This window comes from Streptomyces sp. Root431, from assembly GCF_001426585.1.
Lineage (GTDB): Bacteria > Actinomycetota > Actinomycetes > Streptomycetales > Streptomycetaceae > Streptomyces > Streptomyces stackebrandtii.
On sequence record NZ_LMEI01000006.1, the window covers coordinates 352,171 to 408,072 of the forward strand.

The 55,902-nt window shown below is 71.6% G+C and carries 51 protein-coding genes and 1 pseudogene (2 of these 52 cut by a window edge); 30 read left to right on the forward strand and 22 right to left on the reverse strand.

All coding sequences use genetic code 11. The annotated features are described in order from the left end of the window. The 3 genes from nhaA to ASC82_RS06070 form a co-directional block, all read left to right on the forward strand. On the forward strand, positions 1–1,026 hold the 3' portion of the coding sequence (nhaA, locus tag ASC82_RS06060) for a Na+/H+ antiporter NhaA (RefSeq protein ID WP_056642629.1). The gene continues 276 nt to the left of window position 1, outside the view; only the last 1,026 of its 1,302 coding nucleotides appear in the window; its start codon lies beyond the left edge, outside the window; it ends in the stop codon at positions 1,024–1,026. An 11-nt stretch (positions 1,027–1,037) separates the two neighbouring features. Continuing rightward, the gene (locus tag ASC82_RS06065) at positions 1,038–1,292 is read left to right on the forward strand and encodes a hypothetical protein (protein WP_056642632.1); all 255 of its coding nucleotides are present in this window, start codon (positions 1,038–1,040) and stop codon (positions 1,290–1,292) included. A 263-nt stretch (positions 1,293–1,555) separates the two neighbouring features. After that, positions 1,556–2,092 carry a DM13 domain-containing protein gene (locus ASC82_RS06070; RefSeq protein WP_242427597.1) on the forward strand — a complete coding sequence of 179 codons (537 nt, stop codon included), beginning with the start codon at positions 1,556–1,558 and terminating at the stop codon, positions 2,090–2,092. Between the two features lie 378 nt (positions 2,093–2,470). Here the strand turns inward: ASC82_RS06070 and ASC82_RS06075 are convergent, their stop codons facing one another. Together ASC82_RS06075 and ASC82_RS06080 are read right to left on the reverse strand one after the other, a co-directional pair. After that, positions 2,471–2,791, reverse strand: a complete 321-nt coding sequence (locus ASC82_RS06075) for a hypothetical protein (protein WP_056642638.1) — start codon at positions 2,789–2,791, stop codon at positions 2,471–2,473. Positions 2,792–2,812: 21 nt separating this feature from the next. Next, on the reverse strand, positions 2,813–4,291 hold the full coding sequence (locus tag ASC82_RS06080; protein ID WP_079039077.1) for a glycosyltransferase family 87 protein: 1,479 nt from the start codon (positions 4,289–4,291) through the stop codon (positions 2,813–2,815). 114 nt (positions 4,292–4,405) lie between these two features. Here ASC82_RS06080 and ASC82_RS06085 point away from each other — a divergent pair, with 114 nt between their 5' ends. Together ASC82_RS06085 and ASC82_RS06090 are read left to right on the forward strand one after the other, a co-directional pair. Beyond that, the gene (locus tag ASC82_RS06085; protein ID WP_056643332.1) at positions 4,406–5,575 is read left to right on the forward strand and encodes a molybdopterin-dependent oxidoreductase; all 1,170 of its coding nucleotides are present in this window, start codon (positions 4,406–4,408) and stop codon (positions 5,573–5,575) included. Next, positions 5,572–5,991 carry a hypothetical protein gene (locus ASC82_RS06090; RefSeq protein ID WP_242427565.1) on the forward strand — a complete coding sequence of 140 codons (420 nt, stop codon included), beginning with the start codon at positions 5,572–5,574 and terminating at the stop codon, positions 5,989–5,991. Before ASC82_RS06085 ends, ASC82_RS06090 begins: the two co-directional genes overlap by 4 nt. Here ASC82_RS06090 and ASC82_RS06095 read toward each other — a convergent pair. Genes ASC82_RS06095 through ASC82_RS06105 form a run of 3 tightly spaced genes read right to left on the reverse strand, consistent with a single transcriptional unit; the run spans position 5,967 to position 7,935 of the window. After that, a complete protein-coding gene (locus ASC82_RS06095; RefSeq protein ID WP_056642641.1) occupies positions 5,967–6,632 on the reverse strand; it encodes a class I SAM-dependent methyltransferase in 666 nt (221 codons plus the stop codon). The two genes, ASC82_RS06090 and ASC82_RS06095, sit on opposite strands and share 25 nt — an antisense overlap. Further along, positions 6,629–7,261 (reverse strand): TIGR04282 family arsenosugar biosynthesis glycosyltransferase, encoded by a 633-nt coding sequence (locus ASC82_RS06100; protein WP_056642644.1) that lies wholly within the window; start codon positions 7,259–7,261, stop codon positions 6,629–6,631. The genes ASC82_RS06095 and ASC82_RS06100 overlap by 4 nt, the downstream gene beginning before the upstream one ends. Next, entirely contained in the window at positions 7,258–7,935 is a 678-nt protein-coding gene (locus ASC82_RS06105) for a glycosyltransferase family 2 protein (RefSeq protein WP_056643338.1), read from the reverse strand. Before ASC82_RS06105 ends, ASC82_RS06100 begins: the two co-directional genes overlap by 4 nt. A gap of 134 nt (positions 7,936–8,069) precedes the next feature. Between ASC82_RS06105 and ASC82_RS06110 the strand changes: the two genes are divergently transcribed. Both ASC82_RS06110 and ASC82_RS06115 read left to right on the forward strand, forming a co-directional pair. Beyond that, positions 8,070–8,801 (forward strand): response regulator transcription factor, encoded by a 732-nt coding sequence (locus tag ASC82_RS06110; RefSeq protein WP_056642646.1) that lies wholly within the window; start codon positions 8,070–8,072, stop codon positions 8,799–8,801. Continuing rightward, positions 8,798–9,910, forward strand: coding sequence for a HAMP domain-containing sensor histidine kinase (locus tag ASC82_RS06115; protein ID WP_056642650.1), 1,113 nt, complete (start codon positions 8,798–8,800; stop codon positions 9,908–9,910). The genes ASC82_RS06110 and ASC82_RS06115 overlap by 4 nt, the downstream gene beginning before the upstream one ends. 6 nt (positions 9,911–9,916) lie before the next feature. Here ASC82_RS06115 and ASC82_RS06120 read toward each other — a convergent pair whose 3' ends face one another. Next, on the reverse strand, positions 9,917–10,978 hold the full coding sequence (locus tag ASC82_RS06120) for an NAD-dependent epimerase/dehydratase family protein (RefSeq protein WP_056642653.1): 1,062 nt from the start codon (positions 10,976–10,978) through the stop codon (positions 9,917–9,919). Between the two features lie 389 nt (positions 10,979–11,367). Here ASC82_RS06120 and ASC82_RS30935 point away from each other — a divergent pair. After that, positions 11,368–11,578: pseudogene (locus ASC82_RS30935) on the forward strand (hydrolase); the annotation flags it as partial. 386 nt (positions 11,579–11,964) lie between these two features. On the opposite strand, the gene ASC82_RS06125 reads toward ASC82_RS30935, so the two are convergent. Continuing rightward, positions 11,965–13,221, reverse strand: a complete 1,257-nt coding sequence (locus tag ASC82_RS06125) for an extracellular solute-binding protein (RefSeq protein WP_056642656.1) — start codon at positions 13,219–13,221, stop codon at positions 11,965–11,967. A gap of 334 nt (positions 13,222–13,555) precedes the next feature. Here ASC82_RS06125 and ASC82_RS06130 point away from each other — a divergent pair, with 334 nt between their 5' ends. Continuing rightward, positions 13,556–14,185, forward strand: coding sequence for a hypothetical protein (locus ASC82_RS06130; protein ID WP_056642659.1), 630 nt, complete (start codon positions 13,556–13,558; stop codon positions 14,183–14,185). Positions 14,186–14,260: 75 nt separating this feature from the next. Here the strand turns inward: ASC82_RS06130 and ASC82_RS06135 are convergent, their stop codons facing one another. Next, entirely contained in the window at positions 14,261–15,628 is a 1,368-nt protein-coding gene (locus ASC82_RS06135; protein WP_056642662.1) for a pyridoxal-dependent decarboxylase, read from the reverse strand. A gap of 608 nt (positions 15,629–16,236) precedes the next feature. Here ASC82_RS06135 and ASC82_RS06140 point away from each other — a divergent pair. The 9 genes from ASC82_RS06140 to ASC82_RS06175 all read left to right on the forward strand — a co-directional run bounded on the left by ASC82_RS06140 (position 16,237) and on the right by ASC82_RS06175 (position 29,918). Beyond that, positions 16,237–16,407, forward strand: coding sequence for a plantaricin C family lantibiotic (locus tag ASC82_RS06140; RefSeq protein ID WP_017237622.1), 171 nt, complete (start codon positions 16,237–16,239; stop codon positions 16,405–16,407). A gap of 102 nt (positions 16,408–16,509) precedes the next feature. Continuing rightward, positions 16,510–19,449, forward strand: a complete 2,940-nt coding sequence (locus tag ASC82_RS06145; protein WP_056642665.1) for a type 2 lanthipeptide synthetase LanM family protein — start codon at positions 16,510–16,512, stop codon at positions 19,447–19,449. Beyond that, a complete protein-coding gene (locus tag ASC82_RS06150) occupies positions 19,449–21,590 on the forward strand; it encodes a peptidase domain-containing ABC transporter (protein ID WP_056642669.1) in 2,142 nt (713 codons plus the stop codon). The genes ASC82_RS06145 and ASC82_RS06150 overlap by 1 nt, the downstream gene beginning before the upstream one ends. Before the next feature lie 55 nt (positions 21,591–21,645). Next, positions 21,646–22,560, forward strand: a complete 915-nt coding sequence (locus ASC82_RS06155; RefSeq protein WP_056643341.1) for an ATP-binding cassette domain-containing protein — start codon at positions 21,646–21,648, stop codon at positions 22,558–22,560. Further along, positions 22,560–23,297: an ABC transporter permease subunit gene (locus ASC82_RS06160; protein WP_056642671.1), complete on the forward strand. Its 738-nt coding sequence runs from the start codon at positions 22,560–22,562 to the stop codon at positions 23,295–23,297. Before ASC82_RS06155 ends, ASC82_RS06160 begins: the two co-directional genes overlap by 1 nt. Before the next feature lie 227 nt (positions 23,298–23,524). After that, a complete protein-coding gene (locus tag ASC82_RS30550; protein WP_167346869.1) occupies positions 23,525–23,698 on the forward strand; it encodes a class II lanthipeptide, LchA2/BrtA2 family in 174 nt (57 codons plus the stop codon). 234 nt (positions 23,699–23,932) lie between these two features. Beyond that, positions 23,933–26,098 carry a peptidase domain-containing ABC transporter gene (locus ASC82_RS06165; RefSeq protein WP_056642673.1) on the forward strand — a complete coding sequence of 722 codons (2,166 nt, stop codon included), beginning with the start codon at positions 23,933–23,935 and terminating at the stop codon, positions 26,096–26,098. Continuing rightward, positions 26,095–28,914 (forward strand): type 2 lanthipeptide synthetase LanM, encoded by a 2,820-nt coding sequence (gene lanM / locus ASC82_RS06170; protein WP_056642676.1) that lies wholly within the window; start codon positions 26,095–26,097, stop codon positions 28,912–28,914. The genes ASC82_RS06165 and lanM overlap by 4 nt, the downstream gene beginning before the upstream one ends. A 47-nt stretch (positions 28,915–28,961) precedes the next feature. Beyond that, entirely contained in the window at positions 28,962–29,918 is a 957-nt protein-coding gene (locus tag ASC82_RS06175) for an LLM class flavin-dependent oxidoreductase (protein ID WP_056642679.1), read from the forward strand. Between the two features lie 28 nt (positions 29,919–29,946). On the opposite strand, the gene ASC82_RS06180 is transcribed toward ASC82_RS06175, so the two are convergent. Continuing rightward, positions 29,947–30,492 (reverse strand): hypothetical protein, encoded by a 546-nt coding sequence (locus ASC82_RS06180; protein WP_242427566.1) that lies wholly within the window; start codon positions 30,490–30,492, stop codon positions 29,947–29,949. After that, positions 30,489–31,274, reverse strand: a complete 786-nt coding sequence (locus ASC82_RS06185) for a BTAD domain-containing putative transcriptional regulator (RefSeq protein WP_242427567.1) — start codon at positions 31,272–31,274, stop codon at positions 30,489–30,491. Before ASC82_RS06185 ends, ASC82_RS06180 begins: the two co-directional genes overlap by 4 nt. A gap of 351 nt (positions 31,275–31,625) precedes the next feature. Between ASC82_RS06185 and ASC82_RS06190 the strand changes: the two genes are divergently transcribed. Continuing rightward, positions 31,626–32,621: a helix-turn-helix transcriptional regulator gene (locus ASC82_RS06190; protein WP_242427598.1), complete on the forward strand. Its 996-nt coding sequence runs from the start codon at positions 31,626–31,628 to the stop codon at positions 32,619–32,621. A 101-nt stretch (positions 32,622–32,722) separates the two neighbouring features. On the opposite strand, the gene ASC82_RS06195 is transcribed toward ASC82_RS06190, so the two are convergent. After that, positions 32,723–33,523, reverse strand: coding sequence for a hypothetical protein (locus ASC82_RS06195; protein ID WP_056642686.1), 801 nt, complete (start codon positions 33,521–33,523; stop codon positions 32,723–32,725). 251 nt (positions 33,524–33,774) lie between these two features. After that, positions 33,775–33,972, reverse strand: a complete 198-nt coding sequence (locus tag ASC82_RS06200) for a hypothetical protein (RefSeq protein WP_056642689.1) — start codon at positions 33,970–33,972, stop codon at positions 33,775–33,777. A gap of 404 nt (positions 33,973–34,376) precedes the next feature. Here ASC82_RS06200 and ASC82_RS06205 point away from each other — a divergent pair, with 404 nt between their 5' ends. The 4 genes from ASC82_RS06205 (at position 34,377) to ASC82_RS06220 (ending at position 40,408) form a co-directional block, all read left to right on the forward strand. After that, complete coding sequence (locus ASC82_RS06205; RefSeq protein ID WP_242427568.1) at positions 34,377–35,966, forward strand: histidine kinase; 1,590 nt, start codon at positions 34,377–34,379, stop codon at positions 35,964–35,966. Further along, positions 35,963–36,640 carry a response regulator transcription factor gene (locus tag ASC82_RS06210; protein ID WP_056642697.1) on the forward strand — a complete coding sequence of 226 codons (678 nt, stop codon included), beginning with the start codon at positions 35,963–35,965 and terminating at the stop codon, positions 36,638–36,640. Before ASC82_RS06205 ends, ASC82_RS06210 begins: the two co-directional genes overlap by 4 nt. A gap of 257 nt (positions 36,641–36,897) precedes the next feature. Further along, on the forward strand, positions 36,898–37,698 hold the full coding sequence (locus ASC82_RS06215; protein ID WP_056642700.1) for an ABC transporter ATP-binding protein: 801 nt from the start codon (positions 36,898–36,900) through the stop codon (positions 37,696–37,698). A gap of 142 nt (positions 37,699–37,840) precedes the next feature. Further along, positions 37,841–40,408, forward strand: a complete 2,568-nt coding sequence (locus ASC82_RS06220; RefSeq protein ID WP_056642703.1) for an FtsX-like permease family protein — start codon at positions 37,841–37,843, stop codon at positions 40,406–40,408. 29 nt (positions 40,409–40,437) lie between these two features. On the opposite strand, the gene ASC82_RS06225 is transcribed toward ASC82_RS06220, so the two are convergent. Continuing rightward, the gene (locus ASC82_RS06225; protein WP_056642706.1) at positions 40,438–41,205 is read right to left on the reverse strand and encodes a class I SAM-dependent methyltransferase; all 768 of its coding nucleotides are present in this window, start codon (positions 41,203–41,205) and stop codon (positions 40,438–40,440) included. 88 nt (positions 41,206–41,293) lie between these two features. Between ASC82_RS06225 and ASC82_RS06230 the strand changes: the two genes are divergently transcribed. Genes ASC82_RS06230 through ASC82_RS06240 form a run of 3 tightly spaced genes read left to right on the forward strand, consistent with a single transcriptional unit; the run spans position 41,294 to position 43,733 of the window. Next, positions 41,294–41,980 (forward strand): VanZ family protein, encoded by a 687-nt coding sequence (locus tag ASC82_RS06230; RefSeq protein ID WP_056642709.1) that lies wholly within the window; start codon positions 41,294–41,296, stop codon positions 41,978–41,980. Positions 41,981–41,989: 9 nt separating this feature from the next. Next, complete coding sequence (locus ASC82_RS06235; protein ID WP_056642712.1) at positions 41,990–42,661, forward strand: response regulator transcription factor; 672 nt, start codon at positions 41,990–41,992, stop codon at positions 42,659–42,661. Beyond that, positions 42,654–43,733, forward strand: coding sequence for a HAMP domain-containing sensor histidine kinase (locus ASC82_RS06240; RefSeq protein ID WP_056642715.1), 1,080 nt, complete (start codon positions 42,654–42,656; stop codon positions 43,731–43,733). The genes ASC82_RS06235 and ASC82_RS06240 overlap by 8 nt, the downstream gene beginning before the upstream one ends. Positions 43,734–43,766: 33 nt before the next feature. On the opposite strand, the gene ASC82_RS06245 is transcribed toward ASC82_RS06240, so the two are convergent. From ASC82_RS06245 to ASC82_RS06255, 3 genes are all read right to left on the reverse strand, one after another. Beyond that, positions 43,767–44,996: a cytochrome P450 gene (locus tag ASC82_RS06245; protein ID WP_056642718.1), complete on the reverse strand. Its 1,230-nt coding sequence runs from the start codon at positions 44,994–44,996 to the stop codon at positions 43,767–43,769. Further along, the gene (locus ASC82_RS06250) at positions 44,986–45,720 is read right to left on the reverse strand and encodes a tRNA-dependent cyclodipeptide synthase (protein ID WP_107105832.1); all 735 of its coding nucleotides are present in this window, start codon (positions 45,718–45,720) and stop codon (positions 44,986–44,988) included. Before ASC82_RS06250 ends, ASC82_RS06245 begins: the two co-directional genes overlap by 11 nt. 159 nt (positions 45,721–45,879) lie before the next feature. After that, a complete protein-coding gene (locus tag ASC82_RS06255) occupies positions 45,880–46,947 on the reverse strand; it encodes a serine hydrolase domain-containing protein (RefSeq protein ID WP_199862486.1) in 1,068 nt (355 codons plus the stop codon). 245 nt (positions 46,948–47,192) lie between these two features. Between ASC82_RS06255 and ASC82_RS06260 the strand changes: the two genes are divergently transcribed. Beyond that, on the forward strand, positions 47,193–48,527 hold the full coding sequence (locus ASC82_RS06260) for a histidine kinase (RefSeq protein WP_056643355.1): 1,335 nt from the start codon (positions 47,193–47,195) through the stop codon (positions 48,525–48,527). After that, positions 48,524–49,240 carry a response regulator transcription factor gene (locus ASC82_RS06265; protein WP_056642722.1) on the forward strand — a complete coding sequence of 239 codons (717 nt, stop codon included), beginning with the start codon at positions 48,524–48,526 and terminating at the stop codon, positions 49,238–49,240. The genes ASC82_RS06260 and ASC82_RS06265 overlap by 4 nt, the downstream gene beginning before the upstream one ends. 18 nt (positions 49,241–49,258) lie before the next feature. Here the strand turns inward: ASC82_RS06265 and ASC82_RS06270 are convergent, their stop codons facing one another. From ASC82_RS06270 to ASC82_RS06285, 4 genes are all read right to left on the reverse strand, one after another. Continuing rightward, the gene (locus ASC82_RS06270) at positions 49,259–50,176 is read right to left on the reverse strand and encodes a M56 family metallopeptidase (RefSeq protein WP_056642725.1); all 918 of its coding nucleotides are present in this window, start codon (positions 50,174–50,176) and stop codon (positions 49,259–49,261) included. Then, entirely contained in the window at positions 50,173–50,541 is a 369-nt protein-coding gene (locus ASC82_RS06275; RefSeq protein ID WP_056642728.1) for a BlaI/MecI/CopY family transcriptional regulator, read from the reverse strand. Before ASC82_RS06275 ends, ASC82_RS06270 begins: the two co-directional genes overlap by 4 nt. A gap of 85 nt (positions 50,542–50,626) precedes the next feature. Continuing rightward, on the reverse strand, positions 50,627–51,667 hold the full coding sequence (locus ASC82_RS06280) for an NlpC/P60 family protein (protein WP_056642731.1): 1,041 nt from the start codon (positions 51,665–51,667) through the stop codon (positions 50,627–50,629). Positions 51,668–51,842: 175 nt separating this feature from the next. Beyond that, the gene (locus ASC82_RS06285) at positions 51,843–52,424 is read right to left on the reverse strand and encodes a TetR/AcrR family transcriptional regulator (protein WP_056642734.1); all 582 of its coding nucleotides are present in this window, start codon (positions 52,422–52,424) and stop codon (positions 51,843–51,845) included. 73 nt (positions 52,425–52,497) lie between these two features. On the opposite strand from ASC82_RS06285, the gene ASC82_RS06290 reads away from it, so the two are divergent. Next, positions 52,498–54,318, forward strand: coding sequence for an ABC transporter ATP-binding protein (locus tag ASC82_RS06290; RefSeq protein ID WP_242427570.1), 1,821 nt, complete (start codon positions 52,498–52,500; stop codon positions 54,316–54,318). A gap of 19 nt (positions 54,319–54,337) precedes the next feature. On the opposite strand, the gene ASC82_RS06295 is transcribed toward ASC82_RS06290, so the two are convergent. Further along, positions 54,338–54,718: a hypothetical protein gene (locus tag ASC82_RS06295; RefSeq protein ID WP_056642736.1), complete on the reverse strand. Its 381-nt coding sequence runs from the start codon at positions 54,716–54,718 to the stop codon at positions 54,338–54,340. A gap of 39 nt (positions 54,719–54,757) precedes the next feature. Continuing rightward, positions 54,758–55,378, reverse strand: coding sequence for an RNA polymerase sigma factor (locus ASC82_RS06300; RefSeq protein ID WP_056643363.1), 621 nt, complete (start codon positions 55,376–55,378; stop codon positions 54,758–54,760). 345 nt (positions 55,379–55,723) lie between these two features. Between ASC82_RS06300 and ASC82_RS06305 the strand changes: the two genes are divergently transcribed. Continuing rightward, positions 55,724–55,902, forward strand: partial view of an LLM class flavin-dependent oxidoreductase gene (locus tag ASC82_RS06305; RefSeq protein ID WP_056642740.1) — the start only. Its footprint extends 904 nt past the window's final position; 179 of the gene's 1,083 nt are visible here — the first part of the coding sequence; it begins with the start codon at positions 55,724–55,726; its stop codon lies off the right edge, out of view.

Sequence of the window (55,902 nt, forward strand, 5' to 3'; positions counted from 1 at the left end):
GAGCTGAAACGCGAGTTCGTCGTCGGCGAGCTGCGCACTCCCGCCACCGCCGCGCTGCCCGTCGTCGCCGCCGTATGCGGCATGGCGGTCCCCGCCGCCCTCTACGTGCTCACTGTCACCATCGGGGGCGGGAGCCTTAAGGGCTGGGCCGTGCCGATGGCCACGGACATCGCCTTCGCTCTGGCGGTCCTCGCCGTCCTCAGCACCCACCTGCCCTCCGCGCTGCGTGCCTTCCTGCTCACCTTGGCCGTCGTCGACGACCTCGGTGCCATCCTCATCATCGCCGTCTTCTTCACCTCCGACCTCAATTTCTGGGCCCTGGGCGCGGCCTTCGCCGGGCTCGCCGTCTTCTACGTCCTCCAGCGCCTCAGGGTGCGCGGCTGGTGGTGGTACGTGCCCCTCGGGATCGCGGTCTGGGCGCTGATGTACAACTCCGGCGTCCACGCCACCGTCGCCGGAGTGGCCATGGGCCTGATCCTGCGCACTACCCGTGACCAGGGCGAGGCACGGTCCCCGGCGGCCCGTGTCTCCCACCTGGTGCATCCCTTCTCCGCCGGCGTCGCGGTCCCCCTCTTCGCCCTGTTCGCCGCCGGTGTCGGCGTCTCGGGCAGCGCGCTGGGCCACGTCTTCACCGACCCCGAACCCCTCGGCGTCGTCATCGGCCTCGTCGTCGGCAAGGTCCTCGGCATCTTCCTGGGCACCTACCTCGCCGCACGCTTCACCCGCGCCCAGCTCAACCCCGACCTCGCCTGGGCAGACGTCTTCGGACTCGCCACCCTGGCCGGAATCGGCTTCACCGTCGCCCTCCTCATCGGCGAACTCGCCTTCCCGACAGGTCCCGAAGCCGAACACGTCAAGGCCGCCGTCCTGGTCGGCTCCCTCATCGCCGCCACCCTCGCCGCCGTGCTGCTGCGCCGCCGCAACCGCGTCTACAAGCAACTGTGGGAGGACGAGGAACGCGACGACGACGCCGACGGCATTCCCGACATCTACCAGACCGGCGCACGACCCGGCGGCGCGAGGTGAACGACCAAGGCATGGCCCCGGCGCTGATCGGCGCGGCCGTCGTGCTCGCCCTTCTGGTCATCCGCACCGCCGTGCACGAGATGAAGCAGCCGGGAAGCGCCCAGCAGGAGTGGGTGTTCCTCAGGAACGGGCGAGCACTTGTCGTGCTCCTCATCACGGCCGCGGTGCTGGGCGCCTTGTGCTGGCATCTGTCCGGCCCGGCCCACTTGCCCTGGGCAGGTCTTGCGGCATTCCTCGTGGCCCGTATCTGCCACAAGGAGGGCTGAGCCCGTGTCGCACGTCCTGCGAGCGTGGCGTATGGGGGCAAGTACCCGGTGCCGCTCACGGCCTGCCTCACGGACCGCCCGACGCGCCGGGAACTTATCGCCCATGCGCAGCGGGGCCCAGGGAGGGTAAGACTTTCGTCACCCGCCGGGTTCTTCCGCGCAGGCGCCAAGCAGCGTTGGATGACGGTCAGATGGTGACGGCGAAAAGAAGCGGGAGAGTGCCAGTGGAACGTGGCCGGAGCAGGAAGCCATGGGCGGTCCTGGTGGCCGCCGTCGTACTGGTCGTGGCGGCAGGGCTGGCGTGGTTCAAGCCGTGGGCCCTGTGGGTGGACGAGACGGTCCATGAGGCGCTGCCCTCTGCGGTCGCGCCGTCCACGACACCACCCGCCGGCACACCGACGACGGACCCGGGCCTATCGGCTTCGGTGACCGTACCGCCCGCCGAGCCGGTCACGGTCGCGCAGGGCACGTTCATCAGCCATGAGCACGCGACCACCGGCACGGTGAAGGTGGTCCGTCTCGCCGACGGCACCCACACGCTCCGGCTGGAAGGACTCGACACGAGCAACGGCCCCGATCTACGCGTCTGGTTGAGCGACGCGCCGGTCAAGGAGGGCAAGGCCGGGTGGGGAGTCTTCGACGACGGCCAGTACGTCAGCCTCGCCAAGCTCAAGGGAAACAAGGGCGACCAGAACTATCCCCTGCCCGCGGACGTCGACTGGTCGAAGTACCCCAGCGTCAGCATCTGGTGCGACCGGTTCGACGTCTCCTTCGGAGCTGCCGCCCTCGCCCGCGTCTGACCGGCCGGAATCCCGGGAACTGACCCGCGGCGCGATGCGCGCCCGGGGGCTCGCTGACACCTTCGCCGCGGTGAGCGCATGGAGGGCGGCCCGCACTGGGCTGAGGCGTGCCAGTCCCCGTGATCGCGGCGGCCGGTAGTGAGCCTTGACACCCGGTGAGGCGGTGACGGAGGAGAAAGCCCAGGCGTAGCCGACGGCGTTGAGCCGGTCGTGTCCTTGAGGATGTTGGCGATGCTGGTTGCCTGCGTGGCTGCGTCGGCGAACTCCTTGGCCGTCTTGCCGATGAACTCCCTGGTGACCGTGGCGTTCACGCGCTCCCAGCTGGCGCATCGAGATCCACCAGTGCTGCGCCCTCTCCAGCGTGTCGACCTGCTTGCGCTACTTCTCGGCCATCGTGGCGAGAGCCGGGCCGAGCGCGAAGTCCAGCTTCATCGCCATGCCGGCCTCCTGCGTGCTGGCCTTGGCCTGATCACCATCGGTGCCCAGCCGCTGCCGCAGCTTGAATGCGGCGTCACCGATGGCCGCGAGATCCGTCTGCTCGACCTTCAGCGTTCCGAACTGCTGCGATCCACCACCTCCCCCTCCGCCGTCCAGTTGGTTGAGGCGCATCGCGGTCTGCTGGTCGTTCGTCGCAGTCCTGATGCCGGCCCATTCGTCGTCGAACGACACAGAGCCCCGTGTGATGTCGCGGTCTGACATGTTTGCGATCGTGAGTGCGATTCACCCTAGCCCTGTCGGTGGAACGGCTGAAGATCCGGGCGGTGATTCCGCCCCGCTCGACGTGGTGGCCGGGCCGACGCCGAGGCGCCGGCCCGGCCGTGATGGCGAGCCCGGCTGGCGTTGCTTCCTCTCCGGCGCGGGACGCCACGGGATCCTGCGGTGCCGCACAGCCGCGCCTGCCAGCACGCCCACGGCGGCCATCCCGTACGCCGCCGTCACTGGCCCCTGTCCCGTCTCCGGGCCTGCGAGGTAGGCGACGGCGCCGGCCGACGCGACGCCCAGCCACTCCACCCGGCCGCCCAGCGCCACCAGGGCGACGAGGAGGAGCGCGTACCAGGAGTAGCCGGGGGTGAGGAGGAGGAAGGCCGTTCCGATGGTGAGGAGAGCGCCGCGCCAGGGGTATTCGGGGTCGCCGCGCCTCCACACGGCGAGGGCGACGACCGTCATGACGAGCAGGACGGCGGGCGCGGCCCACGCGTCGGGCAGGACGAGCCGCAGTAGGGCGTAGCGTCCGCCCGCGTCGGCGTCGTCGTAGCCCTCCTCCTTCGCGTATCCGCTCAGGTAACCGAGGACGGAACCCTCGGACAGCAGGACGTACGGCAGGTACACCGCGCCGACCATCACCACGGCCGGAACGATGACCGCCAGGGCGGCGCGTGGGCGGCGCGCCCCGGAGAGGGCTCCCGGAAGCAGCACGGCGGGCAGCAGCTTCACGGCGATCCCCAGCCCGAGCAGGGCGCCGCCGGTGACGCGGTGGCGGGCCACGAGGGTGAAGGCGGCCACTGAGAACAGCACGGCGAGGACATCGATGTGAGCGTTGTTGACGGCCTCGACGGGGACGGCGGGACACCAGGCCCACAGCGCGGCCCGGCGCGGCTCCCCACGCTTCCGCAGGACGACGAGCAGCAGGCCGGTCACCGCGAGAGAGAGGATGCCGGCTCCCGTCTGGTGTGCCCGGTGGCGGCTGTCGGGCGGAGAAACCCCATGGACCAGCAGGAACCAGGCTTCGGCCACGGGCGGGTAGATCGTGTGCACGGCAGGCCGGTTGATGCGGGTGCAGCCGCCGTCGGTCAGCGGTGTCAGGTCCGCGCCGTCCGCACACGCCTCGGCGGCGGGGAAGAGCCATGCATCGCGCAGCGTGACGAGCGCCAGGTCGGCGGGAGCGTGGTCGTACGGGGAGATCCCCGCCGCCTGCACGCGGCCGTCCCACGCGTACCGGTACGAGTCCGTGCTCGTACGCGGTGCCGCCACCAACCCGGTGGCGGCCACCACGACCGCCCCTGCGAGCACCAGGGGAACCACCGCCCTGTCGGGAGTCCAGCGCAGTGCGACCACGGCGGCCGCGAACACCGCCCAGCAACCCGCGTAGCCGAGGAGGAAGCCGACTCCGACGGCATCCCCGCTGAGCAGGTGGGCCGAGGCGGCGGCCAAGGCCACGACCACGAGAGCGGTGAGGGCGAGCGGACGGGCACCAGACATGAGGCGCAGCCTGGCACGGTGTACGACGGTAAGGGCGGCGCCGCGGGGCGGCGTTCGGGTTCCGTAAGGTGTCGGAGCCCCCGATCGGCGGCCGTCGGCGGTGTCATGGACGCCATGACCCTCCGACCCCGCCTACGGCGACCGGCCGCTCTGTCCGCGTTCTGCCCGCCCACCTTCACCGGTCGTCTCCACGACGCGCGGACGGCGACCGCTGTCGGTCGCTGGCTCGGCGCCGCTTTCGCGGTGTGCTTCGCCACCGGCCTGGTGAGCCACTACCTCCAGCACCCGCCGGACTGGCTGGCCGATCATCTGCCGCCCCGGCCGGTCTGGGGGTACCGGCTCACACAAGGGCTGCACGTCGCCACCGGTCTGGCGGCGATCGTGCTGCTCTTGGTGAAGCTGTGGACGGTCTATCCCCGCCTGTTCGTGTGGCCGCCGGTGCGGTCATGGCGGCACGCGCTGGAGCGGCTTTCCGTCGCGGTCCTCGTCGCCTCCGCCGTCTTCCAGGTACTGACCGGTCTGCTCAACATCGCCGAGTGGTACCCCTGGCCTTTCTCCTTCGTACCCGTCCACTTCGCCGTCGCCTGGATCGTGACCGGCTCGATCATGCTGCACGTCGCCGTCAAGGCGCCCGAGATCAGAGCCCATTGGGGAAGAGGGTCGGAGGGAACGCTCACCCTGCCCGCCGAGGACGCCCTCGACCGCCGCTCACTTCTGATCGGCACGGGAGCGGCCGTCGGCGCGGTCACCCTGACGACGGTGGGGCAGTCCTTCACCGCGCTGAAGGCCCTGGACCTGCTGGCTCCCCGGCACCCGGACCACGGTCCGCAGGGGCTCCCGGTGAACCGGACCGCAGCCGCCGCGGGCATCTCGGCGAGGAGCCTCCGGACGTGGCGGCTGGAGGTCACCGGGCCGCGCCCGTACACGCTCACGCTCGACGCCCTGGGCGAGCTGCCGCGGGCCGCGGCCCGGCTGCCGATCGCCTGCGTCGAGGGCTGGAGCGTGGAAGCCGGCTGGGAAGGCGTACCGGTGCGGGATCTGGTGGAGCGGGCGGGGGGACGCCCGGGACGCGACGGCGTGCGGGTGACCTCGCTGGAGACGACCGGTACCTACCGGATCATGGACATGGGCGCCGAGTACGTCGACGACCCGCTCAGCCTGCTCGCCCTCACGCTCAACGGACGGGCCCTCTCCCTCGATCACGGATTTCCGGCCCGGATCATCGCCCCGAACCGCCCCGGGGTGCTTCAGACCAAATGGGTGCACCGCCTGGAGGTGCTGTGAGGACCGCGAACACGCTGAGGTACACGCTCGGCGGACTCGGCATCCTCATGATCGGGACCGGTGCCTGGCTGGTGGCGGCCGAGCCCGAACCGGCCGGTGTCCTCCTCTGGCTGGCCGGGGCCCTCGTCCTGCACGACGGGGTCTTCGCCCCCCTGGTCCTCGCGGTCGGACTGCTGCTCGTGGGTGAGCGTTACCGGGGCGTGCTGAGAGGGGCGCTGATCACAGCGGGAGGTCTGGTGCTCGTCACCCTGCCCCTGCTGGTCCGTCCGGGCGAGCCGCCCAACCCGTCCGCGCTACCGCTGCCTTACGGGCGCAACCTGGCGATCGTACTGGTGGTGGTGGCCGCCGTGGCGGGGGTGTCCATCCTCGTACGGAGGGGGCGAGACGCTCGTCAGCGGGGTGCCGAGGACGGCTGACGGGTGAGGACAGCGAAACGGCGGCCCCTCCGTTCCCACCGCTCGCGCAACGCCCAACCCGCCGCGGCCGCGTGCGCGGCCAGGGCGGGCACCCCGACCCTGGCCCACGGGAACCGCTCGCCCCGGCCTCCCCGACCGTCCACCACCCTTACCTCACACCGCTCGTCGACGTCGAAGGCCGCGCACTCCGCGACCACCCGGCCGGACCCGGACACGACCTGCCGCAGCCGGCGCAGCAGGGCAGCCGGATCGCCGCCGATGCCGATGTTGCCGTCGATGAGCAGGGCCGTGTCCCAGCGTCCCTCCGCCGGGAGCGGGTCGAACACCGAGCGGCACAGGGCCGTCGCGCCGAGCCCGATCGTGCGCGCGACGGCCTCGCTGCTGACGTCGACGCCCAACGTTCGGCGACCGTCGACCGCCAGGGCGGCGACGAGCCGCCCCGGACCACAGCCGACGTCGAGAACCGACCCCCGGCAGCGCTCCAGGACGGACAGGTCGGCGGGGTCGGGAGCGGCGCACCACCGCTCGACCTCCAACGGCAGCAGCCACCCGTCATCCCGGCTGAGGTAGAGGGGCCCCTGCCCTGTGCGCAGGGCGTCGGTATAGGGGTCGGCGCGCCATGCGGTCGTCGTCGTGGTCACGTCCTCGCTCCCGCACGGGACGAGGACAGTACGGCGTGGAGGGCCGCGAAGCGGGTGCCCGGGGCACCGGTGGCCACGAGGCGCGCGTCCTCGGCGGTGTCCACGTCCCGTAGGACGGGCAGCCGACCGATGCGCAGTCCGGCCGAGCGGAGCCGCTCGTACAGCGCGCTGCCGGTGTCGGCCCGTGACATGGGGACGCCGAGCAGGAGCGAAGGATCAGGTGATCGCAGCCCGAGGGCCCAGAAGCCGCCGTCCGTGGCGGGTCCGAACCAGGCGTCGTACGTGTCCCAGCAGACGGCCGCGGTCAGCAGCGCGGGAGTGATCTGCGGAGTGTCCATACCGATGAGCAGCGCCGGCCCGTCACACCCCGCGAAGGCGGCGGCCAGTCGCACGTCGAGCCCGCCGGCCACCTGGGGAACGACGTTGAAGCGAGAGGGCAGCCAGGCGCCGGGCTCTCCGTCCAGCACCAAGACGTGCCGGTCGGCAGGAACCCGCGCGGCCACGGCAAGGGTGTCGCAGAGAGCGGCTTCGGCGAGGGCGGCGGCCTGTCCGGGCGTGAACGGGGGAGTGAGGCGGGTCTTGACCCGGCCGGGCAGCGGCTCCTTGGCGATGACGAGGAGGGCCGTCATGCGCGCTCACCCATGACCGGCGCGGCCTCGTCCAGCACCCGGCGCATATCCCGCACGGCCTGCCAGGTGCCCCGCCACGTGCCCGTCACCTTGGACCGCCCGGCACGCGGGCGGTAGGGCACGTCCACCTCCCGCACCCGCCAGCCGGCGTCCGCCGCGCGCACCACCATCTGCAGGGGGTAGCCGCTGCGCCGGTCGGTCAGGCCCAGGGACAGCAGCGCTTCCCGCCGGGCGACACGCATCGGCCCGAGGTCGCGCAGACGCAGTCCCGTCCGCCGATGCACCAGTCGGGACAGCGCCATGTTTCCTGCCCGGGCGTGCAGGGGCCACGCCCCGCGCTCGGTCGGGCGTCGGCGGCCGAGGACCAGGTCTGCGGAGCCGTCGCTCACGGAGCCCAGCATGCCGGTCAGCAGACCGGGATCAAGAGACGCGTCGCAGTCGCAGAAGCAGACGAACTGGGCCTCGGAGGCGAGGAGACCGGCGTGGCAGGCCGCGCCGAAGCCACGACGGGGCTCGTGCAGCACGGTGGCGCCGAGGCTGCGCGCGAGGGCGGCGGAACCGTCGGCCGAGCCGTTGTCGACGACGATCGCCCGCCAGTCGCCGGGGACGCGGGCGAGCACCCAGGGCAGGGCCTCGGCTTCGTCGAGACACGGAAGGACGACGTCTACGCTCATGGAGTTCACGGCTCCCACCGTAGGAATCCCCGAGCGCGTCGGGGCGCTGGAAGTCCTTACGAAACGCGGACGCCGTGCGAGGTCCGCCCGCCTGGCCGTGACCATGGGGAGGCATGGGTGCGAGGCTGTGCCGCATGAGCGAGCACAGTGTCTCCCCTCCCGCCGCCCGGATCCTGGTGGTGGACGACGATCCGACGGTCGCCGAGGTCGTTGCCGGCTACCTCGAGGGGGCCGGGTTCGCCGTGGAGCGCGCGGCGGACGGTCCAGGCGCCCTGCGCCGGGCGGGGGAGCGGTGGCCGGACCTGGTCGTCCTCGACCTGATGCTGCCCGGCCTGGACGGCCTTGAGGTCTGCCGACGGCTGCGGGCGACCGCGCACGTTCCGGTGATCATGCTGACCGCCCGGAGCGACGAGGAGGACCGCATCACGGGGCTCGAAGTGGGCGCCGACGACTACGTCACGAAACCCTTCAGTCCCCGGGAACTCGTCCTGCGCGTCTCGTCCGTGCTCCGCCGTGACCGCGTCGTCGTGGGGGCCGTGCCCAGGGGCGTCCTACGCGCCGGCGACCTGACCGTCGACCCGGGGACCCGCAGGGCCACCCGCGCCGGAGACACGCTCGCCCTCACCTTGCGCGAGTTCGACCTCCTCACGTACTTCATGGAACAACCCGGCGCGGCACACAGCCGCGAGAAGCTGATGCGGAAAGTGTGGGGCTGGGACTTCGGCGACCTGTCCACAGTCACCGTGCACGTTCGGCGACTCCGCGCCAAGATCGAGGACGACCCCGCCAGGCCCGCTCTGATCCAGACGGTCTGGGGCGTCGGCTACCGCTTCGAGGCAGCTCCCTCACAGGAGGACGTCGGATGAAGGATGTCCTGCTCATCGCCGCGTTCGCCCTCGTGGGAGCCGCCTGTGCCGGGCTCGTCGGGGCGCTCGCCCTCCGGCTCGTACGGCACCGCTCGGTCGCCGTGTCCCTCACCGTCGTGGCCGCCGTGACCGTCACCGCCATGCTCGCCGGAACTCTCTCCGTGGCCCAGGCGATGTTCCTCTCCGCCCACGACCTGTGGGTCGTCACCGTCGTCGTCGCCATGGCCTCTCTGGTCTCCCTGGCCACCGCCTTGGTCCTGGGCAGATGGGTGGTGGCGGGAAGCCGCGCGCTGACGCTGGCCACGAGGGACTTCGGCGACGGCGGCAGCTTCGCCCCGCCGCACGGGGAGGCCCCCGCCGAATTCGCAGCGCTCACCCGGGAACTCGCCGCGACCAGCGCCAAGCTCGAAGCCTCCCGGACACGCGAAAGGGCCCTGGAGACGTCCCGCCGGGAGCTCGTAGCCTGGATCTCCCACGACCTGCGTACCCCGCTCGCCGGGCTTCGGGCGATGGCGGAAGCCCTGGAAGACGGCATGGCCGCCGAACCGGCCCGCTACCATCGGCAGATCCGCGCCGAGGTCGAACGCCTCACCGGCATGGTCGGCGACCTCTTCGAACTCTCCCGCATCCACGCCGGGACACTTGCCCTCAACCCCAGCCGGGTATCCGTGTACGACCTCGTCGGCGACGCCCTGAGCGGCGCCGACCCACTCGCGAGAGAACACCGGGTGCGCCTGGTGGGCGACGAGGTCGAGGCGGTTCCGGTCGAGGTGGACGGCAGGGAGATGACCCGAGTGCTGGCCAACCTCCTCGTCAACGCCATTCGCCACACACCGGTCGACGGAACTGTGGCGGTGGCCGCCCGGCGCCTGGACGAGGCAGTCGTTGTCTCCGTCACCGACGGCTGCGGAGGCATCCCGGACGAGCACCTGTCCAGGGTCTTCGACACGGGATGGCGCGGCACCGAAGCCCGCACGCCTCCCGCCGGAGCGGGGCTCGGCCTGGCCATCGTCCGTGGCATCGTCGAGGCCCACGCCGGCCGGGCCGAGGTCCGCAACGTGCCCGGCGGCTGCCGCTTCGAGGTCACCCTGCCCGCAGCGACCGGCTGACTCGGCCTACCCGCCCACGGCCGCCGAAGCGCGCTGCCCGGCCCGGGCGAACTCCTCCATCCCGGCCGCGAACCCGACCTCGGGGCGCCACCCGAGATCACGCCGCAGCCGCGATGAGTCCGCAGTGATATGGCGGACGTCACCAAGCCGGAACTCACCCGTCGTCACCGGCCCCGGACCGCCGTGCGCCCGCGCCAGGGCCGCCGCCATCTCCCCCACCGTGTGCGGATCCCCGCTGCCCGTGTTGTACGGGGTGAGAACACCGACCGGAGGCGTATCGGCCTCCAACGCGCAGACGTTGGCGGCGGCAACGTCCGTCACGTGGATGAAGTCGCGACGCTGCCCGCCGTCCTCGAAGACCCGAGGCGCCTCGCCGCGGGCGAGCGCGGAACGGAAGAGGGAGGCGACGCCCGCGTAGGGCGTGTCACGGGGCATCCCCGGCCCGTACACGTTGTGGTAGCGCAAGGAGACGGCCGTGCCGCCGGTGGACCTGGCCCAGGAAGCGGCCAGGTGCTCCTGGGCCAGCTTCGTTGCGGCGTACACGTTGCGGGGGTCGGCCGGCGTGTCCTCCCCGACCAGGCCGGACGAAAGCGCGGCGCCGCAGTGGGGGCAGCACGTTTCGAAGCGCCCCGCCGCCAAGTCCTCGGGACGACGCGGGCCCGGCCGCACCACCCCGTGACGAGCACAGTCGTACCGGCCCTCGCCGTACACCACCATCGACCCCGCGAGAACGAGGCGCCGCACGCCCACCTCCGCCATCCCGGCCAGCAGGACGGCCGTACCCAGGTCGTTGCAGCCGACGTAGGCGGGCGCGTCGGTGAAGTCCTTCCCGAGACCTACCATCGCGGCCTGATGGCAGACGGCGTCGACCCCGTGCAACGCCGCCCGCACACCCGACGCATCCCGCACGTCCACCCGCAGGAACTCCCCGGCGGGAGGCTCGGAGACGGTGGGGTGCGCGCTGGGAAGCAAGACGTCCAGCACGGCCGGCTCGTGGCCGGCCTCATGGAGGGAACCAACGATGCGCGAGCCGATGAACCCGGCTCCGCCTGTGACGAGTACACGCATGCGGACGACGCTACGGAGAAGCTCTTCTTGTCGGGGATCAGCACGCCGGGTCGTAAGACTTCCGTCATCTTGGTGGGGCATGCAGCTTTGCATGAGGGCGAGGCAATGCGGGTCCTGCGCGATGGAAGGCCAGAGGGCGCGACAGCCCCTCCGGGTGGCACCTCGCCGGCGTTGAATCGGAAATCGAGTGGCTGGCGCCCGTCAGAACAGCACTTCCCGGATACCTCTTGAGTGGCGGCCAGGGGGCATCGAGCCTTTTCCAAGCTGGTTTCGTTGACCGCGAGTTGGACGGTCCTGCGCAACGACGAAGCTCTTGGTGGACGGGTTCTCGACCAGGATCACCCGTGTCCGCCAGGAGCTTCGCGTACTGGTCTGTCCGTCTTCGATCGCAGGGCGGCCTGCGGGTCTACGACCTGGACGCGCGCCGGGTGCAGTCCATCCCCGCCCCGGCCGGACCCGGCACCGACGACAAGCCCGGCCGCTTCAACAACGTCGACCCGGTCCACGGCGTGCGCCTGGGCAGCACGCGACGTCGCGGTGGTCAGCGACCGCGGCAACGACCGGCTGCGGATCCACCGCATCGACCGCGACAGGCCCGGCCGGGCCGGGTCGGGGAGGGTGTTGCGGCAGTCATGTGCACCACGCCAGGCAGGGCGGGGATGATTCGGTGTCGCCCTACCGTAGGAAGACGCAGGTCAGCGGCGTATGTGGTGGGACACCATAGTCCGGGCGGGTCGTGTGCGCCCAGCCTCCATGGCCTGCTGTCGCGCCCCTGCCGAGCGATGGGGAGAGTCGTCTCCTCGCGCCACCTTGTGGGTGCTGCGCGAGTGACGAGCCAGGCGTCCGGTCGACGCCCTACGGCCCGCTTGCCGCATCCGCAGGGACACGGGCGCCGGGCGGAACGAGGGAACGGCAGGCAGACGAAAGAACCGGAGAGCGGGTGAACCGGCGGCGGAGGAGACGGTCCCCGCAGCTTCCGGAGACCGCTACCTTTGCTGCGCCACGTCCCGGGTCTGCTGGGCGATGTGCTCCAGGACGGTCTTCGGGTCGGCCGAGGGTGCGACGGCCTTGCCGATGTTCCGCTTGATGGTATTGCTGACCTGCAGCCAGGACGGGTCGTTGACAGGGTAGAGCTGGGCAGTGCGCAGTGCGGCGAGGAACTGCTCGGCGCTGGGGTCCGCCGCCGCGTACCGGGATGACTGGGTGGCGGACACCGTCGACGGCAACAGGTGGTAGCGCCCGGCGAATTCGCTGATGTTCTTGTCCTGGTAGACAAAGTTCAGGAACGAGCCCACCAGTTCGCGATTGCCGTCGTGCTTGAAAGCCATCATCCAGTCGGCGACGCCCGCTGCCGGCGGGGTCTCCCTGTCGTCCAGCGTGTCCGACACCGGCATGCTCAGGGTGCCGACCTTCATGCCCTTCGCCCTCGCCTCGTGAAGGAGTGAGGGATAGCCGTTGACCATACCGACGTCGCCGCGCAGGAAGGCGGCGAAGGCGTCCTGCCGGTTGAGCTCGGCCGGCGGGACCGGGCCGGTCAGGGCCGGCGCGACCAGGTTGGCCTTGATCCAGCGGAATGTCTGCGCGTTCTGCTCGGACGCGATGCTGTACCCGCCGCTGGTGTCGGTGTACCCGCCGCCGTTGCTCAGCTCCCAGATCAGGGCCTCGGCGTGCGCCTCCTCGGGGCCGAGCGGCAGGGCGTACGGGTAGAGAACGCCCTCCTTCTTCAGCGCCTGGGCCGCGTCCTTCAGGTCCGACCAGGTCTTCGGCGGCTTCGCGCCTGCCTCGTCGAACAGCTCCGCGTTGTAGAAGAGCAGCCGGCTGCTTGCCACGAAGGGCAGGCCGTAGAGGTCGCCGTCGATCGAGCCAGCCTCCGTGAGGGGCCGCAGGAAGTTCGCCTCCGTGCTGACCGACATCACCTCGCTGGCGGTGTAAAGGCGGCCCTGTGCGGCGAAGTCGGAGTACGCACCCATCAGAGCCACGTCCGGGGCGTTGTTCTCCTTGACCATGCGGGTGACCTCGCTGTCGATGTCGGCCCACGGGTAGAGCGTCACCTCGACCTTCATGCCGGGGTGGGCGGCGGTGAAGGCGGTGGCCAGATCATCCCAGTACGTCTTGGAGGTGGTCGCGGGGCCGGCGCCGTACTCGGGTGCCACCAGGCGCAACGTCGTCGGGTCGCTACCGGACGAGCCGCAGGCGGTGACGAGGGAGCCCAGTAGCCCGAACGCTGCCACGGAGATGGTCATGCCGGAGAGTCTTCGTCGCATGGGTCTTTCCTCTGAATCTTTTTGGACAGTGCGTCCGAAATTCTCTCCTGGCCCACGGGTGAATTGCGCCCCCTGCCGAATGTTGTGGCCATAGCTCCAAGGGAGAAGATTCCGCATGGTGTTTTCCGATATACCGGGCCTTGTTTGACGCGCGTAGAAACCTGTGCGCCCGACATTCGACGTGGGCAACGCTGGCCTGGCACTGCCCACGGCTGCTGGACCTGGTGCCGCGCCGGCTCGGTGCCCCCCACCTGGGAGGAGTCACGTCACCCCGGCCCTCACCGGGCGTCGATGCCGAACTAGTCTTCGCACCATGGCCTTGCGACCTGATGAGTTCTACGACCACGCGCTTGCCGCCGCGGATGGTGAGCGTCGGCTCCCGCTCGCGCGCATGACAGGGTGGGCTGTCAGCCCGTTCGAACCGGACGGATTGCGCGTCGCGTCGCTGCGCCCTCCGGTTCTGCCCGAGCCTCCGCGACACGGCGAGGACCCGTCGAACTGTGAGGCGTGCCGTGACCGAGACGCGGGGATCTGGTTCAACGACAGGTGGCGGCTGACCCGGATCGCGGGAGTCGGGGTGCCGCTGGTGCTCATGCTGCATCCGATTGAGCACTATGACATGGCCGACCTGCCCGACGAGCTGGCGGCCGAGTTGGGGGTCCTGTCCACGCACCTCGTCCGCCACGTGCAGGCCCTGCCGCATATTTCGCGAGCCCATGTCTACCGCATCGGGGATGGCGGCGCGCACCTGCACATCTGGTTCTTCGCGCGGCCCGAGGGACAGGCCCAGCTGTACGGATCGTGGATGCCCGTCTGGGACGATCTGCTCCCGGAATACCCGGCGGATGTCGCCGAGGCAGATGCGGCGATCGTGGCGGACGCGTTGGTCGCCTCCATCGGGGGGCGCCGCTCGGCTGCTGGTGAATCGCCGCTCGACGACTGAAGCCTCGTGCCGGCACCTGTGTTAACCCCTCCCGCGCCGACGTGGTGCTGCGCGCGACGGGCGGTTCGACTGTCGTCAGGTCCCGGCGGCCGCGCGCCGGATCGCGTCGAGCGTGCGCGTCACATCGTCGTCGGTGGTCGACCAGTTGCTCACCGAGATCCGCATGACGCGTCTGCCGTGCCAGGTGGAGCCGCTGATCCACGCCGTGCCGTCGTCGAGCAGCCGGGCGAGGACACGGTCGGTACGTCCGTCGCTGCCGAACTCGGCGCAGACCTGTGTGAACGCGACCTCGTTGATAACGGTCGCGCCGTCGATCCCGGCGATGCCGGCGGCGAACGCGGAGGCGTGGCGACACAGCCGGTCGACGAGGTCGGAGACACCTGATCGGCCGAGGGACCTGAGGGCGGCCCACACGGTGAACGCTCTGCCGCGCCGCGAGAGTTCGGGCACCTTGTCGATGGGGTCGCCTTGCTCGTGCTGGATGAGGTAGTCGCCCCGCTGGCCCATCGCTGCCCGGACCGCGGACGCGTCGCGCACGATCGCGAGTCCGCAGTCGTAGGGGACGTTCAACGTCTTGTGGGCGTCCGTCGCCCAGGAGTCCGCGTCCGCGCAGCCCGCCATCAGATGGGCGCGGCGCGGCGACGCGGCCGCCCACAGCCCGAACGCGCCGTCGACGTGGACCCAGGCGCCCGTCTCGCGCGCCGCACGGATGCTCGCGGCGAAGGGATCGAAGGCGCCGGAGTGGATGTCGCCGGCCTGGAGGATCACGATCGTGGGGCTCTGTCCGCCGGCCGTCAGCGCCTCCCGCAGGGCCTCGGGGTCGATGCGTCCCTGATCGTCCGCCGCTATCAGGTCGGGCCGACCGAGTCCGAGGTAGCGCAGGGCCAGGTCGATGGCCATGTGCCGGGACTCGCCGGCGACGACACGCACGGGCGGGCCACCCGTGAGGCCGTCGCGGGCGACGTTCCAGCCGGTGCGCCGCAGCACCGTGTCCCGCGCGGCGGCGAGGCACGTGAAGTTCGCCATCGTCGCACCCGTGGTGAAGCCTACGGAGCTGTCCCTCGGCAGGCCGAGCAGATCGAGCAACCAGGCGCCGGCGATCTCCTCCGCCGCCGCGTACGCGGGCGAGACGGTGCGCATCACGCAATTCTGGTCCCAGGCGCTGACCAGCCAGTCGGCAGCCAGCGCGGCCGGCTCGGTGCCGCCCACCACGAAGCCGTAGAAGCGGCCGCTGGGGAACGCGGTGAGCCCCGGCTCGCAGGCCGTGGCCAGCAGGTCGACGACGTCGGCGGGCGTGCTGGGACCGGCAGGCAGTTCGGCGCCGAGCGCGCTCACGATCTCGTCGACCGAAGCGCGGGCGGGAATCCGGCGGTCGGGCAGGCTCGCCAGCCACCGGACAGCATGGTCGTACGCCTGCCGGAGCGCCGCCTCGCGCGCGTCCATACCTCGGACTATGCGACCGTCGCAGCCGCCCCGCAAGCCGACCGCGGTCGGACGGCAGGAGCGGCGCGCACCTGACGCGGGACCCAGGTCGACGGTCCAGAGAGCCGGGCGGTGGTTCGACACGTACTGGCTGCGCCGGTTCTTCGCCTCCGCCGGCCTCTCGAAGGGTGTGCCGGGCGGTGTATCCCCTCCTGCCCGGCGCGGACCGGCCGGCCGTGTCACGGAGATGATCTACGGCCGTGAAAGTGTCGCGAGCGGAAATTGGCCGATCGCATTCGGCCCCCTATTCGACGCGCATATCCAGTGCATCCGGTCGCGCATACGACCGCGCACGAATCCGCCGGGAAATGAACTGCACCAAGTTGCCAGCATCCTGGCAGGATTCGGCCACATGGCATCGAAGCCGCAGCTCAACGGCGTCACCAGGGGCTCCCGCGGCATCGCCGGAAACGTATTTCAGTGCCCCGCCGGGCGGCCGATGGGTTGTGGACTGGCTATCGACGCGCATAGCTTTCCCTCGTCGCTCAGCCGGGCGACGAGCCATGGGCCGAAGTTCTTCCGCAGAATGGCCTATTGGGTAAATGCGGCCGGATTGGATGTGAATTCACATGAACAACTTCGACGGTGACATCTCGCTCATCGAGGAGATCGCGGAGCAGGACTTCGACGGCGTCGCCTATGGCGCGTGCTCGACCAACACGTTCTCGCTGTCCGACTTCCTCGGCAACCAGGGCGGCTGGTGCACGCTGACCAAGGAGTGCCAGCCCAACTGCAACTGAGCCCGAAGGGCCGGGCACGGACCGGGGGCGGGGAGCGGCTCATGCTCCCCGCCCCCGGCGCAACGTGAAAATCTATCATCGTCCGCGCAGGGAGCCGGAGCATTGATCTCGCCCGCGAATCTTTACCCAGAACTCGACAGCGTCGAAATCCGCGAAACCATCGAGCCCCTCGGCGTTTTCGCGCCCGCCGTCCACGTCAAGCTCTCGGCTCCGTCCGACGTCGCTCCAGAGGCCCCCTCGCCGGCCGCGCTCGCCTGGTCGCTGGAGCCGGAGGAGTATCCCTTCCAGCGCGTGATCCGGCAGCTGGCACTGCCGACTGCCGGCCGGCTCCTCCCCGAGGACCTCACGGTGGCCGTCGCCGACCCGGACGCCTTCACGCTCCAGGTACTCGGCCGGGCCGAGGCCCGGCTCCGCGACGTGGCGACCCGTACCTTGGTCGCCGCGGTCAACAAGGCCTCCACCGACGGGTTGCTGCGGGGGGCGACCCCGGACGAGCGCTACCAGGACTTCGTCACCCGGGCGTGGAGAGACGCCCTGGAGCCGTTCCCGGTGCTCCGCTCCGCGGCCGGCCATGTGGTGCGCAACGCCCGCGAGGCCGCGCGCGAACTGGTCCGGCGCCTCCACGCCGACCGGGACGAGGTGTTCCGGTTCTCCGGCATCGCCCCCGGCGACCCGCTGCTGTCCATCGGCGGGGCCGACGGCGACTCGCACGCCCACGGCAGGGCGGTGAGCATCCTGACGTTCGCCTCCGGGGCCCGCCTGGTCTACAAGCCCCGGGACGTCTCCTGCGAGGCGGCCTTCGAGACCGTCGTCGAGCGCGTCAACGCGGAGGCCGACTGCGCACTGCCCGCCGCCCGCACCCTGGTGCGCGACGGGTACGGGTACGTCGAGTACGTCGAACAGGAGGACATCGGCGGATTCAGCGTGCCGTTCATGCGGGCCTGCGGCCAGTTGGCCGCCGTGTTCTACCTGCTGGACGCGCGGGACATGCACTTCGAGAACATCCTGCCCACCCGCCTGGGCCCGGTGGCCATCGACCTCGAGACGCTGCTGCACCCCTCCCGGGTGCACACCGGCCCCACCCCGGAGGCCGAGGGCAACGCGTACGACGAGATCGGCCGCAGCGTCTACGGCATCGGGATCCTCCCGCTGGTCCTGGCCGGCAAGAACGAGGACTCCGGCTACGTCGACCTCGGTTTCCTCGGCGGCGACAACCAGGGCGTCTCCCCCTTCAAGACCATGGTCTTCGAGCACCCCTTCACCGACCGGATCCGGGTCCACCTCCAGGCCCGCCCGTCCGAGCAGCGCTCCACCGTGGTCCGGGAGAGCACCGAACAGGAGATCCACGGGCTCGCCGGTCAGATGGCCGACGGGTTCCGGCAGGTCTGCGAGGCGGTGATGCGCCGGCCCTCCTGGTGGACCACCCTGCTGGAGGGGCTCGCTCCGGCCATGCGCCTCCGCTACATCCACAACCCGACGTCGCAGTACGCGCAGATCCTGCGAATGGCGGCCTCCGCCGCCGCGATGGCCGACCCGGCGCTCGCCCAGGCCCTGCTCCACAGGATCGCCATCCCCTCCCGGTTCTCCGACCGCAGGCTCGTCGGCTCGGAACTGCGACAGATGGCCGAACGGGACGTCCCCTACTTCACCGTGCCCGCCACCGGCACCACCGTCCACGACTGCGACGGCGAGGACACCGGCGTCCGGCTCGACCGCACCCCGCTCTCCCGGGCGCTGGCCAAGGCCGGGGCACTCGACGAGCAGGCGGTGAGGCGGCAGCTGCGGCTGCTCCACTCGGCCTTCTGCTCCCGCTTCCCCGACAACCACCTCTCCGGCGGGACCGCCTGGAACGGCCGGGCCTCCACCGGAGAGCGCACCGGCCTGGAGCGGCTCGCCCGGTCGCTGGCCGACGCCCTGACCGCGGGCAGCCTCCCCGACCAGTACGGTCATCTCCCCGCCACCTGGATCGGCCCGCTGGCCTCCGCGCAAGCTGCCAGGCCCTGGCCCTCCGGCGTGCTGGGGTACGACCTGTACACCGGACGCACCGGCCCTGCGCTGGCCCTGGCCGCGGCCGCGGCCCACTTCGGCGAGGAACGCTACGAGCGGGTGGCACGCCAGGTCTTCGAGCGCAGCGCCGGCATCCTCACCGACGGCGTCTACGAGCTGCGCAGCATCCGGCAGAGCGGTGCGGGCGCCTACACCGGAACCACCGGCCTGCTGTTCGCCCTGTGCGAGGCCGGGCGAATCCTGGGGGAGCCGGGCTGGGTCAAGGCGGCACAGGACGCGGTGCCGCTGGTCGTGGAGCAGCTCGGCCCCGAGAACACCCCGGAGGTGATCTCCGGGATCTCCGGCATCGCCACGATGATCGCCTCGATCGGCGGCGACCACAGCCTCGACGCCCTGGACGGGCTCACCGGCCGGCTGCTGGGCCACGTGGAGGAACCGTCGGGTTCCTGGTGGGAGCAGTCGGGCTTCGCGCACGGCGTCGCGGGAGTCCTGCACGCCCTCGCCACGCTGCCCGACCGCCCCGGACACCGCGTCGACGCCGCCATCGGCGTCCTGACGGACCGCCTGGAGTCCTTCTACGTACCCCAGGAGCGGAACTGGTCCACCAACTCCGCCTTCCCGGGCCGGTTCTCGACCGGCTGGTGCCACGGCGCCGCCGGCATCGCCATGGCGCTGTCCGCCGTGACCGCCAGGACGGCGGACGAGCGGGCCGCCGAGCGCCTGGAGGCGGCCCTCGACAACACCTTCCGGCAGGGCTTCGGACGCAACCTCACCTGGTGCCACGGCGACCTCGGCAACATCGACGTGGTCCGCCGGATCGCCGGCGACGACCAGGAACTGTCGGAGCGGGCCGACGCCGTCGAGGCGCGCCGGCTGGGACCGGACGTGATTGCGGAGAAGCTCGCCGCCACCGGCTCCCGCTACGCGCACACCGACAGCGCGATGGTGGGCTCCTCGGGTGTGCTGCTGCACCTGCTCGGACGCCTCGACGACGCGCGGCCCCGGGTGTCGCCCATCTGGCACGGAGCCCTCTGATGGGCCTCCGGGTTCCCTCCGTCACCCAGGTCACCCAGACGGAGTGCGGGCTGTGCTGCTGCGTCGCGGTGCTGGGGTACCACGGCCGCACCGAGGACTTCCGTACCGTGCGGGAGGACCTGGAGGCCGGCCGGGACGGCCTCGGTGCCAAGCAGCTCGCGGACTTCCTGCGCTCTAGAGGCATGGAGGTCAAGGCGTTCCGGGCCCGGAGCGTGGAGGCCCTGCGGGGCTTCACCGAGCCGGTGATCCTCTTCTGGGAGGACTACCACTTCCTGGTCCTGGAGCGCTTCGACGGTACGACGGCCTGGGTGATGGACCCGGCCGTGGGCCGCAAGCGCCTCACCCGCGACGAGCTGGAGGCCGGCTTCTCCCAGGTGGTGATCGCGGCCTCTCCCGGCCCGGACTTCGTCCGGCAGTCCCTCCCCGCCTTCCGGCACTGGCGGTCGCTGCCGCTGGTCCCGGCCCGGGCGGGCCGCCGGATCGCCCTGGTCGCCCTGCTCTCGCTGGGCTCCTACGCGGCGGTGCTGGGCATACCGGCGCTGACCAAATGGGCCGTCGACCGGGACGACGCCTGGAGTGACCTGTCCCAGACGGGGGTGATCGCGGGGGCGGTCGCGGCGGCGGCGATCGGCTACCTGCTGCTGTGGATGCTGCGCACCGCCGCGCTGGCGGGGCTGATCGCCGTGACGGGCCATCACCTGATGAGCCATGTCTTCAGGAGACTGCTCTCCCTGCCCTTCAAGTTCTTCGCCACCCGGCAGCCCGGCGAGCTGCTGTTCCGCCTGAACACCGTCAACAGCGTCCGGGACCTGCTGTCCTCGCGGATCGCCCAGGGCGTCCTGGACGTGGGGACCCTGGCCTGCATCGGCGTCTACCTGTTCGTCACCGAGTGGCGCATCGGCCTTCTGGCGCTCGCGCTGTTCCTGCTGAACGGCGGCTTCCTGTGGCTGAGCCGGCACCGGGTGAAAGAGGTGACGGACACCGAGCTCGCGCTGCTCTCCCGCTCCCAGTCCACGCAGCTCGACGCCATCGTGTCCGTCCCCACCATCAAAATGGGCGGCTACGCCGGCCGGTTCGCCGACGAATGGGAGGCGACCTACAGCGCCTCGCTGGACGCGATGCGCACCCGGATGCGGATCCAGCAGGGCTGGATCTCCGGAATCGCCGCCACCACGCAGATGTTCGGCCCGCTGGCGCTGCTGCTCGCCGGCCTGCACTTCGTGTCGCGCGGGACGGTGAGCATCGGCTCGGCCATCGCCGTGCAGGCCGTGGCGGGCACCTTCTTCGCCCTGAGCACGTCCGTGTTCCAGATGCTGACGGAGATCACCGAGACCTCCCGCTACGTGAGCCGGCTGAGCGACATCACGGCGTACGAGAGCGAGCCGGAAGGCGGGCCCCTCACGGAACTCCACGACACGTCGATACGGCTGAGGGAGGTGTCGTTCCGCTACACCCGGCACAGCAGGCCGGTGCTGGAGGACGTGTCGCTGGAGATCCCGGCCGGCGCGAAGGTGGCGTTCGTCGGCGCGTCGGGTTCGGGCAAGTCCACCGTCGGGCGCGTCGTCTGCGGGCTCCACCAGCCGACCGGAGGGGCGGTCGAGTTCTGCGGCCGCCCCATGAGCGCCTACCGGACCGACTTCCTGCGCGGTCAGATCGGGTACGTCCCGCAGGAGGTGCACCTGCACAACCGGACCATCCTCGAGAACCTGACCCTGGGCCAGGACATCGACGAGGCCACGGTCCGGGAGTACTGCGCGGCCGTGGGGATCCTCGACTTCGTCGAGGAACTGCCGATGGGGCTGCGGACCCTGGTGTCCGAGATGGGCTCCAACTTCTCCGGCGGGCAGCGGCAGCGGCTGGCCATCGTGCGGACACTGCTGCAGCGGCCGCGGATCATCGTCCTGGACGAGGCGACCGCCTCGCTGGACACCGCCAACGAGCGGCGGGTCTCCCGGATCATCGCGGAGACCGGCGCCACGCAGATCGTCATCGCGCACCGGCTGGCGACGATCCAGGACGCGGACCTGATCCACGTCCTGGACCGCGGCCGGATCGTGGAGCGGGGGACGCACGAGGAGTTGCTGGCCCTGGGCGGGGTGTACGCGGGGCTGTACGCGGAGCCGGTGGCGGGCGCCGTATGAGGGCCGGTGGACACGGCCGTGCGGTCTCGACCGTTCAGGAACGAGAGGTGCTGTGATGATCGAGGTCGAGAACCTCACCAAACGGTACGGCGCGAAGGTCGCCGTGGACGGTCTGTCGTTCTCCGTGACCCCGGGGAAGGTCACCGGATTCCTCGGCCCCAACGGCGCCGGCAAGTCCACCACCCTGCGCATGATCCTCGGTCTGGACGAGCCCACCGCGGGCCGGGCCACCGTCCTCGGCGTCCCCTACCGGAGCCTGGCGCGCCCGCTGACCCGGGTGGGAGCACTGCTCGACACCAGGGCCGTGCACCCGGGCCGTAGTGCCCGGAACCACTTGCGGGTGCTGGCCGCCTCCCACGGCCTGCCCGCGACCCGGGCCGACGAGGTCCTGGACCGGGTCGGCCTGCTCGCGGTGGCCCGGCAGAGGGTCCGTGGATTCTCCCTCGGCATGGGGCAGCGGCTCGGCGTCGCGGCGGCGCTGCTCGGCGACCCCGAGGTGCTGCTGTTCGACGAGCCGGTCAACGGGCTCGACCCCGAGGGCGTCCGGTGGATACGGGAACTGATGCGGGGGCTGGCCGCGGAGGGTCGGACCGTGCTGGTCTCCTCCCACCTGATGAACGAGATGGCGGTGACCGCCGACCATCTGGTGGTCGTCGCCCGGGGCCGGCTGCTCGCGGACACCCCCGTGGACGCGTTCATCGCCGCGCACTCGGACAGGACGGTGCTGGCCCGGGTGGCCGATCCGGAAGGGATGAGGCGGGCCCTGCGGGAGCAGGGCATCGACTGCGTGCGGCAGGACGACGCGACGCTGACGGTGAGCGGGGCGTCCGTGGAGAGGGTCGGGCTTGTCGCGAGCGCGGGGAACATCGCCGTCTTCGAGCTGACCGCTTCCGCCGGTTCGCTCGAGGAAGCGTTTATGAAGCTGACTCAGGAACACGCTGAATACCGGGCTCCGACGGGAGGGTTCTGATGAAGCACGCCGTGGCCGCGGAATGGGTCAAATTGACGACGCTGCGGTCTCCGAAATGGTCCCCGGCGGTTTATCTCGCCCTGATGATCGGACTGGCCTTCGTCTACGGGATGGTTCCCGGCGAAAGGCAGCTGACGGCGCCGGGCTTCGACCCGGTCGGGCTCGGCCTGTCGGCCGTACCGCTCGGGACGATCGTTCTGGTGATCATGGGGATTCTCGCGGTGACGGGCGAGTACGCGTCGGGGTCGATCAGGAGCAGTCTGCTGGCCGTCCCCGACCGGGCCCGGTTCTACTACGCCAAGGTGGGTCTCGTCAGCCTGGTCGCCGGGGTGCTGGCGGTGGTGGGCGTGGTGCCGGCCTTCCTGATCGTGCAGAGCGGGATCGGGGAGCACCGGGCGCCGGCGGGACTCGCCACGGCGGGACATGTGGCCGGGGCGGTGCTCTACACGGTGCTGCTGGTGGCGTTCTCCATGGGGGTGGCGACGCTGCTGCGGTCGGGGGCGGCGGCGCTGTCCCTTCTGCTTCCGCTGTTCTTCATGCTCTCCACGATCCTGAGCAACATCCCGGGGGTCGGGGAGGTGGCACGGTTCCTGCCGGATGTGGCGGGGGGCATGGTGCTGCGCGGCTCAGGCGGCGACGAGGTACTGGGAGCGTGGTCCGGTCTGGGCGTGCTCGCCGTGTGGACGGTGGGGGCGGTGGCGCTCGGACACGGGATGACTGTGCGGCGGGATGTCTGAGGCGCGCCTCACACCCCGTGAACGGGCCCCCACGCGAATGCGTGGGGGCCCATCGCATTTCCCGATGCATTTCAGCGTGTGCGTACAAAGGCTTCAGGTCTATGCGTTCGACGAATTGAGGGCGGACAGACTGGGAGGCGTCCTCCGAAGGCGGAGGGGTACGCGTTCCGTATTTCGCCAGACGATTTCCGGGCGCGTGTCGGGAGTAAATCGAGAAGGAGAACACCATGGAGAAGATGCAGGCCGACGTCCTCGGCGGCTACGACGAGTTCGAGCTCGTCGAGATGGGCGAGGCGGACGTGTACGGCGGTACCACCTGGAGCTGCGCCATCGTCACCGCCGTGGCGACCCTGGTGTCCGCCTCCGCCTGCCCGACCACCAAGTGCACCAGCCAGTGCTGAAGCCCTTGACGGCTCTGATACGCGCGGCTCGCTGAACCGGACCGCCGCGTCGGTCGCGACGGACGGGGTGGGGGTGGGCCGGACCGAGGTCCGACGGCCCGCGCCGGGCTTCCCGGTCTCCCGCCCCGTCCGACGCCCCGTCAACGCAAGCCCCTCTCCTTGCCCGACGTCCAACAACCCGGAGGTGCGGTAGCCATGGGCGCTCGCCCGGAATCACGTCGGACCGCGCGACGCGTGCCGGCCGTCACCCAGGTCGCCCAGACCGAGTGCGGTCTGTGCTGCTGCGTAGCCCTGCTCCGTTACTACGGGCGGGACGAAGGCCTCTCCGAGGTCCGCGAGGACATGGACGCGGGACGGGACGGCCTGAGCGCCCGGCAGCTCGCGCGGTTCCTGGAGTCCCGCGGCATGCGGAGCCGGCTGCTGAGCGCCCGGAGCGTCGCAGCGCTCACGCGGTTCGACTCGCCCGTGATCCTTTTCTGGGACGATCACCACTTCGTGGTCCTGGAGAGCTTCGACGGCGATCAGGCCGTCGTCATGGACCCGGCCGTCGGCCGCCGCCGGATGACCTCGGACGAACTCGCCCGGCACTTCAGCGGCGTGGTCCTCACCGCCGAGCCCGGGCCCGCGTTCCGCCGGCTGCGCCGCCGGCCTTTCGCCGACTGGCGGACGATGCCCCTGCTGCCCGAGGGCGCGGGGCGCCGGATGGCCGGTGTCGGCGCGCTGTCGCTGGCCGCCTACGCCGCGGTGCTGGGGATCCCGCTGCTCACCGAATGGTCCGTGGACCGGTTCTCCGGCTGGACGGAACTCGGCGACCATCTGTGGGTCATCGGCATGGTGGCCGGCGCCGCCGTCGGCTACTACCTGCTGCACCTCCTGAGGATCCTGCTGCTGTCCTCGCTGGTGTCGGTGCTCGGGCGGCATCTGATGGATCACGCCTTCACCCGGCTGCTGTTGCTGCCGTACCGGTTCTTCACCACCCGTCAGCCCGGCGAGCTGCTCTTCCGGCTCGGCAGCGTCAACGCCGTCCGCGACATGCTCTCCTCCCGGGTCGCCCAGGGCGTGCTGGACGTCGGCACCATGGTCTGCGTCAGCGGCTACCTCCTGTACGTGGAATGGCGGCTCGGGCTGATGGCGCTCGCCCTGGTGCTGGCCAACGCCGGCTATCTGGCCGCCACCCGGCTGCGGGTGCTCGAGGCGGTCGACATGGAGATCACCCACCTGGGCAGGAGCCAGTCGCTGCAGCTGGACGCCATCGTCTCCATCCCGACCATCAAGATGGGGGGTTACGCCGACCAGTACCTGGACACCTGGCGCGAGACCTACGCCGCCTCCCTCGACGCGATGAAGGCGCGGATGCGGCTGCAGCAGGGCCGGGTGACGGGTGTGGCGGCCACCATCCAGATGTTCGGGCCGCTGCTGTTGCTGCTCGCCAGCCTCTACTTCGTCGGCCGGGGAACCATCAGCATCGGCGGGGCGATCGCGGTGCAGACCGTCGCCGCCACCTACTTCGCGATCTCCACCTCGGTGTTCCAGGCGTACGCGGAGTTCACCGAGACCAGCCGCTACATGTCCCGCCTCAGCGACATCACCCGGACCGAGCCCGAGGGCCCCGGCGGTGACCGCAAGGAGCTGGAGTCCGCCTCCGTCCAACTGGACCAGGTGTCCTTCCGCTACACCCGGCACAGCGAACCGGTGGTCCGCGACGTCACCATGGACATCCCGGCCGGCGCCCGGGTCGCCCTGGTGGGCGCCTCCGGGTCGGGCAAGAGCACGCTGGCCCGGATCGTCTGCGGCCTGCACGAACCCACCTCCGGCGTGGTCCGCTTCGGCGGCCGGGACGCCGGCGAGTACGACCGTGACTCCCTGCGCCGAGTGATCGGCTACATCCCGCAGGAGGTCCACCTGCACAACCGGTCGATCCTGGAGAACCTCACCCTGGGCCAGGACATCCCCGAGGAGACCGTCCGGGAGTTCTGCCGCGAGGCCGGCATCCTGGACTTCCTCGACGACCTGCCGATGGGTCTGCAGACCCTGGTCGCCGAGATGGGCTCCAACTTCTCCGGGGGGCAGCGGCAGCGGCTGGCGATCGTGCGCACCCTCCTGCAACGGCCGTCCATCCTCGTCATGGACGAGGCCACCGCCTCCCTGGACACGGTCAACGAACGCCGGGTGACCCGGCTGATCGAGGGAATCGGCGCCACCCAGATCGTCATCGCGCACCGCCTGTCGACGATCGAGTCCGCCGACCTCATCTACGTGTTCGACCAGGGACGGATCGTCGAGCAAGGAACACATTCAGAACTCATGGACGGAGGCAGCGTGTACCGGGACCTGTACGCGGCGACAGCCGATGGGGCCGGCCGGACGGCCGAACTGCTCGTGGAAGGTGCCGGGGCATGAGCGAGACCATGGTGGCCATCGAGGCCTTCCTCCCCTTCTACTCCCACGTGGTCCCCCGGACCGCGGTCGAGAAGGAGCTGCGCGAGCCGTTGCTGCGGGCTGCCGTCCCGGACCGCCGCGACAGCGTGCTGGACCAGGTCCACGATGCCCTGCTGAAAACGGTGGAGACGCAGTCCTACCGGATGCTCATCGGCGAGTTCCACGCCTTCCGCGAGCAGCTGGGCCTGCCGATGGAGTCCGGCGGCGACACCGCCCTGCGCCGCTTCACGGCCCGTCTGGGGGAGCCCGGGGCCCCGGACGCCCTGCTGGAGAAGTTCCCGGTGCTGCGGCGGCGACTGACCGCGATGCTGTCCCACTCCCTGGACGCCTACCGCGAGTTCCTCACCGCCTTCGCCGACGACCACCCGCTGCTGGCGGAGGCCGGACTGCTCGGCGAGCCGGGCGACGACGGCCGGCTGCTGTCCGCGATCTCGCCCAGCGGCTCCGACCTGCACAACGACAGCCGGCAGGTACACATTCTCCACCTGGCCAACGGAACCCGGCTGGTGTTCAAGCCGCGGCCGCTCACCGCGGACGACTTCGTCCGCGACCTGTACCGGGCGGTCGACCCGTACCTGGAGCACCCGCTGTCCCGCTGCGTCCCCCGGTCGTTCACCGTGGGCACGCACGGCTGGCAGGAGTTCACCGTGCCGACCGCCATGGAGCAGGCGGACCAGCCCGCCCGCTACTTCTACCGGATCGGCGCGCTGGCGGTGCTGTTCGGCTCCATCGGCGCCACCGACCTGCACGACGAGAACCTGCTGGCCTGCGGCGAGCACCCGTGCGTCATCGACACCGAGACCATGCTCCGGCCGGACGCCGGGGTGGGTGACGAGTCGCTCCCCGACGCGCTGATGAACCACACCAAGCTGTCCGTCGCCTCCACGATGCTGGTGCCGATGGTCAACCCGACCTCGCCGGTCGACTTCATCATGGCGGGCGTCGGGGTGGCGGGCGACCAGCCGTCGTCCATGACCAGCGCCGTGATCCGCGACCCGGGAACCGACGCCATCTCGGTGTCACGGGAGCCCTTCAACTACCGGCAGGGCGACAACGTGCCCCGGCTGGGCGAGACGCACCTGATCGCCACCGACTGGTTCGACGCCATCCTGGCCGGCTGCCGTGCGGCCCTGACCGCTCTGCGGGACGGCGCCGTCACCCGCGTCCTGGAGGCCCACCCCGGGGTGCCGGTGCGGCTGCTGCTGCGCTCCACCATGATCTACGGTCGCTTCATCGACGCTTCCACCCACCCGAAGTACCTGGTGGACCCCAAGGAGGCCGAGCGGCTGTTCGGACTCCTGAAGATGCACCAGGACTACCTGTCCCCGGAGGCGGAGAGCTTCGCCGCGGACGCGGAGCGCGCCTCGCTGCACGGCGGCAACGTGCCGTACTTCGTCACCCGGGGCGACTCCGACGCGCTCGGCACGGCCAACGGGTCGACCCCCGGGGTGTATTCGGCGACCGCGCTGGACTTCGCCCGGCGCGGCGTCGCCCACAACGCGGCCCGCACCGACGCCTACCACCACTTCCTGCTGGAGGAGTGCTTCGGCGAGCTGTGCGGCGAGGACACGCCCGGCGGGCTCTCGGCCTCCGGGGTCTTCGGGAGGCACCTGCTGGCCGGGGCCCGTCCCGGCGCCTGGTGGCGGGCGATCGCCGGCCGGATCGCCGAGGTGAGGGTGCCGGTCACCGCTCCCGGCGGGCAGGAGGAGTGCGGATGGGTCGGCGGCATCGGCCCGGACCGCGACGCCTCCACCATCACTCCGGGCAACTTCGTCTCCTTCCACGACTCGGCCGGTGTGGTCTCCTTCCTCAACCGCGCCGCCGCCCGCGACGAGAGCCTGGCCGGACCGGCCGGCAGCGCAGACCGGGGGCTCACGACCCTGCTCGCCGAGTACGGAGAGGCGCTGCTTCAGCGCCCCGAGTCGGTGTTCACGGGGGCCGCCTCGCTTCTGCTGGTCCGCCCCGAGGACCCGGAGACCGCCTCCGCCCGGCTGGCCGACCTGCTCCGGGCCCTCCAGGACCGCGCGGCGGAAGGCGAGCTGGAGACCGACCTCTCCAACGGCCCGGCCGGGCTGCTGATGGTCCTGCTCGACCGTCTCCGCCGCGACGGCTCCTCCTTCCCCGCCGACGCCACGACGGTCGAGCGGCTCACCGACCTGACCCTGTCCCACCTGGGCAGGGAGCGGGACACCCACTGGTCGGACCTGGCCCACGGCGAACTGGGACTGCGCTGGGCGGCCGCCCGGACCGGAGCCGTTCTGGGACTGGAGCGCACCGCCAAGGAGGCGGCGGACTGGCTGATCGGCCGCTGGGAGCGGGACGGCGTCCCGGCGGAGCACGGCTGGTGCAAGGGTGCTGCCGGGATGCTGCTGGCCGGCTCGGAGATCCTGGCCGCGGCGGGCCGGCAGGACTGGCTGACCGAGTCCCGGCTGGCCGATCTGGTCGGCCGGGCGACCGCCCTGGCGCCCGGCCGTGCCGTGGACCTCTCCGTCTGCCACGGCAGCAGCGGCGTCGTCCAGTGCCTGATCGGCGCGGGCCGCACCCTGGGACGCGCGGACCTGTTCGAGCGGGCCGCCGCCCATCAGACCGAGGTCCTGGGCCGGATCCGCGAGGACGGCTACTTCACCGGCGCGGCCGGCCGGACCTCACTGATCGGCTACATGCTCGGCTGGGCCGGCGTGGGCGACACCGACCTGATGGTCGATGCCCTGCTCAGCGGCGCGGACCCGGCCGGTCTGCGCCTCCCGCTGGAACTGTCCGCGCCTTCCCGGAGCTGACCACCCGCCTGTCGTCCGCTCCACCACTCGTCGAAAGGGCTGCCGGGATGCGGCACTCGATCCTCCTCCCCGTCAACGCCACCCGCCCCGAGCAGGTGATCCCCTTCGCCAACCTCGTCAAATGGGGTGGCGCCGCCCGGCTGTGGCAGGGCCAGGGTCTCGTTCTCGACAGCCATCAGATCGTGAGCTGGTTGGCCGGCTCCGGAATCAGGGTGCCCGCCGGGTTCGGGGTGTCGCTGATGCCCTACCGCTCGCCGTACAACGCGGCGATCGAGGCCCGGTCCGTGGCGCTGGCCACCGGGCACGAGGTGGTGGCCGGCTACGGTCCGGGCTCGCTCGCCGCGCAGACCTGCGCCATGGGACGGCCCTACCCCAGTCAGCTCACCGCCTGCCGGGAGTACGTCACCATCGTCCGGGACCTGCTGGACGGCGGGATCAGCGACCGCGAGGGAGAGATCTTCTCCGCCAAGGCTCAGCTCATGCCGTTCCACAAGCCGGAGGTGTCGCTGGGCCTCGGCGTCCTGCGGGAGCGGATGGCCGAACTCGCGGGAGAACTCGCCGATGTGGCCATCACCTGGATGGCCTCGGCGGCGTACCTCGAGGAGTTTCTGATCCCGGCTCTGCGGAGCGCGAAGGAGCGGCGTCCGGAGCAGCCGGTCAAGGTCACCGCCTATGTCCCGGTGGCACTGGCCGGCCCCGACCGGGACATGGCGAAACTGCTGCGGGCGACCTGCGGGGGGCACATCCAGTTCCCCCACTACCAGGCCGTCCTGCGGCGGGCCGGAATCCGGATCACCGGCGACGGCGGGCCCGACGACGTCCGCGCCCTGGTGGACGGCGGGATCTTCCTCTACGGGACGGCCGAGGAGATCCACCAGCGGCTGGACGCCTACCGGGCGCTCGGCGTGGACGAGGTGGTCCTCAACGTCACCGGGGTCGGCGCGGTGCACGGACCCCGGGCCGCCGCTTCCGACCTCTACGAAATTCTGAAGGCCGCACCGTGACCGGGTCGGTCACGGTGCGGCCGGGACGTCAGGAGCGCCCGACCTCGTCGGCGGACGGTTGCCCGGCCCCGAGCTTCCGGGCCCGCTCCAGGTCACGGGCCAGATGCGCCCGGCGCCGCCCGTTCCTGCGGCGGCTGCGCCGGTCCTCGGGAGTGTCGTACATCAGCTGCGTATGAAAGTAGTTGACGTGCTCCAGGACGGCGAAGAGCGCGAAGAGCAGGCCCGGGATGCTTCCGGTCCCGGGGGAGTCGACCACCGCGAGAGCGGTGAGCGGCACGCCGAGTCCGAGCAGCACCAGATTGACCACCCGAGCGGCGGCGAACACCGCCGCCCCGGGTAGCGTCGCACCGCTACCGGCGGACAGGGCACGGAGCTTGACCGTCCAGTACGCGGCGCCCTCCAGCAGGAGCAGCGTGACCAGTGCGAACCCGAAGATGTTGGCGGCCGTCGTCGGCACGCCGACCACGCCGAACCAGACGGCCGCCTGCAAGGGGACGTTGACCAGTTCCCCTATGGCGAGCGACCGAAGTCGCCGTCGGACCCGAGCCCCGGTCGACCGGATGCCCGCCGTCACTGGCGCGCCATCTCGGCCACCAGTCGGTGCGCCTGTTCCGTGTCCCAGGTGAGCGCGGCGGCCCGGATGGCCTCGACGCCGGGCGGGACGTCCAGGCCCAGCTCGTCGGCGAAGACGGTCCGACATCGCTCGATCACGCCCAGCGCGCCGGCCACATCGCCCTGCGTGCAGTAGGTGGCGGCGAGTAACTGCCACAGCCGCTGCCGGTAGGGGGCCTCGGCCAGCACGGTCTCGATGCGGTACGACAGCATCTCGGTCCGATGGGTCAGCAAACAGGCGGTGAAGAAGTCCTGGCAGGCCTCGAAGCGGGTGTTGCTGAGGCCCACGGTATGCGCGTGGAACCACCGGGTGGACGGCAGCCGTTGGCCGAACGGGCCGCGCCAGAGAGTGAGGGCCTCGTCCAGGCGGCTGACCGCGGCCCGGTGGTCGCCCGCGGCGAGCAGCTCCTTGCCCTGCCGGGCGAGCTTCAGGAAGCAGGACAGGTCGAGTTCGTTCGCGTCGACGCTGAGGGCGTACCCGGTCTCCGCGCCGCGGCTGGTGGTCAGCCGCTTGCTCAGTCCCGGCTGCGCGGAGTCAAGGCCGCGGCGGAGCCCGGTGAGGTGGCTCCTGATGTTGGCCACCGCCGAGCTCGGCGGGTCGTCCCACAACAGCTCGGTCAGCTCGCCCATGCCGACGAACTGTCCCCGGCGCAGGAGCAGCGCGGTGAGCAGCGCGCGGCGGGCTGCCGACTGCGTCTCGGCACCGCCCGCGATCCTCACAGGTCCCAGCAGTCGGAAAAGCATCTGGCTCTGCCACCTCTCGTGTGAAGCGCTGAGGCAGGTGCCGGCCCCGGGCCGCAGGGGCCGCCTGCGGCGGCATCGTGTCCCCCTCGCGTCGTGTGGTCAGCACCACACCTCCCTCACGACCGAATATGGCAGCGCCCAAGGCGGTGAGGAACAAGGCCTGTTGGCCAGATACGGCCAACCCGGTGCAGGATCCGGCCTGATCGTCCCTGCACCGAAGATCCTACTGCCGAGTCACCAGGGGCTCCTGGGGAAACCTTTACCCTTCGGGCACCTCCCTCCTACAATTCCTGCAGCACACGCCGGCCGGATCTTTCCCGATGTCCCCTCCCACGGGAGTGCCTCTTGCTCGTGCACCACATGGCGGTCCTTGGTCTCACTGCGGCGGAAGAGGAGCTCTACCGGCACTTGCTGCGCAACCCCGGCGTCGAACTCGACGAAGCGCACGTCCTGTTGAGGCAGGAACCCCTCACCCTGGACGCGGCGGTGCGTCGGCTGAGGGAGCTGAACGTCATCCGCGAGGACGACGGCAAGGCGTGGCCGCACAAGCCGGACCTGGTGGTCAACCGGCTGGCCCAGCAGCGCCTGGAGGAGTTCTACAGCACCATCCGCACGCTGTCCGACCTGAAACCCATCGTGGACTCCCTGACGCGTGACGCGCGCGACCAGGGCCCGAAATCCGAACACGCCCCGGTGGAACGGCTGATGGGGCTGTCGGCCATCCGTGAACGCCTGGACGAACTGGCGTTCTTCGCCCGTGCGGAGGTTCTGGCCTCCGAGCCCTACGACGCGCTCACCCGGGAGAACATCGAGCACTCCCGCCCGCTCGACCTGCGCTGCCTGCGCCGTGGCGTCGTCCTGCGCAGCCTGGTCCGCGCCTCCGCGGTGGCCGACGACACCACGCGGGCCTACCTCCAGGAACTGACCGCCGCCGGGGCCCGGATCCGGGTGGTCGAGGACCTGAGCGAGCTGATGATCGTGTACGACCACCACACCACGCTGGTGCCGGTGGACCCGAAAAACACCTCCAAGGGCGCCCTCTGCTCGAGCGAGGAGGGGATCGTCACCACCGTCGTCAACAACTTCGAGCGTCTGTGGGCGGGGGCCGAGGAGTTCACCGACCTGGTCGGGCAGGGGGACGACTCGTCGGGCGATCCCGAACTGACCGATCTGCAAGTACAGGTGCTGCGGGCGATGTGCACGGTCGGCAAGGACGAGACCGGTGCCCGCCAGGTGGGCACCGCACTGCGTACCTACCGCCGCCACATATCGGAGCTGATGCGGCTCCTCGGTGCGGAGAACCGCGCCCACGCGGCGTTGCTGGCCAGAGAACGAGGATGGGTCTGACGGCCGGTGGGTCTGAAGATCGGCGGTCTGAAGATCGGCGGGTCTGACGGTCGCTGGGTCTGACGGTCGCTGGGTCCGACACCTGGGGCGTGACCCGGCCGTCAGCCGTCCCCGAATTCCCGGGCGTCCGCCCAGAGCCGTTCGAAGTGGTTGACGACCGTGCTCACCATGCCGGGTTCGGTCGTGACGAACGCGCCCTTGGCGATGTCCGAGGGCTCGACCGGCACCAGCGCGGTCCCGCCGTCGCACACCGCCATCGGGCTGTCCGAGGAGGACAGCACCCGCACCCGGGCGCCCGCGTCGGCCAGCCGGCGCAGCTGGGAGACGACCAGCGGGTCGGCGAGCATGGACTGCCACACCAGGAGCCGCACGGTGACGCCGCGAGCCAGCATCCGCAGGCCCAGCGGCAAGGTCAGCCGTAGGACCCGGCGGTCGACCTCCTCGCAGAGCCCACCCGCCAGCACCTCGGAGCGGGTACTCAGGGCGAGGGACTCCACCCTCGCCCGCAACGCGGTGGGATCGGTGATCCGCTCCATCAGCCGGCTGTCCTGCGGAGGTGTGTCACCCTCCTCGGGCCGGCCGGCGGTGGCGGCCGCCTCGTCCTCCAGGGAGCGCACCACCGTGTAGACCTGGGCGAGGCTGCGGGTGATGGTGTGCAGCTCTGCCAGCAGCCGCTCGGCCAGCAGGCCCACCACCACCTTCGGCTCCTCCGGCCACAGCGCTCCGTCACTCTCGGCCACGGCGCCCAGAGCCTTCAGCCGCTCCACGGCAGCCGCACCGGCCCCGGACGGATGCCAAGGCGCGGCAACGATCTCGGCGACGCCGCTGCCGGGATGCCTCAACAGGTGGCGGTACGTCTGCTCCTCCGCTGGGGTGATTCCCAGGATCTGCATGCGGTGCATCGGCGGTGCTCCACGGTCGGTCGGTGACGAGGTACTGGAAAGGCGGTGGGCCTAGGGCGTGTTTCGAAAGTAGCGTCGTCTGCCCGAAGGGGAGGCCTGGCGGCGTCTGGTGCGTGCGATCGCAAGGCGGAGGGTCGCCCCGATACTGGATGTATCGGGGTGATCCCGACAACGCGGCGTGGGGGCACCTAGCATCGTGCTCGGCACCCGGACCGCTGGACCCACCCCCGTGGCGGGCTTGCCGCACAGGATCAGGTGCCCGGCTTCTCCTGCCAGCCGTTCACCCAACACGCGTCCAGGGGGTCACAGCCGCCCGCCACCACGACGGCGTCACCGCTCGCCGGTCTGACGCTCCCCACGAGGGCCGTGAACGCTCCTGTCGTCGCCAGCGCGGTCAGCATCGCCGCCGCGATCCCTCGGGCAGCCTTGCCGGTGGCGGTACGCATCATGGTTCTTCCCCTCCCGGCGCCCCGGCGCCGTTTCCTCAGAGGTGCCCGGGACGAGATCCCCGACCACATCAGAAGCATCGCAGCGAACCCCCCTCCTCCACAGGACTCCCCGTTGGCATGCTCCTGCCTCCGGACCGTGCACGATCCTGCCACCGCCCAGGGGCCGGGCTCTTGGGCGAAAGTGTCGTGGAGTCGTCGGGTGCTCGCCGCCTCCCCGTGAACCATGCAGGTGAGGACCGCCCTGCTCTGCCGAAAGGAAGAGGGCGGGATCGGTCGTGAGGTCCACGCTTGTGCGGTGGTGGCGATCGATACTGGACGACGTGTCCCTCATCAGCCGTTTCCGTCGTTCCGTCCGCCGTGGGCCGGATGCTCGGGTGTCGCCGGGAGGGGGTGGTCGGGGTGTCGTGGAGACGGCCGGTGCGGCGGTTGCCGCGCTGGGGCTGTTCGCGGTCGCCCAGTGGCTGTGGGGTCTGCCGCACGCCGCGTTCCAGCTGGGTGCGATCCCGGTCGCCGTCGCGCTCTTCTCGGTGCGGCGGCGCGCGCCCGACGCCGTACTCCTGGGTCTCGGCGTCCTCGCCGGGGTGGCGCCCGTCGTCGGACCGGTGACGGCGGCAGCCGCGTACACGGTGGCGCTCGACACGGTCGGGCCGCGCCACCGGATCCGGCTGCTCGGCGGCGCGAGCCTGTTGGTCATGGCGGCCGCGACCGCGGTCGGCCCCTCGCTCGGGGCGGGAACGGCCGTCTACGGACTGGAGCTCGGGCTCCTCATGGCCGCGACCGCCGTGGTCGTGCCCGGCCTGGTCGGGACGGTGTACGGGCAACAGGCCCGGCTCTTTGCGGCGCTGCGCGAACGCGGGGACGCCGCCGAGCGGGCCCGTCGGTTCGCCGACAGCGAGGCCCGCACCCACGAACGGTCCAGGATCGCCGCCGAGATGCACGACCTGGTGGGACACCGGCTCAGTCTCATCTCGCTGCACGCCGGCGGCCTGGAGCTGGCCCTCGGCAAGGCCGCGCCGGAGCTGCGTGAGGAGGCCGTTCTGGTCCGGCGCACCACCCGGGACGCGATGCGCGAACTGCGCGAGGCGCTCGGGGTGCTCGGCCCCCTGGGCCGGGACACCGGCGCGGACGCCCTCACCGACGCCACCGGCACCCGGGCCGACGTCGAGGCGTTGGTCGCGGAGTCCCTCGACGGCGGGATCACTGTGCGGCTGGAATGGGACGGTCCCGACCTCGACGTCTGCCCGGCCCGGGTGCGGCGCGCGGTGCACCGGGTGGTGCGCGAGGCCCTGACGAACGTGCACCGGTACGCGACGGCCGCCCACGTCACCGTACGGATCGAGCACGACGACCGGGTCGTGCGGGTGACCGTGCGCAACGGTGCGGCCCCCACTTCTGGCGGCGGGTCTTCCGAGGCCGGGACAGGGCGCGGTCTCACCGGCCTGCGCGAGCGGGTCGAGCTGCTCGGCGGCACCTTCGAGGCCGGCGCGCTGCCGTCCGGCGGGTTCCAGGTGAGCGCCGTCGTACCGGTGGATCCTGACGACGACGTCGTGAAGCCTTCCGGCGACAGCCCGGACGTTGTCGTGCCGGCCGCGTTCGCCGGCGCGACCGCGTTCTCGCGGGAGCCGCGCACCGCCGGGGCGTTGACGTTCGCCCTCGGGGCGGTGGCGCTGTGGGTGCTGATGGCACTCGCGATCGCCCTGGTGTACGGCCAGCCGAGGCACTCGCCCCCGCCTCCGCAGCCGCGACTCGGCATGACCTACCAGGAGTTGAAGGGCGTCTTCGACAGCCCGGCCGAGCGCGCCGCGGCCACCGGACACGAGCCGCCGCGGCCCGCCGGCGCCGTGGGCTGTGTCTACCCGCCCGCAGGCCGGGGTCCCCGGCCCGGCGCCTTCGACGTCACCCGCTACTGCTTCGACGCCTCGCAGCGTCTCATCTCCATCGACCGCTTCACCGTCCCGTCGGTACGGGATGCCCCGCCCTGGGAGACCTCATGACCGAGCCCACCCGACCGATCCGCGTCCTGCTCGCCGACGACGAGGCGATGATCCGGCACGGGGTGCGGTTGATCCTGCGGCACGCCGAGGGCATCGACGTGGTCGCCGAAGCCCCCGACGGACACCGGGCGGTCGAGGAGGCGGCCGCGCACCACCCCGATGTCGCGCTGGTGGACATCCGCATGCCCAGGTGCGACGGGCTCGCCGCGATCCGGCCGCTGCTCGCGCTCGACCCGGCGCCGCGCGTCGTGATGCTGACGACTTTCGGCGACGAGGAGAACGTGCTGCGGGCGCTGCGGGACGGCGCCTCGGGGTTCCTCCTGAAGGACGACGGGCCGCAGGAACTGATCAGCGCGGTCCGGGCGGCGGCGGCCGGAGACGCGGTGCTCTCTCCCGGGGGCACCGGGTCGGTGATCGCCCGCATGCTGCGCGGCGGCCCGTCGGATGCCGGCGACGCGGCCCTCCGGGACGAGCGGATCGCCCGGCTCACCGCGCGGGAGCGGGACGTGCTGGCCATGCTCGGCGAGGGACTGTCGAACCAGGACATCGCGGACCGGCTCGCCATCGGCATCGGCACGGTGAAGACGCACGTGGGCGCGATCCTGGAGAAGACCGGATCGACGAGCCGCGTGCAGGCGGCCCTGCTCGCGCACCAGGCCGGACTGCGGCCCTGAACCCTGGAACATCCACCGTGGGTCTGTGGATCCGTGCGTTTTCTCCGAGGGTCCGACCAAAGGCGGAGGCGAGCCGCGGATCCTCTGCCGAAGGGCAGGGGCACGCCGCTCGCCCCTGCCCTTCGGGAGACCCGTGATGACCGCCTCCGGATCGATGTTTCCGCAGGTGAGCGACGTGAGGATGGGGAGTGTCCCTCCGGCCCGCGGGACGGTCGCGGGCCGATGTTCCCCAGGCGGAGTACTCCTTCATGTCACAGATGTTCGTTTCCCCCGGTGTCCCGGGCGGCCCCGGTGTTCCCGGTTCCTCCACCTCTGAGCCCGCCGCCCGTGCCACGGGTCTGACCAAGGTGTACGGGAAGGGCGACACCCGGGTCACCGCGCTGGACTCCGTGTCCGTGGAGTTCGCGCGGGCACGGTTCACCGCCGTCATGGGGCCCTCCGGCTCCGGCAAGTCGACACTGATGCACTGCATGGCGGGCCTCGACCCCGTGACCTCGGGTTCCGCCCGGATCGGCGATGTCGAACTGGCCTCCCTGAACGACCGACGGCTCACCGAACTCCGGCGGGAGAGGGTCGGGTTCGTCTTCCAGGGCTTCAACCTACTGCCCACGCTGACCGCGCTGGAGAACATGACGCTGCCGCTGCGCCTCGCCGGGCGTCGGCCCGACACCGCGTGGCTGGACACCGTCGTCGCCACCGTGGGGCTCGCCGGGCGGCTCGCACACCGTCCGGCCCAGCTCTCCGGCGGGCAGCAGCAGCGCGTCGCCGTCGCCCGCGCCCTGGTGTCCCGGCCGGAGATCGTGTTCGCCGACGAGCCGACCGGCAACCTCGACTCCCGTTCCGGAGCCGAGGTGTTGGGGTTCCTGCGCGACTCCGTAAGGGAGTTGGGCCAGACCGTGGTGATGGTGACCCACGACCCGGTCGCCGCCGCACACGCCGACCGCGTGGTCTTCCTCGCCGACGGCCGGCTCGTGGACGAGCTGCACGATCCGACCGCCGACGCGGTGCTCGACCGCATGCTCGCGTTCGAGCCCCAGGGCAGCCGTCGCACCCGCTGACCCGGCTCGCACCCGCCGGCCTGGCTCGCGCGCCTTGTCCTGCTCGTGCTCCGGCTCGCCCCCGGCCCTGCTCGTGCTCCGGTTGCCCTCGGCCCGGCTCACCCGCCCGCCGTCCCCCCGCTCGTACTCTCGAAAGCCCACCATGCTGCGAACAGCCCTGCGCAACGTCCTCGCGCACAAGGCCCGTCTGATCATGACCGTGCTCGCGGTCGGTCTCGGTGTCGCGTTCATCTCCGGATCCCTGGTCTTCGCCGACTCCACCGTCGCCGCCTACCGCGCCTCCCTGTCCGAGGACTACGCGGACAGGGACGTGAGCGTGAGTCCGAAAGCTCCTCCGGGTGCCTCCGCCGACGAGCAGTACGGTGCCCTGGACGACGCGCTGGTACGCGAGTTGTCCACCGTCGCGGGCGTCGCCTCCGTCCGTCCGACGGCGAACGGTTCGGTCACCCTGGCCGCGAAGGACGGGACGCCGATGCGGGCGGACAGCATGGGGGGCAGGTTCGCCGTCGCGTACGTACCGGGTCCCGACGGCAGGGACCGCCGCTATCCGCTGACGGCGGGCCGCGCCCCCCGCGGCAGTGGTGAGGTCGCGCTGGACCGCGGGACCGCGGCGGCCGCCGGATACGCCGTCGGTGACGTCGTCACGCTCGCCGCCGACGGGCCGGTCCTCAGGCCGCGACTGGTCGGACTCGTCTCCACCGAGGACAGCCGGGTCAACGCCGGCGGCACCCTGGCGGTGTTCGACATGGCCACCGCGCAGAAGCTGTTCGCCGCCCCGGGGCATTACAACGGGATCGACCTGAAGGCCACGCCCGGCACCGACCAGTTCGAGCTGTCCGACCGGGTCGGCGCCGTGCTGCCGGCCGACCGGGCCGAGGCGACCACCGCCTCCGCGCAGGCCGCCCAGCAGTCCCTCTTCATCGGGACGAAGACCAAGAGTTACGCGCGGCTGCCCCTGGTCTTCGCCGTGGTCTCGCTGTTCATCGGCACGTTCCTCATCGTCAACACCTTCAGCATGCTCGTGGCACGGCGCGGCCGTGAGATCGCGCTGCTGCGGGCGATCGGTGCCACCCGCCGCCAGGTGGTCCGCTCGGTCCTCGCCGAGGCGGCCCTGGTCGGTCTGGGCGCGTCCGTTCTCGGGTTCGTGCTGGGCCTGGGGGTGGCGAGCGTCCTGCCGTACGTACTGGACACGTCCGGCGACCTGCTGCCCAGCGGGCCGCTGGTGATCGGCCCGACCGCGATCCTCGCGTCGCTCGCCGTGGGTGTCGGCGTCACCGTGCTCGCCGCCTGGCTGCCGTCGCGCCGAGCGGCGCGGATCGCCCCGGTCGAGGCGATGCGCACGGCCGAGCAGCCGCCGTCCGCCGTGGTCTCCCGCGTCCGCGGCACGGTCGGCGTGATCATGGTCGTCCTGGGCGCGGGGCTGCTCTTCACGCTGAGTGACGCGACGAGTGCCACCGACGCCGACCTGCAGACCGCGATGTTCGGGTGCGGCATCCTCATGGCCGGTCTGATCGTCCTGGCCCCGCTGCTCGCCGTCCCGGTGATCCGCCTCCTCGGCCGGCTCACCACCCGCTTCGGCGTCGTGGGCGACCTCGCCCGCGACAACACCCTGCGCGATCCGCGTCGTACGGCCGCCACCGCCGTGGCCCTGATGATCAGTACGGCTCTGGTCTCGGGGCTCGCCGTCATCGACCGGTCGACGAGCGAGGCCCTGGACTCCCAGGCCGCCGCCGGTCTGAGTGCGGACTACGTCATCAGCACCCGCAACACCACCACCGCCGTCGACTCCGCGGCCGTCCGGAGGGTCGGCGACGTCCCCGGCGTGCGCACCGCCTCCGCCACGGCGGACTCCACCATCTCGGCAGGACCCCTCGTCAAAACGATCTCCGGGGTCGACCCGAGGACCGTGGACGACGTGATGACGCTCCGCTTCCTCAGCGGCTCCGCCAAGGCCCTCGGTCCCGGCAAGGTCGCCGTCTCCCGCAGCTTCGCGCTCGACCACCACGTCACCACCGGCGGGCGGATCGAGGCGAGCATCGGCCCGGGCACCGGGGACCGCGACGAGCCGTACACCGTCGTCGGCGTCTACGAGGACAACCCCACCGCCCAGGACGTCCTCGGCTACCGCGCCGACGTCCAGCACCACGCCTACCTGCGGGACTCCGTCCAGCGGATCCTCGTCCGCACCACCGACGGCACCGTCTCCCGGGACCTGGAGAAGCACCTGCGCGCCGCCGTGAGCGACAGCCCGCTGCTGAAGGTTCAGAGCCGGGAGCGGCTCGTCGAGGAACAGGCCGGCGTCGCCGGTGAACTGATGACCATGGTGTTCGGCCTGCTCGCCATCGGCGTCCTGGTCTCCGCGCTCGGCATGGTCAACACCCTCGCCATGTCGGTCGCGGAGCGCACGCGTGAGATCGGCGTCCTGCGGGCCGTCGGCATGGACCGCTCCGGCATCCGCCGGATGATCCGCCTGGAGGCCGTCTGCGTCGCCGCCTTCGGCACGCTGCTCGGGCTGGTCGGCGGACTCTTCGGGGCATGGAAGGTCAGCGGCCTGGCCAACGGCGCGATCCCGCAGTACTCCTTCTCCCTCCCCTGGGACACCCTCGCCCTCGTGGTCCTGCTCTCGCTCGCCGTCGGAGCGGCGGCGGCCGCCCTGCCGGCCCGGCGGGCCGCCGCGCTGAGCCCGTTGGAGGCGGTGGCGGAGGCGTAGAGACCGAGAGCGTGTGCCGCCGCCCTGGATCAGGGGGCCGGCACCGCCGGTGGTGCCTCGACGACGAAGAACAGGAAGGTGGGTGTGGTCGACAGGCCGGGGAAGGTGTCGGGGAACAGCTCGCGGGCCGCCGGGTCGGGCTGCGGTTCGCTGATGACGGACAGCCGGAAACCGGCCGTGGTGAAGGCGTCGATCATCGCGTGCAACGGCTTGCGCCAGAACGTGATGGGTCCGGACTGCTCGCCGAACGTCCACACGAAGCTGTAGCTGGTGGTGGCGAAGTAGTCGGGGCGCGGTTCCTGGAACGCGTAGGCCACGAACGGATGCTCCACCGACGCGATCAGCCGGCCGCCGGGCCTGAGCACGCGCCGTATCTCGGCCAGCGTCGGTCCCCAGTCCTCCAGGTAGTGCAGCACCAGCGACGCGGCCACGTCGTCGAACGCGCCGTCGTCGAACGGCAGTGGGTCGCGCAGGTCGCCGACGTGCAGGGGTATCTCGTCGCCGAGCCGCTGCCTGGCCAGCGCCAGCATGCCGGCGCTGACGTCGAGGCCGGTGACGACCGCACCGCGGTCGCGCAGGGCGGCGGCCAGGGGGCCCGAGCCGCAGCCGGCGTCCAGGACCCGACGGCCCGTCACCTCTCCGGCCAGGGCCAGCATCGCGGGCCGCTCGTAGTGCGCGTTCACGAGGCTGCGCTCGTTCTCCGCCGAGTACCCCTCGGCGAAACTGTCGTAGTCGTTCACCCGCGCCGGATCCTCGGTGGGGGCGAAGCTCTCGGGCACGTTCGCTGCTCGGTCCATCACGGCAGCCTAGCTCCGGCCCCGTGTATCGCGGGCGTATCGAAAATCGGATACGCCACGGCAACGGGCCTTCCGTTCCCATGGGGGCATGGACCACAACGCAACCCTGTTGGCACCGCCCCGCCGTACCCGCCGGATCGTGCTGCTCGGCCTGGCCGCCCTCGGCCTGGCGAGCGCGCTGTTCGTCATACGGGGGCCGCTCATGATGTCCGCTCCGCGGTGCATGGCCGGGCAGTGGCACGGCTGCTTCGACACGTTCAACGGCGTGGTGCTCATGACGCTGGTCCTGTTGCCGGTGGCCGTCCTCGTGGCGTGGGCCCTGGCGCACCGTCGGCGTGCCGCCGGTGTCGCGTCGGCGTGGCAGCTGTCGCTGGCCGAGGTGGGCATGGTCCACGGGACGCTGCCGTTCCTCTGGATGACCATGATGCCGGGCGGCGGGGCCGGCGTCGTCCCCGCCCGGGTGAGCCTGGTGCCGCTGCGGGACCTGGTCGCGATGGGGTCCCTCGGGATCGTCGGGAACCTGCTGGTCTTCGCTTCGCTGGGCTTCTTCGCCCCGATGCGGTGGGCTGCGCTGGCGTCCGTACCGCGCGTCCTGGCGCTCGGGGCGGGCTGCTCGGTCCTGGTCGAGACCGCGCAGTACGTCCTGCGGCTCGACCGCGTGTCGTCCGTGGACGACGTCCTGGTCAACGCGACCGGCGCCGCGCTGGCCGCACTGGCGTCGCGCCGCTGGTGGCGTCCCGCGGCGCATACGCCGGCGACAGGGCGGGTTGCTTAGGCTTCGGACATGCGCGTACTGATCGTGGAGGACGAGCCCTACCTCGCCGAAGCCGTCCGTGACGGCCTGCGCCTGGAGGCGATCGCCGCCGACATCGCGGGCGACGGCGACTCCGCCCTGGAACTGCTCAGCGTCCACTCCTACGACCTCGCGGTCCTCGACCGTGACATCCCGGGCCCCTCCGGCGACGAGGTCGCCCGGCGGATCGTCGCCTCCGGCAGCGGCATCCCGATCCTCATGCTCACCGCGGCCGACCGGATCGACGACAAGGCGTCCGGGTTCGAGCTCGGCGCCGACGACTACCTCACCAAACCCTTCGAGCTGCGGGAGCTCGTCCTGCGGTTGAGGGCGCTCGACCGCAGGCGCGCGTACGCCCGGCCCCCGGTCCGCGAGATCGCGGGCCTCCGGCTCGATCCCTTCCGCCGGGAGGTCTTCCGCGACGGACGGTACGTGGCGCTCACCCGGAAACAGTTCGCCGTCCTCGAGGTTCTCGTCGCCGCCGAGGGCGGGGTCGTCAGCACCGAGGAGCTGCTGGAACGGGCCTGGGACGAGAACGCCGACCCCTTCACCAACGCCGTCCGCATCACCGTCTCCGCGCTGCGCAAACGGCTCGGCGAACCATGGATCATCGCCACCGTGCCGGGTGTCGGCTACCGCATCGAGAGAGACGCCGGTGCCTAGACGCCCAGGGCTCAGCGCCCGGCTGAAACTCACCCTCAGCTACGCCGGATTCCTCGCCGTCGCCGGCGCCCTCCTGCTGGCCGTCGTGTGGATGTTCCTGCTGCGCTACGTACCCGACAACTCCCAGGGCCTGCTCGGGGTCTCGCCCAACCGCTACCTCCTCGTGCGCACCTTCGCCCCCGCAGCGGCCGTGGCGATGGCCTTCCTGCTCGTGTTCGGTCTCGTCGGGGGATGGATTCTCGCCGGGCGGATGCTCGCACCGCTCACCCGGATCACGGCCGCGGCGCGGATGGCCGGGACCGGATCGCTGTCCCACCGGATCCGCATGGAGGGCCGCCAGGACGAGTTCCGTGAGCTCGCCGACGTGTTCGACGGCATGCTCGAAGAGCTCGAGTCGCACGTCGACGAGCAGCGGAGGTTCGCCGCGAACGCCTCCCACGAGCTGCGCACCCCGCTGGCGATTTCGCGGATGCTCCTCGACGTCGCCCGCAAGGACCCCACACGGGACCGGACCGAGGTCATCGAACGCCTGCACGTCGTCAATACGCGGGCGATCGACCTCACCGAGGCCCTCCTGCTGCTGAGCCGCAGCGACCGCGGCAACGTCACCCGCGACAGCGTCGACCTCTCCCTCGTCGCCGAGGAGGCCGCCGAGACGCTGCTTCCCCTTGCCGAACAGCGCGGGATCACGCTCGACGTCACCGGCGGAGCCACCCGGACCAGCGGCTCCGCGGAGCTCCTGCTGCGGATGACGACGAACCTCGTCCAGAACGCCATCGTCCACAACCTCCCCAGCGGCGGGACCGTGACGGTCCACACCGAGGAGCGGGACGACGCGAGCGTGGTACGGGTCGAGAACACGGGGCATCCGCTCCCACCGGACCTCGTACCGACCCTCACCGAACCCTTCCGGCGCGGAACGGACCGGGTACGCACCGACGAGTACGCGGGAGTCGGCCTCGGCCTGGCCATCGTGCACAGCATCGTCCGCGCCCACGACGGAACCCTCGACCTCGCCCCGCGGCCCGCCGGCGGTCTCCTCGTCACGGTCCGGCTGCCCGGCAGGGCGTAGGCATCGTCGCCGCCCACACCCTGCCGGGGCGACCTACCACATCACGGGCAGGCGCTCCGGGATCCGCTTCATGAAGCGCGTCCGCCACACCAGTTGGTCGACCGGCACCGCAAGCCGCAGCTCCGGCATCCGGTCGAGCAGCGCCTCCAGGGCGATCTCCGCGTGCTTCCTCGCGAGCGCGGTGGCCGGGCAGTAGTGGCCGCCGAGTCCGAAGGACAGGTGCGCGTGGTTGTTCGGCCGGGCCAGGTCGACCTCGTGCGGGTCGTCGAACACGTCCGGGTCGAAGTTGGCGCCCTCGACCAGGACCAGCACCAGCTCGCCCTTCTTCACCAGGACCGAGCCCAGGCGCAGGTCCTCCGTGGCCAGCCGCGGCAGGCCGTCGGCGATGGAGAGGTTGATCCGGAGCAGCTCGTCGACGGCGGCCGGGATCTTCGACCGGTCGGCGAGAAGCTCCGCCTGGAGCTCCGGGTGCTGCATGAGCGAGAAGACCGCCATGGTGAGGAAGCCCATGGTGGAGATCACTCCGGCGCCGAAGAAGGTCACGCCGACCGTCGCGAGCATCTCGTCGGTCAGATGCGCGTACTCCGGGTCCTCGCGCAGCGCGGCCAGTTCGGCCATCAGCCCGGTGGTGGCGGGATCGTCCAGCCGCTCCACCATGTAGGCCATGTCCCGGTCCCAGTTGAGCTTGGCGCCGGTGACGGGGCAGGCCGAGTTCATGAACGCGATGTCCAGGCTGGCCGACAACCTCGGCGCGTCCTCGAACGGGATGCCGAGGATCCGGCAGTGCAGCGCCTCCGCGTACGGGCTCGTGAACGAGCCGCGCAGGTCGGACGGCGCACCGGCGGCGACGATCTCGTCGATCAGCTGCGCGGCGTGCTCGCGCATCCAGTCGACGAGCCCCTCGGACTTCCGGTTGATCGCCTTCAGTACGGCCTTGCGCAGGCCGGCCCCGGTGATGTTTCCCATGTTGTTGACGACCTCGGGTGGGATCGTCAGCGCGTACTGCCGGGGGACGCCTGGGGAGGAGGTGTCCTTCAGGCTGAATCTGGGATCCTCCAGGACCTGCTTGCACAGGGCGTGGGAGCTCACCAGCCAGGCTTCGTCGCCCGCGATCGTACGGACCTTCTTGACCGGTTCCGAGCGCAGCGCCTCGATCTCCGCGGGAAGCCGGTCACCCCGCCAGTCGAAGGGGAAGTCGGTCAACGGGGAGTCGGCCGAAGGGGAGTCGGTCAGCGGGGAGTCGATCAGCGTCTCAACGGACATCGGGAGCTCCTTCGGCGGGCGTGATGATGGCGTGGCCCTGATTGCGGGAGGCGCGCAACCCGGCGCCTCGGGAGTACAGCAGCTCGGCCATCGGCAGGAGCTGGTGGTAGCAGTTGAGCGACGAGGGAACCCCGAAGATGGCGGGGGTGTCCAGGAACAGCGGGGCCTCGGCGCAGATGTAGTTCAGGCAGACCGTGCGCTGCCGCTGCGTGCCCGGGCTGTCCGATTTGGTGGACAGGAAGTAGGCCGCGAGCCCCTCGCAGACCCGGCGGAACTCGTCGTCGGAGTCGAGGAGCCGCAGGATCCTCGCGTGGATCCTGCGGTACTCCTCGTTGTCGGTGAACTCGGACAGGGCGCGGGCCCTGATCCTGCCGCCGCCCGGATCGAGGGCGGTCGCCGCGTTGTTCACCTTGGCCCGGACGCCGCGCAGGTTCTTGACGGCCTTGCGCTGGGCGTCGATCGGGTCGTATCCGAATGCCTCGTACATCTCGGCCACGTACAGGTCGGTGTAGAGGATGTCGACCTCGCGGAAGTTCTCGGAGCCCCAGTGGCCGAGATCGAGAACGCGTTGGGCCGAGAAATAGCTGTTTCCTGGCGATATGCCGATGAGGGCGTGATCCCCCGCGGCGTGAATCACCTGGCAGTGCGGGGTGTAGGGCTGAACGTCGAAGCGTTCAGTCGCTGTGGTTGTCGCTGTCGTTGTCGCGGTGGTCAACGTCGTCAACGGAGAGCGTCCTCCGCGTCGCAAGTCCCGATGGAGCCTGGTGCTCCTGGTGTGGCGACGACGCCGTGAAGTTAGCGATCGAGTACGGAGCGTGTCAACGCTGTCTCAGGAGGCGTGCGTCGACCTTGATCACGAGTTTCCGCGGACGCCCCTTTCCGTTCAGCGGCAGAAGGCGGTGTCCACGGCCTTCTCGACGCCCTTCATGCCCGCTCCGTCCGGCGGGATGCTCGTCACCGCGACGCTGACCGCGCGCCCGTCGTCCGTGACGCCGCCCCGGGTCTCGTATCCCACGAGGTCGCCGCCGTGCCCCCAGAACACGCCGCCGCACGACAACTGCCTGCTCATGAGCCCCAGTCCGTAGTGGCTTCCGGTGTCCCCGACCGGGACGGTCGTGCGCATCTGGGCGAGCTGGGCCGGGGGCAGGAGGCGGCCGTCGAGGAGCGCGGTGAAGAAGCGGTTGAGGTCGGAGTTGGTGGAGATCAGCTGGCCCGCCGCCCAGCCCGCCGAGGGGTCGACCTCCGTGAAGTCGACCGGCGTCGCGCCGGCCGAACTCCGGGCGTAGCCCCGCGGATGCGGCTCGCGGATCGTCTTGTCGCCGGGCGCGGGGAAGTAGGTGTGGCGCAGCCCGATGCGCTGCATGATGCGCTTGTCCATCTCCTCGGCGAGGGGGCGGCCGGTGACCTTCTGCACGATCAGGCCGGCCAGGACGTAGTTCGTGTTGCTGTAGCTCCACTTCTCCCCGGGCTCGAACTCGGCCTCGTACTTCAGGGCGATGTCGAGGAGGTCGCGGGGCTCGAAGTACCGGTCCTTCATCTCTTCGTCGGTGATGTGCTCCCCGTACTCGGGGATTCCACTGGTGTGCTGGAGCAGCTGGCGGACGGTGATGCGGCGGCCGTCGATGCCCTTTCCGCGGACGAGGTCGGGGAGGTAGTCGTCGACCTTCGCGTCGAGGGAGATCCTCCCCTCGGCGACCAGCTGCAGCACGACAACCGCGGTGAACGTCTTCGTGTTGCTGCCGATCCGCACCTGTCCGTCCCTGGGCACCTTCGCGCCGGTGGCCAGGTCGCCGACCCCCGCCGTGTAGGTACGGGTACGTCCCGCCCGGTCCTCGACGCTCGCGAGGGCGGCCGGCTGGCCGTCCCGCACCAGCGCGTTCAGGCTCTGCTGGACCGCGTCGGGGCGGGCGGCTGCGGTCGCGGGGGAGGGCGCCAGTGCGCCGGTGGTCATGACGGCGACGGCCATCGCGGCCGCGGCGGCCAGCGCGCCGCGCCGCGGGCCACCCTGGCGCTCGGCGGCGGAACGAGGCGTGTGTCGTGTCTTCTGCTCAGGCATCAGTCAACTCCGTGGGAATCGTCGGGCAGGACACGAGCATGGATCTCGGCGGCCCCGGAGCGCATCGCGGGAAGGCGGGAGAAGCCGCTCCCCCGATCGGGGGAGGCCGCAGGTCAGCCGCCCGGTCATACTGGTTGATCATGATCAAGGGATTGCGGCCGCTGCTGCGCCGTTCCACGTACGCGGGTGCCCTGTTCGCCTTCGGCGGCGTGCTGGCGAGCCTTCCCCTGCTGTCCCTGGCGCTGCTGCCGGCGCTGGCCTGGAGGTCCGCCCCCGAGAGCGTGCAGCTCGTCGTGGCCCTGCTCGTCTGGGCTGCGCTGATCGGCCTGGTCGGGCTGGCCCGCAGCACCCGGAGAGTGCTGGTCCTGTCCGCCCGCCGGCTGCTGGGGGTGGCGTTGCCCGAGCCGGTCGCCGGGCGTACGTCCACGGGTCCGCCCGCCGGAGGCACAGTCACCGGCACCGTGCCGCCGCGCGCCGACCGCTGGCGGACCCCTCTCTGGCTGCTCCTGCACGTGGCGGTGGGGTGGACGGGGGCCCTGGCGGGCGGCGTGCTGCTGTTCGCCGGACTGACCCTCCCCGGCGGCTGGCTCGGCGCCCAGGCCGGTCTCAGCATGTTCGGACGGACGGCGCGGGTCTCGGGCGGCTGGGAGAGCTGGGCGGTAGGGCTCGGCTGCCTGCTGCTCGCGGCGGCCGTGTGCGCGGGGGTGACGAAGGTCCTGCGCTGGACGGCACCCCGGCTGCTCGGGCCGTCGTCGGCCGAGCGGCTCGCGCTGGCGGCGGAACGGGAGCTGCGCCTCGCCGAACGCAACCGGCTGGCCCACGAGTTGCACGACTCGATCGGGCACACCCTGACGACGACCACCATCCAGGCCGCCGTGGCGGGCGAGCTCATGGCCACCGACCCGGTGGCGGCGCGGGCCGCCCTGCGCAGCATCGAGGAGTCGGCCCGGGCCGCGCTCGAAGACCTCGACTACGTCCTCGGCGTGCTGCGCGAGCGGGAGGCCGAGACGGCGCCCGCACGCACCTTGGCCGACCTGCCCGAGCTGCTCGACCGCCTGCGGCACGCGGGCGCGGTCGTGGAGCCGGAGCTCTCCGGGGACCTGACGCAGGTGCAGGGGACGCTCTCGCGGGCGGCGTACAGGATCCTCCAGGAAGGGCTGACGAACGCCATGCGGCACGGAGCGGGCGGACCGATCGAGGTCCGCGTGACGGCGACGCCGGAAGCCCTGGAAGTGGGAGTGGTCAACGCCACCGAGGGTGGGCGCGGGGCCGGCATCGCGGTCGACGCGAGGACGGGTTCGCCTTCGGGTACGAGCGAACGCCCGGGCCGCCGGGGTGCTTTTCCGACGTCCGGGCACGGTCTTCCCGGCCTCGCCGAGCGCGTGCGGCTGCTGCACGGCGAGTTCGACGCCGGCCCGGACGGACCGAGGCGCTGGCGGCTGGCCGTCAGGCTCCCCGTACGGTTGCCGGCATGACCGTTCCCGCGCCGAGCGGCGCCCTGACGACGGACACGCCCGTCACCCTCCTCGTCGCGGACGACGACGAAGTGACCCGCAGCGGCCTGCGCACCCTGCTCGCGGCGCAGCCGGGGATCGAGGTCGTCGGGGAGGCCGCCGACGGCGTCGAGGTGGTCGAGCAGGCACGGCGGCTGCGCCCGGACGTGGTCCTGATGGACGTACGGATGCCACGGCGCAACGGCATCGATGCCACCCGTCACCTCCTCGCCGAACCGGTCGACTCCGGTGAACCGGCGGCGGCACCGCCGAAGGTCGTGGTGATCACGACCTTCGAGAACGACGACTACGTCACCGCCGCGCTCAGCGCCGGGGCCAGCGGCTTCGTACTCAAGCGGCTTCCGGTCCGCCGGATCGCCGAGGCCGTGCGCGTGGTGGCGGCGGGGGAGGCGATCCTCTTCCCGGCGACCCTGCGCCGCATGGTCGCCGCCCGCCCGCTGGACTCCGCCGAGGCGCTGCCGCGGGCGGCGCTGACGGCGCGGGAGGAGGAGGTGCTGCGGCTGATGGCCACCGGACTGTCCAACCCGGAGATCGCGGAGTCCCTCACGGTGAGCCTGGAGACGGTGAAGACCCACGTCGGGAACGTGCTCACCAAGCTCGGCGCGCAGAACAGGACCCACGCCGTGGTGATCGCGTACGAGTCGGGCCTGGTGGTGCCCGGGTTCACCGGCTGACGGCCCGTCGGCCGCCGGTCAGACACCGGGCGGGCAGACCACGAGGAGCGGGAGCAGGGGCGCGGCCACGGCCAGGGACGCCACCGAGCCCCGGAGCGCCGGGTGCGGGGCGCGGCGCGGGCCGAGGATGCGCCGCATGCGGAGCAGCGCCGTCGTGCCGCCCGCGCCGAACGCGCCCCTCGGGGTCCGGCCGGCCGCGATCTCGTACATCGCGGTAGCGAGGACCTCGTCCGGATGGCTCCGCAGCGCGCGGTCGTCCGCGATCATCTCCACGAGCACCGCCGTCTGCTCCCGGGCGTGGCGCGCGAGCGGGACCCAGGGGAAGACGGTGGCGAACGCCTTCGTGGCCGCGACCGGCAGATGGTGGCGGCCCGAGACGTGCGACCGCTCGTGCTCCAGGACGGCCTCCAACTGCGCCTCGGTGAGCAGCCGGACGGCCGCGTCGCTCACGACGACGCGGGAGCGGAAGCCGGGCAGGCAGTACGCCGCCGGGGTGCCGTGCGGCAGGACGGTCGCCCGCAGCCGGTCGGAGCGCACCCCCACCTTGTCGAGCCGGTCGCGGTGACGCGCCCGCAGCAGCCCGGCGCGGATCAGGTGGTGGGCGAAGGCGCCGAGGACGGCGGCGAACACCGCGCCGGGCAGGGCCGTCGCGAGCAGGCCGGCGGTGGACGGGTCGGGCGCGACCGGCCGCGCGTCGCCCGAACCGAGGCCGCAGGCGTGCAGAAGCCCCACGAGCCCGGCGTGCAGATGCTCGGTGGGCGTGGCCAGGGAGGACGCGGCCAGCGCCGCCGCGAGGGTGAAGGACAGCATCAGGGCGAGCCACACCGTGACTCCCAGCGCCGGCGCGCGGTGCGGCCACGCGCTGCGCACCATCACGGACGGCGCGGCGACGCCCACGACGGCCGCGTACCCCAGAAGCGCGGGGGCCGCGTTCACTGCTGCGCCCGCCGCCCGACGTCACGGAGGGCCTTGCGCAGCGCCGCGATCTCGTCCGCGTCCAGGTTCTCCACGAACTGGACGAGGGCGCCTTCCCGGTCCTCGCTCGCCCCGAGGCCGTCCTCCATCAGGGCCGCCGCGTACGCCTCGCGGGACGCGGAGGCGCGGTACAGCCAGACCCTGCCGTCCCGGCTGCGGGTCAGGTGGCCCTTGTGGAACAGGATGCTCGTGACCGTGGTGACCGTGGTGTAGGCGACGTCGCGGTGGAGGTTGATGTCGTCGACGACCTCGCGCACCGTGGCGGGGCGGTTCCATCTCCAGAAGCGGTCCATGATCTCCGCCTCAAGTTCCCCCAGCCGGCGCATGGCCCGTTCCTCTCCGCTGATCCGCACTCGGCTTCATAGTAGACGGGCCTTCACCTGCGGTTCCGCGCTTCCTCCGGCCCGCGCGTCAGCCGATGCGGACGCCCCACATGAAGGGCATCCCGCTGCGGGCGATGGACTCGTAGCGGACCTGCGCGCCGGGCTTGGGGGAGTGGAGGATCTGTCCGTTGCCGGCGTAGAAGCCGACGTGGCTGAGGTCGGTGCGCATGATGATCAGGTCGCCGGGCCTCAGGGCGCTCAGGGAGTCGATGCGCGTTCCGGCGCTCGCCTGGGCCTGGGAGGTGCGGGGTATCGACACGTCGGCCTGGCGGAACGCCCAGGAGGTGAGACCGGAGCAGTCGAAGGAGCCGGGGCCGCTCGCGCCCCACACGTACGGCAGGCCGACCCGGCTCTTCGCGGCGGCGAAGGCGGCGGCCGCTCGACCGGAGACGCTCTGCTCGTTGCCGAGGTCGGCGCGCGCGCTCGCCCGGTTGGCCCGGTCCTCCTCCTGCGCGATCCGCTCCCGCTCCTTCGCGGACAGGGTGTTGAGGAGGCGCTGCGCCTCGCGGAGCTTGCCCTGGATCTCGGCCTTCCGCCCGCCCAACTCCTTCTGCACGGCGTCGAGATCGCGCAGCTTCTCCGACGCCTCCGCGCGCTGCTGCCGGAGCGCCCGCTGCCGGTCCGTGAACTCCTGAAGCCGAGCGGCCTGCCGGTCGCCGGCCCGGTCCAGGGCGGACGCCTTCTCCAGATACGTGTCGGGGTCCTCGGACAGGAACAGCTGGAGGGCCGGGTCCAGGCCGCCCGAGCGGTACTGGCCGGCGGCCACCGACCCTATGTGGTCCCGGAGTTCGTTCAGTTCGCCCTGCTTGCGGGCGGCCGTGTCCTGGAGGTCCGCCACCTGCTTCTTGAGCACGGCGGCCTTCTCCTGGGCCCCGTTGTACTTCTCGGTGGCCTGGGTCGCCTGCTCGTACAGGCGGTCCACCTGCGCCTTGACGCCCTTCTTGGTGGGGTCGGGCAGCGGGTCGGCCGAAGCGGCCTGGGTGGACAGGGCCATGGCCGCGGCGGCGGTGACGGTGAGGACGCCCGTACGGCGCGGACTGGTCTGCTTCGGGCGGCGGTGGGAGGCCACTGCGGAGCTCCTTCTGATGGGCGACCGGCTGAGCAAAGGCTTCTGGGCTTCTCTTCTTCTAGAATACTAAGCTACTTAGAATTCGAGCTTGCTTGAGGGGTCCTGGCCGGTCGGTGCGTCGATCAGGGGGGCGGTGGTCTCTAGTTGAGTAGTGGCCTCTGGTGAGTAGTGGCCTTCAGGAGGCGGTGGCCTTCGCGAGGGTGCGGAGGCACTGGGTGAGGGCGGCGTGCCGGGGCGTGCCGTGGTCGCGGGTCCGGAGCCACGCCGCGTACAGCAGGGCCCACAGCACCTCCTGCATCCAGCCGGTGTCGGTGTGCGGATCGAGGGTGCCCTGCTCCTGCCCGCGCCGGAGCAGCGCGAGGATCGCCCGGTCGGCAGGGGTCTCCTGTTCAAAGCCGGACCACTCGGCGAACTGCGGCACGTCGTAGAGGAGCATCAGCCGGTCGCCCAGCTCGAAGTACTCCTGGCAGAGGCGCTCCAGGGCCTCGGGGGCCGGTCCGTCGTCGAGCCGGGCCCGGTTCGTGGCGACCTCGACGCGTTCGGTGATGTCCGCGCCGATCGCGGCGATCAGGTCGGAGCGCTCGGGGAAGTAGCGGTGGACGGTGGTGCGGCCCACCCCGGCGGCCTCGGCGACGTCGCCGAGCGAGGCCGCCGGGTCGGTGGAGAGCAGCGTGACGGCGGCGTCCAGGATGGCGCGGCGGGTGCGGGCGCGGGTAGCGCTCTCGCGGGTGGTGGTGGCGTCGGTCCCCTTCGGCATGGCACAACGGTATCCGCTCCACCGAAGAAGGCATTGTTTGCTCTTTTTGGAACAACGGTGTTCCCTTGTGGGTATGAAGCGCTCCGTTGCCTCCGTCACCTCCGCCCCGCGGCTGCGCGTGCTCTGGTCCTTCGCCCGCCCGCACCGGCGCACCCTCCTGCACGGCCTGGCCCTGGCGCTGGTCGCGTCCGCCCTCGGCCTCGCCACGCCCATGGTGACCAAGCAGGTCCTCGACGCCCTCGGCGACGGAGCCTCGCTCGCCGGCCCGGTGGCCGTGCTCCTGGTGCTCCTGGTGGCCGGCGGCGCCGTCGCGTACTGGCAGTGGATCATCTTGGGAGCGATGGGGGAGCGGGTGGTCCTCGACGCCCGCGAGTCACTGGTCCGGCACCTGCTGCGCGCCGCCGTCCCCGGGGTGACCCGCCGCCCGCCGGGCGAGCTCGTCACCCGTGTCACCTCCGACACCGTGCTGCTGCGCGAGGCCGCCGCGGAATCCCTGGTCGGCCTCGTCAACGGCTCGGTCACCCTCGTCGGGAGCCTGGTCCTGATGGCCTTCCTCGACCCGGTGCTGCTCGGCACCACGCTCGTCGCGATCTGCCTCGTCGCGCTGGCCTTCGTGTTCCTGATGCCGGGCATCGCCCACGCGCAGGAGCGGGCGCAGGAGCACGTCGGCGGGCTCGGCGGCACCCTGGAAGGTGCCCTGCGGGCGATCCGTACGGTCAAGTCCCACCGGGCCGAGGAGCGGATGGCCGACCGCATCCTGGCCGACGCCCGCGCCTCGGCGGAGCACGGCGTCCGCGCGGTCCGTCGCGAGGCGCTGGCCTGGACGACCGCCTGGACCGGCGTGAACCTCGCCGTCATCACCGTCCTCGCGGTCGGCGCCTGGCGGGTGGGCCAGGGGCAGCTGGAGGTATCAGGCCTGATCGCCTTCCTGCTGTACGCGTTCGCCCTCATGGAGCCGGTCACCGAACTGAGCCAGAACGTCACCTCCCTCCAGTCGGGCGTCGCGGCGGCCGAACGGATCCGGCAGACCGACGCGCTGCCGCTGGAGGAGCGGGCCGGGAGGGCTGCGGCCGCTCGGGTGACCGCTCAGCGGACCGCGGCTTCCGCCGGTGCGCGGGGCGACGACGCGCGGGGCGTCGGTGTGCGGGGCGACGACACTCCCGTCCTGCTCTTCCGGGACGTCACCGCCTCACACGCCCCCGGTGCGCCGCCCGCCGTGCGAGGCGTGGACCTCGCCGTGCCCCGGCGCGGTCACCTCGCCATCGTCGGACCCTCCGGGGCGGGCAAGACGACCCTGCTCTCCCTCGTCCTGCGCTTCCTGGAGCCCACCGGCGGCGAACTGCTCCTGGACGGGCGTCCGTACCGCGACCTCGCGCCCGCCGACGTACGGGCCAGGCTCGCCTACGTCGAACAGGACACCCCGGTCGTGCCCGGCACCCTCCGCGACAACCTGCTGCTCGCCCGCCCCGACGCCACGGAGGCCGAACTCCGTGCCGTACTGCGGGACGTCCGCCTCGACGAGAGGGTCGCCGCGCTGGACGAGGGCCTGGACACCCCCCTGGCCACGGCGTCCGTCTCGGGCGGCGAACGGCAGCGCGTCGCACTCGCCCGCGCCCTGCTCGCCACGCCCGACGTCCTGCTCCTGGACGAGGCCACCGCCCAGCTGGACGGGCTCACCGAGGCGGCCGTCCACGACTGCGTGCGGGCCCGGGCCCGGGACGGCGCGGTGGTGACCGTGGCTCACCGGCTCTCCACGGTCGTCGACGCGGACACCATCGTGGTCATGGAGAACGGGAGGGTGCGCGCGCAGGGCGGCCACCGGGAACTCCTCGCGACCGACGAGCTCTACCGCGAACTCGTCGAGTCCCTGCGGATGGACGCCGGAATCGCCTGACCCCTGGCCCTCGCCCTCATCAGGCGGCGGTACGGGTGGGGGCGTCGGCCGTCGGCTCCTTTCCGGTCGTCGGCGCCGGGTGCGCCTTGGCGAGGGTGCAGACGCCGTCCTCGCACTGGCGCTCCAGGCGGCCGCGGGAGATGGTCTGCGCCAGGCCGACCATCCAGCAGGTGGGGCAGCCGCGGAAGGCGATCAGGGCCAGCGGGGCCGCCAGCAGCGTGGCCGGGCCGGCGACGGGCACCAGGGCGATCGAGCCGATGATCAGCCCGAAGCCGACGGCGCCGCGCGCCAGATGGCGCGGGACGGACGCGCTCGCGAAGTTCGTCGTGGGCGTCGTGGGGCGTGCGGTGGCCGGGCCCTTCGCGTCCTGCGCGGGCTTCACGGAATACAGGGTGTTCACGGTCGTACCTCTCCTCCGGCTGGTCGGTCGAGGGATGGATCAGATGTCGGTGTCGGTGTCGGTGAAGGGAGTTGGGGTCGGAGTCGGACTCGGATACGGACTCGGTGTCGCCTCGGTCGCCGCAAGCGCGTCACGCAGTGCCCCGCGCGCCCTGTGCAGCCGCGACTTCATCGCGGCGCTGCTCAGACCGAGCGCGTTGGCGACGGTCCTGCCGGGCAGGCCCTGCACGTCCCGCATGACCAGGACCTGCCGCTGGTCGCGCGGCAGGGCGCTCACCGCGGCCGCGATCCGCTCCACCTCCAGTCGGTGCAGGGCCGATTCCTCGGCGGACGGTTCCGCGGCCGCCTCCGGTCCGGGCGCCGGTGCCTCGTCGCGCCGCGCGGCGAGCAGGCGCAGCTGCCGGAGGCACTCGTTGCGCACGATCCGGAACATCCACGAGGCGAGGGCGCCACTGGCCCGCAAGGTGCCGATCTTCCGGTAGAGGATGATCAGCGCCTCCTGCGCCGCGTCCTCCGCGTCCTGTGGCGAGGCGCACAGGGACAGGGCGAACTTGCGCACGTGCGGCTGCGATTCCAGGACGACGGTGGTGAGCGACGCGATGTCGCCGTTCTGGGCGGCCTTGATCAGCCGCTCGTCCGGCCAGGACAGGCGCCGGTTCATCTGCTTCTCCATTCGGTACTGGTTCCGGGAGGGCGCCCCGCGCCGTGGATCGGGTCAGGTACGGCTCTTGAAGCGCCGCATCAGGTGCCAGCTGCACGCGCCCACGAGCAGCGCTCCGATCACGACGAGGACAGTGATCATCATGGTGTTTCCTTCCGGTCCCGCCGGCCCGTTCGGCCGGTACACACACAAGAGGCGGGGAGGGCCGGAAAGGATTCACCTCAAGGTGAGACGGACCGGCCGCACGGGTCCGGACCGGCCGTTCAAGGTGCGGTCTTCGGCCAACCTTCCTTCCCTAGTGCCTGAGTTGGGAATCCCGCCGCCCGCCTCCCCGTTGTCGCGGGCATGACTGCGTCCCACAGCGAATTCATCCGCGGTACCGCCCGGGGAACCGCCCCCGTCCCGCTGTCCGTACTGGACCTGGCAGCCGTCGGCGAGGGCGCCACGGCCCATGAGGCGCTCCGGGCCTCGGCGCGCCTCGCCCGGCTGGCCGAGGCCCGGGGCCTGCTCCGGTACTGGGTGGC

What these genes read in the sequence shown, in the direction of transcription:
- ASC82_RS06125 (WP_056642656.1), bottom strand. Translation starts at nt 13,221, where the DNA reads ATGACCATCTCCGTGGCAGCGTTCGGGCTACTGGGCTCCCTCGTCACC.
- ASC82_RS06245 (WP_056642718.1), bottom strand. Translation starts at nt 44,996, where the DNA reads ATGTCCGTTGAGACGCTGATCGACTCCCCGCTGACCGACTCCCCTTCG.
- ASC82_RS06155 (WP_056643341.1), top strand. Translation starts at nt 21,646, where the DNA reads ATGATCGAGGTCGAGAACCTCACCAAACGGTACGGCGCGAAGGTCGCC.
- ASC82_RS06085 (WP_056643332.1), top strand. Translation starts at nt 4,406, where the DNA reads ATGACCCTCCGACCCCGCCTACGGCGACCGGCCGCTCTGTCCGCGTTC.
- ASC82_RS06185 (WP_242427567.1), bottom strand. Translation starts at nt 31,274, where the DNA reads ATGCTTTTCCGACTGCTGGGACCTGTGAGGATCGCGGGCGGTGCCGAG.
- ASC82_RS06130 (WP_056642659.1), top strand. Translation starts at nt 13,556, where the DNA reads ATGGCCTTGCGACCTGATGAGTTCTACGACCACGCGCTTGCCGCCGCG.
- ASC82_RS06220 (WP_056642703.1), top strand. Translation starts at nt 37,841, where the DNA reads ATGCTGCGAACAGCCCTGCGCAACGTCCTCGCGCACAAGGCCCGTCTG.
- ASC82_RS06075 (WP_056642638.1), bottom strand. Translation starts at nt 2,791, where the DNA reads ATGTCAGACCGCGACATCACACGGGGCTCTGTGTCGTTCGACGACGAA.
- ASC82_RS06100 (WP_056642644.1), bottom strand. Translation starts at nt 7,261, where the DNA reads ATGACGGCCCTCCTCGTCATCGCCAAGGAGCCGCTGCCCGGCCGGGTC.
- ASC82_RS06285 (WP_056642734.1), bottom strand. Translation starts at nt 52,424, where the DNA reads ATGCCGAAGGGGACCGACGCCACCACCACCCGCGAGAGCGCTACCCGC.
- ASC82_RS06150 (WP_056642669.1), top strand. Translation starts at nt 19,449, where the DNA reads ATGGGCCTCCGGGTTCCCTCCGTCACCCAGGTCACCCAGACGGAGTGC.
- ASC82_RS06105 (WP_056643338.1), bottom strand. Translation starts at nt 7,935, where the DNA reads ATGAGCGTAGACGTCGTCCTTCCGTGTCTCGACGAAGCCGAGGCCCTG.
- ASC82_RS06225 (WP_056642706.1), bottom strand. Translation starts at nt 41,205, where the DNA reads ATGGACCGAGCAGCGAACGTGCCCGAGAGCTTCGCCCCCACCGAGGAT.
- ASC82_RS06120 (WP_056642653.1), bottom strand. Translation starts at nt 10,978, where the DNA reads ATGCGTGTACTCGTCACAGGCGGAGCCGGGTTCATCGGCTCGCGCATC.
- ASC82_RS06265 (WP_056642722.1), top strand. Translation starts at nt 48,524, where the DNA reads ATGACCGTTCCCGCGCCGAGCGGCGCCCTGACGACGGACACGCCCGTC.
- ASC82_RS06135 (WP_056642662.1), bottom strand. Translation starts at nt 15,628, where the DNA reads ATGGACGCGCGCGAGGCGGCGCTCCGGCAGGCGTACGACCATGCTGTC.
- ASC82_RS06255 (WP_199862486.1), bottom strand. Translation starts at nt 46,947, where the DNA reads ATGACCACCGGCGCACTGGCGCCCTCCCCCGCGACCGCAGCCGCCCGC.
- ASC82_RS06215 (WP_056642700.1), top strand. Translation starts at nt 36,898, where the DNA reads ATGTTCGTTTCCCCCGGTGTCCCGGGCGGCCCCGGTGTTCCCGGTTCC.
- ASC82_RS06230 (WP_056642709.1), top strand. Translation starts at nt 41,294, where the DNA reads ATGGACCACAACGCAACCCTGTTGGCACCGCCCCGCCGTACCCGCCGG.
- ASC82_RS30550 (WP_167346869.1), top strand. Translation starts at nt 23,525, where the DNA reads ATGGAGAAGATGCAGGCCGACGTCCTCGGCGGCTACGACGAGTTCGAG.
- ASC82_RS06080 (WP_079039077.1), bottom strand. Translation starts at nt 4,291, where the DNA reads ATGTCTGGTGCCCGTCCGCTCGCCCTCACCGCTCTCGTGGTCGTGGCC.
- ASC82_RS06140 (WP_017237622.1), top strand. Translation starts at nt 16,237, where the DNA reads ATGAACAACTTCGACGGTGACATCTCGCTCATCGAGGAGATCGCGGAG.
- ASC82_RS06200 (WP_056642689.1), bottom strand. Translation starts at nt 33,972, where the DNA reads ATGATGCGTACCGCCACCGGCAAGGCTGCCCGAGGGATCGCGGCGGCG.
- ASC82_RS06110 (WP_056642646.1), top strand. Translation starts at nt 8,070, where the DNA reads ATGAGCGAGCACAGTGTCTCCCCTCCCGCCGCCCGGATCCTGGTGGTG.
- ASC82_RS06275 (WP_056642728.1), bottom strand. Translation starts at nt 50,541, where the DNA reads ATGCGCCGGCTGGGGGAACTTGAGGCGGAGATCATGGACCGCTTCTGG.
- ASC82_RS06160 (WP_056642671.1), top strand. Translation starts at nt 22,560, where the DNA reads ATGAAGCACGCCGTGGCCGCGGAATGGGTCAAATTGACGACGCTGCGG.
- lanM (WP_056642676.1), top strand. Translation starts at nt 26,095, where the DNA reads ATGAGCGAGACCATGGTGGCCATCGAGGCCTTCCTCCCCTTCTACTCC.
- ASC82_RS06115 (WP_056642650.1), top strand. Translation starts at nt 8,798, where the DNA reads ATGAAGGATGTCCTGCTCATCGCCGCGTTCGCCCTCGTGGGAGCCGCC.
- ASC82_RS06210 (WP_056642697.1), top strand. Translation starts at nt 35,963, where the DNA reads ATGACCGAGCCCACCCGACCGATCCGCGTCCTGCTCGCCGACGACGAG.
- ASC82_RS06300 (WP_056643363.1), bottom strand. Translation starts at nt 55,378, where the DNA reads ATGAACCGGCGCCTGTCCTGGCCGGACGAGCGGCTGATCAAGGCCGCC.
- ASC82_RS06290 (WP_242427570.1), top strand. Translation starts at nt 52,498, where the DNA reads ATGAAGCGCTCCGTTGCCTCCGTCACCTCCGCCCCGCGGCTGCGCGTG.
- ASC82_RS06195 (WP_056642686.1), bottom strand. Translation starts at nt 33,523, where the DNA reads ATGCACCGCATGCAGATCCTGGGAATCACCCCAGCGGAGGAGCAGACG.
- ASC82_RS06235 (WP_056642712.1), top strand. Translation starts at nt 41,990, where the DNA reads ATGCGCGTACTGATCGTGGAGGACGAGCCCTACCTCGCCGAAGCCGTC.
- ASC82_RS06260 (WP_056643355.1), top strand. Translation starts at nt 47,193, where the DNA reads ATGATCAAGGGATTGCGGCCGCTGCTGCGCCGTTCCACGTACGCGGGT.
- ASC82_RS06175 (WP_056642679.1), top strand. Translation starts at nt 28,962, where the DNA reads ATGCGGCACTCGATCCTCCTCCCCGTCAACGCCACCCGCCCCGAGCAG.
- ASC82_RS06065 (WP_056642632.1), top strand. Translation starts at nt 1,038, where the DNA reads ATGGCCCCGGCGCTGATCGGCGCGGCCGTCGTGCTCGCCCTTCTGGTC.